Source organism: Candidatus Nitrososphaera sp. 86-2, assembly GCF_056726185.1.
Genome location: NZ_JBWZON010000001.1, coordinates 1,316,267 through 1,369,690 on the forward strand (window position 1 = coordinate 1,316,267; position 53,424 = coordinate 1,369,690).

Annotated in this window: 71 protein-coding genes and 3 tRNA genes (2 of these 74 only partly in view); 38 read left to right on the forward strand and 36 right to left on the reverse strand. The window is 51.4% G+C overall.

What is annotated here, in order from left to right:
- Positions 1-287, forward strand: the 3' portion of a protein-coding gene (locus ACYOR7_RS08000; RefSeq protein WP_479913578.1) for a hypothetical protein. It extends 217 nt beyond the left edge of the window; 287 of the gene's 504 nt are visible here — the last part of the coding sequence; its start codon lies off the left edge, out of view; its stop codon occupies positions 285-287.
- A gap of 50 nt (positions 288-337) precedes the next feature.
- Here the strand turns inward: ACYOR7_RS08000 and ACYOR7_RS08005 are convergent, their stop codons facing one another.
- Entirely contained in the window at positions 338-469 is a 132-nt protein-coding gene (locus ACYOR7_RS08005; protein ID WP_479913579.1) for a hypothetical protein, read from the reverse strand.
- Positions 470-566: 97 nt separating this feature from the next.
- On the opposite strand from ACYOR7_RS08005, the gene ACYOR7_RS08010 reads away from it, so the two are divergent.
- The 3 genes from ACYOR7_RS08010 to ACYOR7_RS08020 all read left to right on the forward strand — a co-directional run bounded on the left by ACYOR7_RS08010 (position 567) and on the right by ACYOR7_RS08020 (position 1,982).
- Positions 567-887 carry an HNH endonuclease family protein gene (locus ACYOR7_RS08010; protein ID WP_294804815.1) on the forward strand — a complete coding sequence of 107 codons (321 nt, stop codon included), beginning with the start codon at positions 567-569 and terminating at the stop codon, positions 885-887.
- A gap of 55 nt (positions 888-942) precedes the next feature.
- Complete coding sequence (locus ACYOR7_RS08015) at positions 943-1,140, forward strand: hypothetical protein (RefSeq protein ID WP_294804813.1); 198 nt, start codon at positions 943-945, stop codon at positions 1,138-1,140.
- Between the two features lie 560 nt (positions 1,141-1,700).
- Entirely contained in the window at positions 1,701-1,982 is a 282-nt protein-coding gene (locus tag ACYOR7_RS08020) for a hypothetical protein (RefSeq protein WP_294804811.1), read from the forward strand.
- A gap of 51 nt (positions 1,983-2,033) precedes the next feature.
- Here the strand turns inward: ACYOR7_RS08020 and ACYOR7_RS08025 are convergent, their stop codons facing one another.
- On the reverse strand, positions 2,034-2,345 hold the full coding sequence (locus tag ACYOR7_RS08025; RefSeq protein WP_479913580.1) for a hypothetical protein: 312 nt from the start codon (positions 2,343-2,345) through the stop codon (positions 2,034-2,036).
- A 195-nt stretch (positions 2,346-2,540) separates the two neighbouring features.
- Between ACYOR7_RS08025 and ACYOR7_RS08030 the strand changes: the two genes are divergently transcribed.
- Positions 2,541-2,705: a hypothetical protein gene (locus ACYOR7_RS08030; protein ID WP_479913581.1), complete on the forward strand. Its 165-nt coding sequence runs from the start codon at positions 2,541-2,543 to the stop codon at positions 2,703-2,705.
- A gap of 60 nt (positions 2,706-2,765) precedes the next feature.
- Here the strand turns inward: ACYOR7_RS08030 and ACYOR7_RS08035 are convergent, their stop codons facing one another.
- Positions 2,766-3,305, reverse strand: coding sequence for a CAP domain-containing protein (locus ACYOR7_RS08035; protein WP_294804805.1), 540 nt, complete (start codon positions 3,303-3,305; stop codon positions 2,766-2,768).
- A gap of 380 nt (positions 3,306-3,685) precedes the next feature.
- The gene (locus ACYOR7_RS08040) at positions 3,686-3,964 is read right to left on the reverse strand and encodes a SixA phosphatase family protein (RefSeq protein ID WP_479913582.1); all 279 of its coding nucleotides are present in this window, start codon (positions 3,962-3,964) and stop codon (positions 3,686-3,688) included.
- A 169-nt stretch (positions 3,965-4,133) separates the two neighbouring features.
- Between ACYOR7_RS08040 and ACYOR7_RS08045 the strand changes: the two genes are divergently transcribed.
- Positions 4,134-4,520, forward strand: a complete 387-nt coding sequence (locus ACYOR7_RS08045) for a hypothetical protein (RefSeq protein WP_294804799.1) — start codon at positions 4,134-4,136, stop codon at positions 4,518-4,520.
- A 118-nt stretch (positions 4,521-4,638) separates the two neighbouring features.
- Here the strand turns inward: ACYOR7_RS08045 and ACYOR7_RS08050 are convergent, their stop codons facing one another.
- From ACYOR7_RS08050 to ACYOR7_RS08060, 3 genes are all read right to left on the reverse strand, one after another.
- Positions 4,639-4,881, reverse strand: a complete 243-nt coding sequence (locus ACYOR7_RS08050; protein ID WP_479913583.1) for a 50S ribosomal protein L24e — start codon at positions 4,879-4,881, stop codon at positions 4,639-4,641.
- Positions 4,882-5,131: 250 nt separating this feature from the next.
- Positions 5,132-5,695: a V4R domain-containing protein gene (locus ACYOR7_RS08055; protein ID WP_294804797.1), complete on the reverse strand. Its 564-nt coding sequence runs from the start codon at positions 5,693-5,695 to the stop codon at positions 5,132-5,134.
- Between the two features lie 31 nt (positions 5,696-5,726).
- Entirely contained in the window at positions 5,727-6,161 is a 435-nt protein-coding gene (locus ACYOR7_RS08060; RefSeq protein WP_294804795.1) for a winged helix-turn-helix transcriptional regulator, read from the reverse strand.
- An 87-nt stretch (positions 6,162-6,248) separates the two neighbouring features.
- Between ACYOR7_RS08060 and ACYOR7_RS08065 the strand changes: the two genes are divergently transcribed.
- The 4 genes from ACYOR7_RS08065 to ACYOR7_RS08080 all read left to right on the forward strand — a co-directional run bounded on the left by ACYOR7_RS08065 (position 6,249) and on the right by ACYOR7_RS08080 (position 10,669).
- Complete coding sequence (locus tag ACYOR7_RS08065; RefSeq protein ID WP_294804793.1) at positions 6,249-7,139, forward strand: SDR family oxidoreductase; 891 nt, start codon at positions 6,249-6,251, stop codon at positions 7,137-7,139.
- Between the two features lie 37 nt (positions 7,140-7,176).
- Complete coding sequence (locus tag ACYOR7_RS08070; RefSeq protein ID WP_294804791.1) at positions 7,177-8,661, forward strand: MFS transporter; 1,485 nt, start codon at positions 7,177-7,179, stop codon at positions 8,659-8,661.
- An 87-nt stretch (positions 8,662-8,748) separates the two neighbouring features.
- Positions 8,749-9,744 carry a site-specific integrase gene (locus ACYOR7_RS08075; RefSeq protein WP_479913584.1) on the forward strand — a complete coding sequence of 332 codons (996 nt, stop codon included), beginning with the start codon at positions 8,749-8,751 and terminating at the stop codon, positions 9,742-9,744.
- A gap of 247 nt (positions 9,745-9,991) precedes the next feature.
- Positions 9,992-10,669 carry a hypothetical protein gene (locus tag ACYOR7_RS08080; RefSeq protein WP_479913585.1) on the forward strand — a complete coding sequence of 226 codons (678 nt, stop codon included), beginning with the start codon at positions 9,992-9,994 and terminating at the stop codon, positions 10,667-10,669.
- Positions 10,670-11,590: 921 nt separating this feature from the next.
- On the opposite strand, the gene ACYOR7_RS08085 is transcribed toward ACYOR7_RS08080, so the two are convergent.
- Both ACYOR7_RS08085 and ACYOR7_RS08090 read right to left on the reverse strand, forming a co-directional pair.
- Positions 11,591-12,943: a hypothetical protein gene (locus tag ACYOR7_RS08085; protein ID WP_479913586.1), complete on the reverse strand. Its 1,353-nt coding sequence runs from the start codon at positions 12,941-12,943 to the stop codon at positions 11,591-11,593.
- Between the two features lie 671 nt (positions 12,944-13,614).
- Complete coding sequence (locus tag ACYOR7_RS08090; protein WP_479913587.1) at positions 13,615-13,914, reverse strand: hypothetical protein; 300 nt, start codon at positions 13,912-13,914, stop codon at positions 13,615-13,617.
- Between the two features lie 971 nt (positions 13,915-14,885).
- On the opposite strand from ACYOR7_RS08090, the gene ACYOR7_RS08095 reads away from it, so the two are divergent.
- Positions 14,886-15,572 carry a hypothetical protein gene (locus tag ACYOR7_RS08095; RefSeq protein WP_479913588.1) on the forward strand — a complete coding sequence of 229 codons (687 nt, stop codon included), beginning with the start codon at positions 14,886-14,888 and terminating at the stop codon, positions 15,570-15,572.
- Between the two features lie 224 nt (positions 15,573-15,796).
- On the forward strand, positions 15,797-16,363 hold the full coding sequence (locus ACYOR7_RS08100) for a hypothetical protein (RefSeq protein WP_479913589.1): 567 nt from the start codon (positions 15,797-15,799) through the stop codon (positions 16,361-16,363).
- 73 nt (positions 16,364-16,436) lie between these two features.
- Here the strand turns inward: ACYOR7_RS08100 and ACYOR7_RS08105 are convergent, their stop codons facing one another.
- Positions 16,437-16,850, reverse strand: a complete 414-nt coding sequence (locus tag ACYOR7_RS08105) for a hypothetical protein (protein WP_479913590.1) — start codon at positions 16,848-16,850, stop codon at positions 16,437-16,439.
- Positions 16,851-17,195: 345 nt separating this feature from the next.
- On the opposite strand from ACYOR7_RS08105, the gene ACYOR7_RS08110 reads away from it, so the two are divergent.
- Positions 17,196-18,692, forward strand: a complete 1,497-nt coding sequence (locus ACYOR7_RS08110; RefSeq protein ID WP_479913591.1) for a hypothetical protein — start codon at positions 17,196-17,198, stop codon at positions 18,690-18,692.
- Positions 18,693-19,404: 712 nt separating this feature from the next.
- On the opposite strand, the gene ACYOR7_RS08115 is transcribed toward ACYOR7_RS08110, so the two are convergent.
- Positions 19,405-19,491: transfer RNA gene (locus ACYOR7_RS08115), tRNA-Ser, on the reverse strand.
- 257 nt (positions 19,492-19,748) lie between these two features.
- Between ACYOR7_RS08115 and ACYOR7_RS08120 the strand changes: the two genes are divergently transcribed.
- Complete coding sequence (locus ACYOR7_RS08120; protein ID WP_294804789.1) at positions 19,749-20,189, forward strand: hypothetical protein; 441 nt, start codon at positions 19,749-19,751, stop codon at positions 20,187-20,189.
- Here ACYOR7_RS08120 and ACYOR7_RS08125 read toward each other — a convergent pair.
- From ACYOR7_RS08125 to cofE, 3 genes are all read right to left on the reverse strand, one after another.
- Positions 20,181-20,735, reverse strand: a complete 555-nt coding sequence (locus ACYOR7_RS08125) for a hypothetical protein (RefSeq protein WP_294804787.1) — start codon at positions 20,733-20,735, stop codon at positions 20,181-20,183. The two genes, ACYOR7_RS08120 and ACYOR7_RS08125, sit on opposite strands and share 9 nt — an antisense overlap.
- A 66-nt stretch (positions 20,736-20,801) precedes the next feature.
- Complete coding sequence (locus tag ACYOR7_RS08130; RefSeq protein WP_294804785.1) at positions 20,802-21,347, reverse strand: hypothetical protein; 546 nt, start codon at positions 21,345-21,347, stop codon at positions 20,802-20,804.
- 60 nt (positions 21,348-21,407) lie between these two features.
- Positions 21,408-22,163: a coenzyme F420-0:L-glutamate ligase gene (cofE, locus tag ACYOR7_RS08135; RefSeq protein WP_294804784.1), complete on the reverse strand. Its 756-nt coding sequence runs from the start codon at positions 22,161-22,163 to the stop codon at positions 21,408-21,410.
- Between the two features lie 106 nt (positions 22,164-22,269).
- Between cofE and ACYOR7_RS08140 the strand changes: the two genes are divergently transcribed.
- The 3 genes from ACYOR7_RS08140 to ACYOR7_RS08150 are packed head-to-tail and all read left to right on the forward strand — an operon-like array spanning position 22,270 to position 24,261.
- The gene (locus tag ACYOR7_RS08140) at positions 22,270-23,544 is read left to right on the forward strand and encodes a 3-isopropylmalate dehydratase large subunit (RefSeq protein ID WP_294804820.1); all 1,275 of its coding nucleotides are present in this window, start codon (positions 22,270-22,272) and stop codon (positions 23,542-23,544) included.
- 1 nt (position 23,545) lies between these two features.
- Complete coding sequence (locus tag ACYOR7_RS08145) at positions 23,546-24,043, forward strand: 3-isopropylmalate dehydratase small subunit (RefSeq protein ID WP_294804782.1); 498 nt, start codon at positions 23,546-23,548, stop codon at positions 24,041-24,043.
- Positions 24,040-24,261: a DUF504 domain-containing protein gene (locus ACYOR7_RS08150; RefSeq protein WP_294804780.1), complete on the forward strand. Its 222-nt coding sequence runs from the start codon at positions 24,040-24,042 to the stop codon at positions 24,259-24,261. The genes ACYOR7_RS08145 and ACYOR7_RS08150 overlap by 4 nt, the downstream gene beginning before the upstream one ends.
- Here ACYOR7_RS08150 and ACYOR7_RS08155 read toward each other — a convergent pair.
- Positions 24,250-24,810, reverse strand: coding sequence for a YkgJ family cysteine cluster protein (locus ACYOR7_RS08155; protein WP_294804779.1), 561 nt, complete (start codon positions 24,808-24,810; stop codon positions 24,250-24,252). The genes ACYOR7_RS08150 and ACYOR7_RS08155 overlap by 12 nt on opposite strands.
- A complete protein-coding gene (locus ACYOR7_RS08160) occupies positions 24,807-25,331 on the reverse strand; it encodes a hypothetical protein (RefSeq protein WP_294804777.1) in 525 nt (174 codons plus the stop codon). Before ACYOR7_RS08160 ends, ACYOR7_RS08155 begins: the two co-directional genes overlap by 4 nt.
- Positions 25,332-25,439: 108 nt before the next feature.
- Between ACYOR7_RS08160 and ACYOR7_RS08165 the strand changes: the two genes are divergently transcribed.
- Positions 25,440-25,721, forward strand: a complete 282-nt coding sequence (locus ACYOR7_RS08165) for a winged helix-turn-helix domain-containing protein (protein ID WP_294804775.1) — start codon at positions 25,440-25,442, stop codon at positions 25,719-25,721.
- Between the two features lie 46 nt (positions 25,722-25,767).
- Here ACYOR7_RS08165 and ACYOR7_RS08170 read toward each other — a convergent pair whose 3' ends face one another.
- Complete coding sequence (locus tag ACYOR7_RS08170; protein ID WP_294804773.1) at positions 25,768-25,947, reverse strand: hypothetical protein; 180 nt, start codon at positions 25,945-25,947, stop codon at positions 25,768-25,770.
- Between the two features lie 104 nt (positions 25,948-26,051).
- On the opposite strand from ACYOR7_RS08170, the gene ahbA reads away from it, so the two are divergent.
- The gene (gene ahbA, locus ACYOR7_RS08175) at positions 26,052-27,050 is read left to right on the forward strand and encodes a siroheme decarboxylase subunit alpha (protein ID WP_294804772.1); all 999 of its coding nucleotides are present in this window, start codon (positions 26,052-26,054) and stop codon (positions 27,048-27,050) included.
- Here ahbA and ACYOR7_RS08180 read toward each other — a convergent pair.
- From ACYOR7_RS08180 to ACYOR7_RS08200, 5 genes are all read right to left on the reverse strand, one after another.
- Complete coding sequence (locus tag ACYOR7_RS08180) at positions 27,047-28,033, reverse strand: aldo/keto reductase (RefSeq protein WP_479913592.1); 987 nt, start codon at positions 28,031-28,033, stop codon at positions 27,047-27,049. The genes ahbA and ACYOR7_RS08180 overlap by 4 nt on opposite strands.
- Positions 28,033-28,581, reverse strand: coding sequence for a DUF1802 family protein (locus ACYOR7_RS08185; protein WP_294804769.1), 549 nt, complete (start codon positions 28,579-28,581; stop codon positions 28,033-28,035). The genes ACYOR7_RS08180 and ACYOR7_RS08185 overlap by 1 nt, the downstream gene beginning before the upstream one ends.
- Positions 28,582-28,587: 6 nt before the next feature.
- Positions 28,588-29,304 (reverse strand): chlorite dismutase family protein, encoded by a 717-nt coding sequence (locus tag ACYOR7_RS08190; protein ID WP_294804767.1) that lies wholly within the window; start codon positions 29,302-29,304, stop codon positions 28,588-28,590.
- 46 nt (positions 29,305-29,350) lie between these two features.
- Positions 29,351-30,124: a Fe-S cluster assembly ATPase SufC gene (gene sufC / locus ACYOR7_RS08195; RefSeq protein WP_294804765.1), complete on the reverse strand. Its 774-nt coding sequence runs from the start codon at positions 30,122-30,124 to the stop codon at positions 29,351-29,353.
- Between the two features lie 71 nt (positions 30,125-30,195).
- Complete coding sequence (locus tag ACYOR7_RS08200) at positions 30,196-30,567, reverse strand: integrase core domain-containing protein (protein WP_294804763.1); 372 nt, start codon at positions 30,565-30,567, stop codon at positions 30,196-30,198.
- A 99-nt stretch (positions 30,568-30,666) separates the two neighbouring features.
- Here ACYOR7_RS08200 and ACYOR7_RS08205 point away from each other — a divergent pair, with 99 nt between their 5' ends.
- Entirely contained in the window at positions 30,667-30,912 is a 246-nt protein-coding gene (locus ACYOR7_RS08205; protein ID WP_294804761.1) for an Lrp/AsnC family transcriptional regulator, read from the forward strand.
- A gap of 81 nt (positions 30,913-30,993) precedes the next feature.
- Here the strand turns inward: ACYOR7_RS08205 and ACYOR7_RS08210 are convergent, their stop codons facing one another.
- Positions 30,994-31,506, reverse strand: coding sequence for a cupredoxin domain-containing protein (locus tag ACYOR7_RS08210; RefSeq protein WP_479913593.1), 513 nt, complete (start codon positions 31,504-31,506; stop codon positions 30,994-30,996).
- Between the two features lie 116 nt (positions 31,507-31,622).
- Here ACYOR7_RS08210 and ACYOR7_RS08215 point away from each other — a divergent pair, with 116 nt between their 5' ends.
- Both ACYOR7_RS08215 and ACYOR7_RS08220 read left to right on the forward strand, forming a co-directional pair.
- A complete protein-coding gene (locus ACYOR7_RS08215) occupies positions 31,623-31,790 on the forward strand; it encodes a hypothetical protein (RefSeq protein WP_294804757.1) in 168 nt (55 codons plus the stop codon).
- A gap of 71 nt (positions 31,791-31,861) precedes the next feature.
- The gene (locus ACYOR7_RS08220; protein ID WP_294804755.1) at positions 31,862-32,110 is read left to right on the forward strand and encodes an Lrp/AsnC ligand binding domain-containing protein; all 249 of its coding nucleotides are present in this window, start codon (positions 31,862-31,864) and stop codon (positions 32,108-32,110) included.
- Position 32,111: 1 nt separating this feature from the next.
- Here ACYOR7_RS08220 and ACYOR7_RS08225 read toward each other — a convergent pair whose 3' ends face one another.
- A complete protein-coding gene (locus ACYOR7_RS08225; RefSeq protein ID WP_294804753.1) occupies positions 32,112-32,321 on the reverse strand; it encodes a hypothetical protein in 210 nt (69 codons plus the stop codon).
- A gap of 7 nt (positions 32,322-32,328) precedes the next feature.
- Entirely contained in the window at positions 32,329-32,487 is a 159-nt protein-coding gene (locus ACYOR7_RS08230; RefSeq protein ID WP_158435257.1) for a hypothetical protein, read from the reverse strand.
- 77 nt (positions 32,488-32,564) lie between these two features.
- Between ACYOR7_RS08230 and ACYOR7_RS08235 the strand changes: the two genes are divergently transcribed.
- Positions 32,565-32,639, forward strand: a tRNA-Arg gene (locus ACYOR7_RS08235).
- A 12-nt stretch (positions 32,640-32,651) separates the two neighbouring features.
- Here ACYOR7_RS08235 and ACYOR7_RS08240 read toward each other — a convergent pair.
- From ACYOR7_RS08240 to ACYOR7_RS08260, 5 genes are read right to left on the reverse strand one after another with little or no spacing between them, the layout of a single operon-like run.
- Complete coding sequence (locus tag ACYOR7_RS08240; protein WP_294804748.1) at positions 32,652-32,912, reverse strand: ChaB family protein; 261 nt, start codon at positions 32,910-32,912, stop codon at positions 32,652-32,654.
- Positions 32,913-32,953: 41 nt separating this feature from the next.
- On the reverse strand, positions 32,954-33,931 hold the full coding sequence (locus ACYOR7_RS08245; RefSeq protein WP_294804746.1) for a 2-oxoacid:ferredoxin oxidoreductase subunit beta: 978 nt from the start codon (positions 33,929-33,931) through the stop codon (positions 32,954-32,956).
- Positions 33,921-35,867 (reverse strand): 2-oxoacid:ferredoxin oxidoreductase subunit alpha, encoded by a 1,947-nt coding sequence (locus ACYOR7_RS08250; RefSeq protein ID WP_294804744.1) that lies wholly within the window; start codon positions 35,865-35,867, stop codon positions 33,921-33,923. The genes ACYOR7_RS08245 and ACYOR7_RS08250 overlap by 11 nt, the downstream gene beginning before the upstream one ends.
- Before the next feature lie 48 nt (positions 35,868-35,915).
- A complete protein-coding gene (locus ACYOR7_RS08255) occupies positions 35,916-36,050 on the reverse strand; it encodes a hypothetical protein (RefSeq protein ID WP_294804742.1) in 135 nt (44 codons plus the stop codon).
- Positions 36,051-36,084: 34 nt separating this feature from the next.
- Entirely contained in the window at positions 36,085-38,352 is a 2,268-nt protein-coding gene (locus tag ACYOR7_RS08260; protein ID WP_479914458.1) for an aconitate hydratase, read from the reverse strand.
- A 114-nt stretch (positions 38,353-38,466) separates the two neighbouring features.
- Between ACYOR7_RS08260 and ACYOR7_RS08265 the strand changes: the two genes are divergently transcribed.
- From ACYOR7_RS08265 to ACYOR7_RS08280, 4 genes are all read left to right on the forward strand, one after another.
- Positions 38,467-38,973: a hypothetical protein gene (locus ACYOR7_RS08265; protein ID WP_294804740.1), complete on the forward strand. Its 507-nt coding sequence runs from the start codon at positions 38,467-38,469 to the stop codon at positions 38,971-38,973.
- A 54-nt stretch (positions 38,974-39,027) separates the two neighbouring features.
- The gene (pdxS, locus tag ACYOR7_RS08270) at positions 39,028-40,002 is read left to right on the forward strand and encodes a pyridoxal 5'-phosphate synthase lyase subunit PdxS (RefSeq protein ID WP_479913594.1); all 975 of its coding nucleotides are present in this window, start codon (positions 39,028-39,030) and stop codon (positions 40,000-40,002) included.
- Positions 39,999-40,640 carry a pyridoxal 5'-phosphate synthase glutaminase subunit PdxT gene (pdxT, locus tag ACYOR7_RS08275; protein WP_294804736.1) on the forward strand — a complete coding sequence of 214 codons (642 nt, stop codon included), beginning with the start codon at positions 39,999-40,001 and terminating at the stop codon, positions 40,638-40,640. The genes pdxS and pdxT overlap by 4 nt, the downstream gene beginning before the upstream one ends.
- A 132-nt stretch (positions 40,641-40,772) precedes the next feature.
- On the forward strand, positions 40,773-41,126 hold the full coding sequence (locus ACYOR7_RS08280) for a helix-turn-helix domain-containing protein (protein ID WP_294804733.1): 354 nt from the start codon (positions 40,773-40,775) through the stop codon (positions 41,124-41,126).
- Positions 41,127-41,184: 58 nt separating this feature from the next.
- On the opposite strand, the gene ACYOR7_RS08285 is transcribed toward ACYOR7_RS08280, so the two are convergent.
- Together ACYOR7_RS08285 and ACYOR7_RS08290 are read right to left on the reverse strand one after the other, a co-directional pair.
- On the reverse strand, positions 41,185-41,562 hold the full coding sequence (locus ACYOR7_RS08285; protein ID WP_294804731.1) for a hypothetical protein: 378 nt from the start codon (positions 41,560-41,562) through the stop codon (positions 41,185-41,187).
- Complete coding sequence (locus ACYOR7_RS08290; RefSeq protein ID WP_479913595.1) at positions 41,552-41,866, reverse strand: hypothetical protein; 315 nt, start codon at positions 41,864-41,866, stop codon at positions 41,552-41,554. The genes ACYOR7_RS08285 and ACYOR7_RS08290 overlap by 11 nt, the downstream gene beginning before the upstream one ends.
- Positions 41,867-42,032: 166 nt before the next feature.
- Between ACYOR7_RS08290 and ACYOR7_RS08295 the strand changes: the two genes are divergently transcribed.
- The 3 genes from ACYOR7_RS08295 to ACYOR7_RS08305 all read left to right on the forward strand — a co-directional run bounded on the left by ACYOR7_RS08295 (position 42,033) and on the right by ACYOR7_RS08305 (position 44,725).
- The gene (locus tag ACYOR7_RS08295; protein ID WP_294804727.1) at positions 42,033-42,650 is read left to right on the forward strand and encodes a cupredoxin domain-containing protein; all 618 of its coding nucleotides are present in this window, start codon (positions 42,033-42,035) and stop codon (positions 42,648-42,650) included.
- A gap of 186 nt (positions 42,651-42,836) precedes the next feature.
- On the forward strand, positions 42,837-43,925 hold the full coding sequence (locus ACYOR7_RS08300) for an ABC transporter ATP-binding protein (protein WP_479914459.1): 1,089 nt from the start codon (positions 42,837-42,839) through the stop codon (positions 43,923-43,925).
- Positions 43,922-44,725, forward strand: coding sequence for an ABC transporter permease (locus tag ACYOR7_RS08305; RefSeq protein WP_479913596.1), 804 nt, complete (start codon positions 43,922-43,924; stop codon positions 44,723-44,725). Before ACYOR7_RS08300 ends, ACYOR7_RS08305 begins: the two co-directional genes overlap by 4 nt.
- 57 nt (positions 44,726-44,782) lie before the next feature.
- On the opposite strand, the gene ACYOR7_RS08310 is transcribed toward ACYOR7_RS08305, so the two are convergent.
- A complete protein-coding gene (locus tag ACYOR7_RS08310; RefSeq protein WP_479913597.1) occupies positions 44,783-46,201 on the reverse strand; it encodes an NAD(P)/FAD-dependent oxidoreductase in 1,419 nt (472 codons plus the stop codon).
- 541 nt (positions 46,202-46,742) lie between these two features.
- Here ACYOR7_RS08310 and ACYOR7_RS08315 point away from each other — a divergent pair.
- Positions 46,743-47,063 carry a metalloregulator ArsR/SmtB family transcription factor gene (locus tag ACYOR7_RS08315; protein WP_479913598.1) on the forward strand — a complete coding sequence of 107 codons (321 nt, stop codon included), beginning with the start codon at positions 46,743-46,745 and terminating at the stop codon, positions 47,061-47,063.
- Positions 47,056-47,979 (forward strand): SRPBCC domain-containing protein, encoded by a 924-nt coding sequence (locus tag ACYOR7_RS08320; protein WP_479913599.1) that lies wholly within the window; start codon positions 47,056-47,058, stop codon positions 47,977-47,979. Before ACYOR7_RS08315 ends, ACYOR7_RS08320 begins: the two co-directional genes overlap by 8 nt.
- Before the next feature lie 19 nt (positions 47,980-47,998).
- Here ACYOR7_RS08320 and ACYOR7_RS08325 read toward each other — a convergent pair whose 3' ends face one another.
- From ACYOR7_RS08325 to ACYOR7_RS08335, 3 genes are all read right to left on the reverse strand, one after another.
- Positions 47,999-48,766 carry an SDR family oxidoreductase gene (locus ACYOR7_RS08325; protein WP_479913600.1) on the reverse strand — a complete coding sequence of 256 codons (768 nt, stop codon included), beginning with the start codon at positions 48,764-48,766 and terminating at the stop codon, positions 47,999-48,001.
- Positions 48,767-48,997: 231 nt separating this feature from the next.
- A complete protein-coding gene (locus ACYOR7_RS08330) occupies positions 48,998-49,195 on the reverse strand; it encodes a CRISPR-associated endonuclease Cas1 (RefSeq protein WP_479913601.1) in 198 nt (65 codons plus the stop codon).
- A 157-nt stretch (positions 49,196-49,352) separates the two neighbouring features.
- Positions 49,353-49,458: transfer RNA gene (locus ACYOR7_RS08335), tRNA-Leu, on the reverse strand.
- Positions 49,459-49,523: 65 nt separating this feature from the next.
- Here ACYOR7_RS08335 and glmM point away from each other — a divergent pair.
- The 6 genes from glmM to infB form a co-directional block, all read left to right on the forward strand.
- On the forward strand, positions 49,524-50,894 hold the full coding sequence (glmM, locus tag ACYOR7_RS08340) for a phosphoglucosamine mutase (RefSeq protein WP_479913602.1): 1,371 nt from the start codon (positions 49,524-49,526) through the stop codon (positions 50,892-50,894).
- A 73-nt stretch (positions 50,895-50,967) separates the two neighbouring features.
- Complete coding sequence (gene rpl7ae, locus ACYOR7_RS08345; protein WP_294806435.1) at positions 50,968-51,348, forward strand: 50S ribosomal protein L7Ae; 381 nt, start codon at positions 50,968-50,970, stop codon at positions 51,346-51,348.
- An 18-nt stretch (positions 51,349-51,366) separates the two neighbouring features.
- The gene (locus ACYOR7_RS08350; protein ID WP_294806438.1) at positions 51,367-51,585 is read left to right on the forward strand and encodes a 30S ribosomal protein S28e; all 219 of its coding nucleotides are present in this window, start codon (positions 51,367-51,369) and stop codon (positions 51,583-51,585) included.
- Between the two features lie 9 nt (positions 51,586-51,594).
- Positions 51,595-51,807 (forward strand): 50S ribosomal protein L24e, encoded by a 213-nt coding sequence (locus ACYOR7_RS08355; protein WP_294806441.1) that lies wholly within the window; start codon positions 51,595-51,597, stop codon positions 51,805-51,807.
- 6 nt (positions 51,808-51,813) lie between these two features.
- Positions 51,814-52,218: a nucleoside-diphosphate kinase gene (gene ndk / locus ACYOR7_RS08360; protein ID WP_479913603.1), complete on the forward strand. Its 405-nt coding sequence runs from the start codon at positions 51,814-51,816 to the stop codon at positions 52,216-52,218.
- 6 nt (positions 52,219-52,224) lie between these two features.
- A protein-coding gene (gene infB / locus ACYOR7_RS08365; protein ID WP_479913604.1) for a translation initiation factor IF-2 crosses the window boundary here: on the forward strand, positions 52,225-53,424 show its 5' portion. 591 nt of this gene lie beyond the right edge of the window; 1,200 of the gene's 1,791 nt are visible here — the first part of the coding sequence; the start codon lies at positions 52,225-52,227; its stop codon lies off the right edge, out of view.

The window sequence follows — 53,424 nt, forward strand, 5'->3', positions numbered from 1 at the left end:
ACAACTGCGTCTTTATGCTCATCGACCGCGTCGAGACTGCGCCGTTCAACCAGGAGGTCGACCAGGCGGCCGACCGCGTGATATGGATAAACCAGAACCGCTACCTAGTGCTTGACGGCTGGATAAAGGAGAACCTGCCAGAGATCTTTGCAGCGGCCCTGAATGCACCGGCAGAAGAAGACAGGCAGAGCGCAAAACTGGCGCTGCGCGAAAAGATGAGCGCGCTGTACGAGCGCGACCTGAAGGACCACGTGTACGCGGTCGCAAGGGGCGCTCATCTGCTGTAGCAGTATCGCAGCATCATTATCAAGCCTTTTTGCCACAAGCCAAGAATTCATCATGCAGCTTCATCGACAAGCTCGCGCCAGTTCAGCCCAACAAAAACAGAGTAATCGCTGATGTCGCGCTGTACGAGCGGTATTGCTGCAGGCAAGAACACGAGCCCGGCAGTGGCCAGCCTGTTCACCATAGAGGCATTTCTGCCCGTATGTGTTGAATTTTTACCCAAACGAGCGGATGAACCATGTAGCGCAAGAGTTAAGTTTGAGGTTCTGCACAGGTAATGCGTGTCGTTCTTTGGACCGCCGGGCGGCAACGGCCCGACTTTTGACGCCAAAAAGTACGGTACTTTGACTATGGCCATCAGGCAGACAGTCCTTGAAAGGGCGCGCAACCGCTGCCAGAAATGCTCCACAAAGTTCGGCCCGTCAATCGAGCCGCACTTTGAGCACATCAACGGGGGCAAGAAGGACAACAGGCCGCAGAACCTGCGCGCGCTGTGCCCAAACTGCTACAAGGCAGTAGAAGAGCGCGAGAACAAGAAAAAAGGAGTCCTTGGCGGCCTGCGCAAGGCTCTCGACAAGGTTCCAGTAGATTTCAAGAAATAAAAAATTGCGCAAGGTTATCTTAAAATGTGATACCGGAGGACTCGCAGAGGATAATATGCCGGCAAGACAGGTGTGGAAAAAGTGCACATTCTGCAACAGCGGGAGAAAGATGTGCTTTGCGTGCAGTGGCTCGGGCAAGGTCTCTCCCGGATGGCAAAAATGCTACGACTGCAACGGTTTTGGAAGCGTGCTCTGCACCAACTGCGGAGGGAGTGGCGGCTGGCGCGAAAGTACGTGGATCGAAGAAGAATAGATATACCACTACTATTTGCCGTGTTGCTTTGTAGTCGTAGTCACTATCTTGTCAAGGATGTAGGCCAATCCTTCAAGGTTCTCCTCCGTGTAGGGCGCTGCATAGATAAGCTGCGTGTACTGCGCGCGCACGCTCGTCCTGATAAGAAAGCGAGGTTGTCCTGAAATCTTGGCGGCATAATCGGTAGCGTCGTCGTTTGACCATATTTCAAAGACAGGAATTCTGGTTTGGATGTAGTGAGCACATTATCCAGCTATATGTGATTCTGTCTCACATGAGAAAGCTATCTTGAGGGATTTGCTCAATAACGGAGGCGCGCCTGCTTGTAATTTGTATATAATGGATTTCTCTGTATATAATTGCATAAACCTGCAAGCTCCTCCCATGCGCACCCGGGCTCGAAAACCTGCAAGGGCGAGTAGAGCCCTTTTTCAGTTAAACATTAGGTACGTGCTCTAATATGACATGTAATCCCACTAGCGGCGTAAACTCTTGATAATTTGTCTAGACTGTGTACTAAATATGGTTATTAATATCATATTAATCTCCATTATCGGCAATTGATGTGGGACATTAACGGTCTGATTGACAAGCTGCTCGAAGTGCGTGCAGTTGAAAAGCAGAGAAGAGGCATCACGTTTACGGTGTCTTTCCGGAGGTTCCTCGTATGTAGCCTGCGCGGCAACCAGACAAAGGCAGAGACGCTCGAAGGGTGGCGTATCATACTTGCCGACTACAACTGTTCGCTTGTCAGCCTGTCTGCAGAAGAGATAGGAGCTACAGTCGTGCTTTTGGATTATTATTTCCAGAACGTCAAGGCGGCTGCCCCGGACGGCCGATAGTACCGTAAAACTTGAAAACACAAGTGCACGCGCGAAATCAGAGATGCGCCCTCAGGATTTTGGGATTATCTCCATACAGTCGGCAAGGTCGCCGGTCCTCAGTCCCGCGGCGTTCCTGTCGAGGAGAAATTCCATGCACAGACCTTCGCAAATGTCTGCAAGGATCTTTTTTCCAGGTTCCCCAAGCATCCCCACGAACGCGCGCTCGAAAAGATCTGGCCTTTTTATTATCGCAGTACGGGCGTCCATTTCGCCCAGATAATCCTCCACTATGATGTCCATAAGTGCGGGAAAGACAACAGGGCCAAAGGTCTTTTCCAAGCTGCCAAGTATCGTCTCTGCCAGAGTTTCAGCATTCACCATAACAAATCCGTGTCCCCTCTTCTCTCACGCACAAGAAGCAAATCTTGATACCGATTTATCTTTTTTGGTACAGTAGCATAGAGTCCCACGTAATAGAAAGTTTTCAGCATTGATTCTTCTAGAAGTTACGATATCTGATAAGGATTGTTTTTTGGCGCGTGCGTTAATATGGAAGCGCAAAGGCGAAAAATAGCAGTGTCGAATGATTCAATCCGCGAGGCTCTGTACGAGCGCCTTCGCTCTTTTGGGATAAGCGTTGACATTTTCAGAAACTTCAACCTCACAGACGAAGAGCTCACGGACTTTGTGAACAGGTTGACAAAGCTCATGAAAAAACGCGGCACCTTTATCGTCCTGTAACTTGCATATTTGCGACGACAGGTTTTCAGACGCCATTGCGCCAGCTAGGCGCGTAATGCGTCAGCGCACGACGTGGAGGGCGCAGAAATCCTGCGTTACATAGTAGTTTCTGACAGAATCAAACGCCACACCTATCCCTTCGTTGTGGAAGGACTTGGACAGGATGTTTTGCCTGTGGCCCGAGCTGTTCATCCAGGCATCGACTATCCTGCTTGCAAGATATTCTTCTGTTATTGTACGGGTGGTGCCAAGGCGGTAAATGTTTTCCCCGCTTCCCTGTTTGCATATGTACCCAGCGCTGCTGTACCGGAACGTGTACCTGTGCCCTTCGAGATCATCGTGTGAGAAATAGTGCCGGTTGGCCATGTCCTTCGAATGGCCCAAGGCTATATTGGCGAGGGCAGGATCCCATTCAAGAGCCCCGCGGCCAAATTTGGCGCGCTGCTCGTTGATTTTCTGATGAACAAGCTCGGCCGTCTTGGCCAAGTCTATCTTGGAAGAAGAAGAGGAAGAAGGCGCCAGAGTTTGGGTGGTTATCTTTGCCACTTCTTCGGTTTGCGCACCACTAGCACTTTTTGCGTCGCTCGCAGAAGACATCATGGCAGAAAAGGAACCCAGAGATGCCATGTTATATGCAAATGCAATGCCGAGCATTGCCGACACGATGCCTATAGACAGCCATACTATGGCTTTCACTAGAAAGAGATTACCTAGTAAAACTATAAGATCTTTTTTCGTATCTCTTTCTATTAGATTCTAGTACGCAAAAGGTCAAGTAGAGCCTTGCATATTTCAGCGGGTAATTTGATGAAATCAGGCCGCATTCCAAACCCTAGACTGCATGACCTGCGCCGGTTACGCCGAGCAAGGCTGGCGTTTCCCCGGGCTGTCCAGTCAAAACCGTAAGATATTCTTCCATGTCGGGTTGTGACCCACCACCAGCACCACTTTGAGGTCATCCGGCAGCCGGCACAGGACGTTCAGGTATTCCTCCGGGTCCGACGTGTATATCGATTCGACGCGGGTGATCTGCCGTACGTCATAGCCGCAGGATTTCGATACCGCGGAAGCCGTGTCATGGACGCGAGTAGCGTAGAGCTGAGGATGGCATCAGGCATCAGGTTTTCTTCTTTCAGCAGCCTTTCCATGCGCAGCGCGTCGCGTTTTCCGCGCTTGTTCAGCAGCCTGTCGCAGTCGGCAAGCTCGGGACGCTTCCAGCTCGACTTGGCATGACGCAGTAAAAGCAGCGTTTTTGCCATCAGGTGCCACAATGATGACGCAGCCTATCTGGAATTTATCCGTGGGGCTGCTGTGACGCTATTGCAAGCCCCTAATATACCAGAACAACCATCTAAGAGCTGGTGAGCAATTCGCCTAAAACTTGCTGTGTTTGTTTATCCCTGCGTCTTGATGCAGGGTGTGATATTGTTGACACTGTGTGAAGTATGCGGTAAAAACGACGAATACCACACGTGTTCGACGTGCAACAAGCGTCTGTGCATCGACTGTTTCAACTCTGTGCATTTCGGCATAAACGCCCCGAGGGCCGGCAACTCTATGGTGTACAACAGGTGTGTCTTTTGCGACAGCGTGTACGCGTCCAATGCAAAATGCAGCGTCTGCGACAAATGCACGATCATACTTACCTGGAAGTCTTCGATGAACTATCTTGCCGCAGTAAATAGGGTGACTGACCTTGTTATGACCGGGAAGCTGAACGTGAAACTGAGAAACGAGAACTATTGCAGGGCGAACTTTGGTGCCCGCGGGGCGCAGGTAATAATGGACGCGATAGACAGTTGTTCAAAAAAATGAAGCAACAGCAACAACAATGCAGCTGTTGCCGGGCAGTTATAGATCTCGCATGGCTCAGCGTGATCATTTGTGTACAACATCTGTAAAGGCGACGGAGCAGACACCTCTTTAGAGGCGGCTACTTTTTCTTTACCTGTGCTCCTCCTACTACATACTTTTCAGTCCACTTTAGCTTCCTCGGATCTCGACGGAGTACAAACAGGTTCTTCTTGCATTTATCCGAGCATGTCCACAATATCCGGCCGTCATTTCTGACGTGCATTATACCCGTGCCAGCAGGAATAAACCCTCCACAAAATGAGCAATTTCTGAAACTTCGATTGGAGGTAACATCGTCAGTACTTCTCTTTCGCCTCATCATTGTTATATCATTCTAGATAACCGCAGTAATTTTTTTAAAAAGTTTCTACGAATTATCGGAAGCAAGTACAAATCCTCTTTCTTTCTTGCCCGTCAGCTCTCGGACATAGCGGTCGTGGCGCCTGTAGGGCGTTTCGTTTATGCTGTACAGAGAGATAAAAGAAGATAATTTAATTTTCTAGAGTATATAGCCCCCTGATGCATTTCAGACAGGACTAATGGTATTGAACGGACAAGAAAAATAGTAAGCATCAGGCATTTCGCCGGGTTATAAGAAATTCGCACTTGTCCGCCCCGTTGGCGATGCACCTTCTTTCAATGCACGCATGGCCTTCTCCAAGCAGCCCCTCGGCAATGCCTGCAAGTAGTCCGGACATGAAGAAACAGCGAGGCGAATCGCTCTTTTTCTTCTTGCCTGTCTTTGCAAAAAAGTTGTCTTCTACAGTCACCTTGAGGCCATCTGTTAGCTTGCCCATCGAAAGAGTAAATGGCGACGTTTTGAACTTGCCCCAACCCGCCATGAGTCCGTATGATTCCAGAAATTTCACGGCCTGCTGTACATCGGGGACTTTATCCCGGGCATTTTGTCCTACTCTTGTGCCGTACTTTAGGCCCATCTGGAACAGGATGACTGACCAGCTTTCCTGCAGAGTGTCGTAAAGACCGTCCTGTATGGCATCCCAGAATTCCTCGTTAGTGAGAATGGCACTGCAGCCAAAGACTTTATCCTCTGTCTTGTTGGCGACAGGATCAAAATTAAAGTATTCATTGAGATAGGTGCTGGCAGAGTTGGCGGCTGAACTGCGCTCTTCCATAACCGCAGTAACCACAGGAATTGTATAAGGATTATGGCTCCCCGTCGAGACTAGCCCCGTCTTTTCTTGGCAGAAGCGCGTCCTCATACTTGTTCCAGTTTCTTTTCTTTCCATCCTTGAATACGTCTTTTGCGCAGTACTTCATAGAGAATGCGGCCATCTGGTCCAAGATTGGCGCTAGCGCCCTGCCTTTTTCAGTAAGGGCATATTCAATCTTGACAGGGGTTTCCCGGAAAACGTCCCGCCTTATCAGGCCATCCTGTTCCATTTCTTTCAGCCTTGCAGAGAGTATCTTGGCGTTGATGCCTTCGATTGTGAGGAATTGGTTGAACCTAGTCTGTCCAAGGTGTATCATGTTGCGGATTATCAGGGTAGTGAATTTCTTGCCCATTATCCTGAGCGTGTTGTTTATGGGACACACGCACATGTTTTCCTTCATCCATTCGACCTGTCGCTCTTCAAGCAAGTAACCAGAAGCTCACCTGCTTTCGATATCATCACTTACCGGTTTAAATACTTACGTTTCGTTATCCAGTAACGTTAGGTAATTATTATGAAAAACCAAGCAGGAAATGAAAATGTTGACGGGAAACAAAAGGTCGCGGTCGTGACCGGCAGCTCCAGCGGGATAGGATACGCCACCGCGCTGCGGCTGGCGAAAAGCGGATATCTCACGTTTGCAACGATGAGGAACCCTGAAAAGGGCGGTGCCGGCCTTGCCAAGGCGGCTGAAAACGAAAAGCTCCTGATACGCATCGAGCAGCTGGACGTCACCGACCTTGATTCAATAAATGGTTTCATGGACAGGATAGCCCCGCAGGCGGGCAGAATTGACGTCCTCGTAAACAACGCAGGGTACTTTTCGATAGGCTCGCTTGAAGACCTGTCGATGAAACAGATCCAGGACCAGCTTGACACCAACTTGCTTGGTGCCATACGGGTCACCCGGCAGGTGCTTCCAGTCATGCGCAAACAGAAAGGCGGCACAATCGTCAACATCAGTTCAGTTGTTGGCAGGTTCGGCCTGCCGGGCATGTCCGCCTACGTGGCCACGAAATTCGCGCTGGAAGGCTTGAGCGAATCACTGGCCCACGAAGTCGAGCCGTTTGGCATCAGAGTAACCCTCATCGAGCCAGGAGTGGTAAAAACCAGGATATTTGACAATACTGTTATCGGACAAGGCGCCCGGCGCACGGATTCACCGTATTCCGGCCTGCTTGCGGGCCTGAATTCAACCGTGGACGCTCTCAGAGAACACGCTTCCACTCCGGATCAGGTTGCCGAGACGGTGCTACAGGCAATTTCATCGCCAGAGCCCAAGATCCGTTATCATGTAGGTCAGGATGCCACCATGTGGCTGGAAAAAAAGAGCGCGATGACGGATGAGCAGTTCCAAGAATACATGAAAAACTCGTTTGCAAGCCCTGTTCTGGGCCAAAGATAATATCGCTGTAAGACAGGTATAGGCAGGTGTCACAATATTGGAAGTCAAAGACAGAGAAAAGGCCGTCACTACCGCCAACCGCTCCGCATGGTTTACCCTTGGGATACTAAGCAGCACCCTCTTGGTGGTCTTTTTCTCGGAGACCATGCTGCTGCCGGCCATCCCGGAAATAATGCAGGACTTTAACATACCGTATGGCACGGCCGCGTGGATATTCAGCGCGTACCTGATTGTGGCCGCAGTGATGACGCCCATCGCAGGCAGGATGTCCGACCTTTACGGCAAAAAGAAAGTGCTGCTCATTCTGCTCGCAACGTACGTGGTTGGAACGGCTGCCGGAGGATTTTCAAACAACATAGTATTTCTGCTCGCAAGCAGGATAATCCAGGGTGTTGGCTTGGCTGCGGTTCCGGCGGCTTTCAGTCTGCTCAGGGACACGTTTCCGCCATCAAAACTTGCCATCGCCGTGGGAGTATTCGGCTCTGCGTACTCGGCCGGTTCAGTAGTCGGCCTGCTGATAGGGGCAAGCATAATCCAGCACTTTGGATGGCACTCCACCTTCTTTACCATAGTGCCTTTTGCAGCCATTGTGACGCTCATGATAGCTAGGTTCGTCAAAGAAAGCAAGTCACAGTCAATTCCTGCTGCCAAGGCTCCAGAAAATATCACCGAGAAAAAACGAGCATCGTCGTCGCCTTCCATAGACATGAAGGGGACGGCCGCCCTTTCGGCCACGATAGTCTCGTTCCTTTTGGCGCTGACGCTAGTAGAGACAGGCGTAAGTTCTGAAAACCTGCCGCAGATTGTAGCCGCGTTCATCGCATCGGTAATTTCATTGGCCGCGTTTGTCGCCATAGAGAGAAAGGTCGTGTTGCCGCTGCTCGATCTACGGTTGCTAAGGGACAAGATCCTCCTCCCGTCGTACATCATACTGATGGTCACAGGGGCCACGATGTTCATGGCTTATCCGTCCATAGTGCAGCTGGTAAGGAGCCCGGCGCCGCTAGGATTTGGAGGAAGCGCGGTGGACGCAGCAGATGTGCAGCTGCCGTTCATGATAATGTTCCTGGTGTTTGCAAGCGTGACTCCGTTCATCATAAACAGGATAGGAAATATCAGGCCCATCATCATTGGCGCCGCAATCAGCTTGATAGGATCGCTCGGACTCTTGGCATTCCACTCGACAGGGGTTGCAGTGTCTGCAAGCCTGGCAGTGATTGCTTCCGGGCTGTCGATGATTGCGACCTCGGGATGGAACGTTGTCGTGTCGTCGTCACCTAAAGCGTTCACAGGCATATCTGTTGGAGTAGGCGCCCTCTTGCTGTTCATAGGGATGGCTATCGGTCCGGCGTTGGCAGGAATCTACATGGAGAAGCATGAGACTATCGAAGGAGTCCAAGGGTCGTACCCTTCTCCAGAATCGTACAATCTGGTGTTCCTTACGTCTGGATTGCTTTCGGCAGTCTCGCTTGGGTTTGCGCTGGTGCTCAGATCAAAAGCGCGCAAGGAAATCGAGGCTTGAGGTGACGGAGCAGATATGACGAACCATTTTGTATATCGTGATTCTCGGAAATGAGGGATATATAGAAAATGGCGCGGGGAGTGGGATTTGAACCCACGGGTCCTTGCGGACATGGGATTAGCAAACGGGGACAACAGGCTTTTCGTCCCTGATACAGGTGTAAATGGCTGGCGTCCACAAGGCCCCGCGGCTTCAAATCCCACTCCCGGGCGCCAGCTACAAACACTGGCCAACCTCGTGGCTTCGCCAAAAGCAAAGGAATGGCAGCTGTTTGAAGAATACATTGACAAGAGCCGCTACAAGGAATCCCTGCTCAGCTACGCGAAAAAGTACTGCTCTGTCTTGCAAACAGGAGATGCAAGCCCGCTCCTTTCGCTCAAGTTTGGAGGCAGAAGAGATGCCATGTCGGCACTTGCAAACCTGTCCAAATCTCTCGGCCTTTACAGCAGGTGGAAGGCCATCAGGCTGGAGTACCAGCTAAAGTGGAGCGACACTGAAAACAGCGACGCGGCCTTTTTCGAGCGCTACCTGTCCGGCGAAAGCGACCTGTACACAGAAATGAAGTGGCTCAAAGACGCCATCGCCATACTGCCAGAAAAGACAGGCCACTATTTGATGTTCACCACCCTGACCGGCCTGCGGCCAGACGAGGCCGTAAACGCCATCAACTACATCAAGGCCGACGACAGGGACTACATGAACAAGGAAAAGGGCATTCTGGAGCACTTTCGCCACCCGGAAACCTTCTTTAGAAAGACGAAAAAGGCGTACATCAGCCTATACAACGACAGGATAATCGAGCTGGCGCTGGACTCGGACGTGCCGTCATGGGCTGCCCTGCGCTCAAAACTCAACAAGCGGGGCATGGAAACGCACTCCAAATACTGCAGGAGCATCTATGGCACGTACGTCCGCAAAAAGGGAGTCGAATCTGAAATCATAGACATACTACAGGGCCGCGTCCCGCGCAAAGTCTTTGCCCGGCACTACTTCCACTCGTCGTTTACGGAAGACAGGAAACGAGTGCTAAGTGCTCTCGAGGGCCTCGCAGGTGAGATTATGGATGGCCGCTTTACAAATTGAATAGGATTTTGAAAATAGGCGGCCATCAATAAGTTGACTTCAATTAATGTGTAAAGTATGCTACCACCAACGGTCGTCGCTTCGACATACGTCAACACGGCTGCGGTCGCCATCTCGTATTGCAAAAAAGATAGACATCATGACAGGAGCTGTTAACTTGTGTCGACTGACCTGTATTATTGTCATAGAAGCACAAGACTTAAGGCTGTCCCGGTAAGCTAGAAGCTCGCAGAGATTGGCAATTAGGGTGAAGGTCTTTGGCCGTAATAACACAGGCTCAATTGTCATCACATTAATCGGATTCGGTGTTATTGTACTATGTTATGGGGTTTGGAATTGGCATAACCAGTTTGTTCAGCCAAACAATTATGCACAAATTTCAAAGCCGTACAATCCTTCTAGGAATTTTACAATCATTATTAACGCGTGGTCCTCCACCTTTGGAGCGCAGAGTCCAATAGACCTGTATGTTACCCTTCGCCCGGATACAGATTCACTCATAGAATATTTCCAAGCAGGAAAGACTTTTGCGGCAGAGCATTCTGGTATCGGATTACCCAAAGAATACTTCCTGCTATTTGAAGGAACAGACTGTACCAAACATCCATTGATTTTGACAGAGAGTGACAAATACAAATCTACAGATACGTGCGGCATCATATTGCCGTTGAATGTGGCTGATGAGAAGCTGTATCAGTACAAGGGTCACGCCACTTTCACATTCCCAGTTGAAGGAGCATATGGCATCTACCTTGATGACACATTGCCAAAGACATCCATCAAATTTACAGAGTACAAAGGAATCAAGATAGCATCACTTGACGCAACGCTGAATGAAAGGAATAACAAGTTGATAACCATTCTCACGATTGTAGGCGTCTATTTTGGCGGAGTTGCAGTTTATCGTCAACGTCGGGACGATTGATTTTTTCTGCGCGGGAGACGACATGCTAGAGTAATGATAATGCCCTCGAATTTACTGTACTTCTACCCAAGCAACCTAACGACTAGACAAAGGTCGATTGACGGAATCCGACATTTGCCCGCGGAAAGAGCACTTACTATACATACGCGCAGAAAATCGGCTTGTGGACAATTTTTGCAATTAAGTAAACAAGGTAAAGACTTAATGGACAAAAATGTCTACAAGCCATCACACCCCCTCGGATTTGAGCAGAAAGGACACCGTGGCCCCGCCGATTACCCCAACACAGAACGAGCCGAGAATCTTCGCCACGTGAAAAAATGGCCATCCCAATAAGTACTGGCATGATGACAACAAGAGCCTAGACGGAAAATTCTGGTACAATGACTAAACAATATTGTCAACAGAGGAATATTGTTGATGAATAATGGTAAACACATCTCCTATTTGCTTCAGGCTCGCTCACCGGGAATTAACAATCCTTATTTCATACCCGAGACAGGCGCATCTGCGGCAAAGCTGGAATCGGAATCAACGCGGAGGATGAATACGGCTAGAGGTTGTAGGATAACAAGGACTGAAAGTCGTTGAAATGGGTAGAATTGTGCCCTACTTGCCAGCCCATCCCTGATGACTTTCAGGCACAATCAAGCGTTGGGTATATGCAACAATTGTCGAATGGATTGCCATATAATAACCTTCTAGTAGGTATGCAGGCTTTATGATTGAAGGCCCTACTCGCCCGCTTCCAGAAGGCTTTCGGGCCAATCCAATGAACACAGAAGCGTTTGCAGTGGTCGTGATGACGTACTGGTGTCAAGTCGTAACAGGTTTGGAAGTTGCATTATATCCTTCATGCCCATTTATAGGAATTCGCTAGAGAAAGTTACAAAAGTATGATAATATCAGGGCACAAGATATCTACGAATTGTCATTTGGACTATCTTGTCTGCTAGATTGGGTGCTATCTAATTTCCGTAGCCTCTGTACAATCAGTACTATTCCAATTGCCGTTGCCGTGGAAAGAAAAACAATCAAGGTCGCGGGAAATTCCGGTACTAGCACCGTCCCTGTCGCCACGCCGTTTCTTGTCGTGTCAACTGGCTGTCCCTGCCTCATTATTCCCTTGACAGTTATCTCTACTAGGTAACCCCCATTTGCAGATAGCCTCACGGTCTGGTTGCCTGCTCCACCTTTTGCAATTTGGTCGGATGCTGAAAAGACGGACTCTTTATGGTTGTCGAGAATCCTGATGTCATACTTGACATCGTCATGAATTCTTGTGTCGTTGATGCCGCTGCTGTTGCTTCCGTCGTAGTTATTCACAAACTCCATCTCAAGCGTAGAGTTTTGGAGCGCTTTCAGCTGTCGGGGAGTCCAATTCAGCAAGACAGCGATGTTGCTGTTGTCCTTGTCAGTCGTCGTGATGCGGCTGGATGTTTTTACGCTGGGAGCAAAGGACAGCGAGAAATTCATCAAGTGGAGATTATCACTGCCAGTAGCAGTGTAATTGTTGCTCTTTGCGATATTCAAAATTTCATCATTGTGAAGAACAAAGTGGAAAATTACGTTTCCCGACTCGACTGTCTGGTCAACTGCGACGGCATTGCTTGCGATAGGCACGCCGTTTACTGTTGCGTTATATTCTGTATAGTTGCCTACCCCAAACAACGACAGAGGTAATTTTGCTTCTTGACGGACGACAGGCATCGTCCCGATGCTAGTAGCAGCGTTATCGGTGCTCGCAGCCGTTGCGTTTTTTGCCAAAAGTCCCAAAGTGCCATTCCAGTCAAACGGAGTGGACCATGAGAACGTCTCTGTACCTGCATCAAAGGTAAATCCTTGTACTATGTCATTAAAGGAAGTGATTGTTATCGGATATGTCCCGCCCTCGAATTTTACGTTTGTATGATACTCCTCTCCTACATGGACTAAAGTCTCAAACGTCTTGACATCCTTGTCTGCAAACAGATTCTGAGGATAGTCGATGCCAAGGACGCTGACATCGATGCGGTACAGCCCGCCGTCCAGCAGCACCGGCCCTCTTACATTAATTGTTCCTCCATAGTCTGCCTGCCAAGCGTTGGTGAATGCATCTTTGTTTGCGCGAATTTGGACGTCGCCGGGTTGCGGCTTTATCTTTAATGTCAGCAGTCCATTTTGGCTCACGAAGGTGTCCTTCAGTAGGGGCTTGGCATTCGGGTCAAGGCCCTTGTATATGGTTATGAAAAGATTGGGGTACTTTATGGTCGCATTGGTCTTGGTATCGTACAAACGAAACTGCATGTAAATGTCCGCATTGCCACCCGCAACAATAGCAGGAGGAGTTGTACGGACGGAAAGGGCTGGCTCTCTGTTACCGAAGTTAGGCGGCTGCGGCAGAAATTCTTGACAGCAGCCACCATCGGCAAAGGCAGGATGGATTAAGAGTATTGTCGGGAGGACAATCCCGCCCATCGCGATTAGAAACATCATGGCGCAAATGAAGCCTGTCGATGATGATGCGACGGGAATTTGCAAAAAACTATCATTACTGCGGGGGCGTTTATGGGCTGATTGTCTTGTACCTTTGAAATTTTTCCGGCCCCTGTATTCCACTCTCAGGTCTTTACTTCACTGAATCATGAATGCAATCCTGAATAGATAAGACAGATGTTCACTTGCAATTTAAAGAAGGAGGAGCGCCAACGGTTGAACGCTATGTAGTAGGTCGTCGCTATCGTCATCGTACATTCTCCTCTCTCACTTTATACTTCCTCTTTCTTGACAGTCGGGTCCTAAACTGCCTGCCACAGCACAAACACCTGCTCCTCTCACTGTAGAAGAATTTCTCGCAGCCAGAACAGTATTTCATCCCTACATCATACAGGCTTGTGTTGTGTCCTTTTATGCCAATGTCACGGCATTTTCCAGTACAGGGAGCCGGCAAAGACGCGCTGCAACTCCTATTTGGACTGGAGCAGATGCTGATGCTCTTTCTGGGCCTGTCGTATTGTCATCTGTAACCATTCCAGTGCAGACCACTCCCTGTCGAGTCGCTGCAGCTCTGAAACATCGGCTGTTTTGTTCATCTCCACTTCTTTTGTGTCCATGAGCGTTTGGATTGCCTCTATGGAGCGAGGAGCGTTTTCTATTGTTGATATCCATGTTTGAGCTCTGTCTATTGTAGAAGAAGGGTTGACGGCAGCCAGACGCTTTCTTTCGTGCTCTAGATGGACGTGGATGTAGGTGTCTATGTCGTCCATAATTTCCGGAAAATTTGCCAGCTGATTTAACAGAGCTGGCACTTTGGGGGGAGGGGGTGGCATATCTAAGTGTTATAACATGTTAAGCCATGTAGAGTTAAGCATCGCAAATATGATTCCTCTCTAGTGGTCTTACACCGGTCCCTGACCTGCAAGCCCTTTCCTAACAAAAAAGATACTCTCTATTTCTCCGGAAAGCACACACTTGCAGATATTGCAATAAAAAAAGAAAAAGAAAAAGAAAGGAAAGGCTTAAGCCACAGCCTTTGGCGTAGCCTTCTGTTTCCGACTAGTCATACGATGTGTCCGCACTTTTCTGCCGCACTCTGGACAGTGGGTAATTCCCAACGGCCGCCGTTCATGGCAGGTGCTGCAAAATGTATTTGTGGCGTAAATCGAATTGCTCATGTGCTCTCTCCCCCGTTCCCTCCTCCCCGATTCTAGTATATTTTCCACTATAATTTATCTAATATGGTGACTAGATTCCTGACGTTAGTACCAAAGTGGCAATCCTTGAGTATCAAATAGAGGAGGAAGAGAGGAGCAGCATCATCGCTTCACGGAGACGGAGGACTGCTGCCTCCACTCTACCGTCAAACATTGTTTCTCTTGCAATTCTTTCGTTATATTCCATCGCAAACTTTCTTACTAAAAAGATGGAGACCGGTATCTACACTGCCAGACCAACAATTACTCCAGCGTAAGGAGGACCAGCTTCCTGCAGGGGCTGCGTCAAGAAAACAGACCTACCCCTTGCTATCATTCCTGCCAACAACCACTACGCGGGCTTTGGACCGGGGACGGCCAGCGATACGAGTAAGATGCTCAACCTTGAAGATGTAAGTTGGACTGACAAAGAGCAGACGCGGTTGCCTTTCTAGTAACACATATTTTGGAAACACAAGAAAAAGAAGTGTAGTATATAACGAACAACAATAGCTATATTGCCTAGAGTCCCTTTACGGGATTCCGTGACAGTCGAGAAACCGAAAAGGTTTAGCGAAGTCGCGTTATTGCTGGAGCCACTACAGACACAATTAAACAAAGCATACGATGATGCTGGGTATCCCCTAAACGATGTACGAGGTAGTACTTTCCTGACCTGTAAGATGGTAGTGATGAATAATTTGATGATTTTGAATCTAATTGCTTCCATGGAAGATAGGATACTTCCCATCAATTGGGCGTACTTTATGACAGGACTCACCAATGGCGACATCAAGCAACAAGTTAATCATATCTCTGATTATCTAAGGCTTAGTGCGGCAACCATGATACAATTTCGTATAGAGAATATGTTTTCCAATCTTGTGGCAATATTATTGAAGAAATCTGCTCCGATTGGATATGGCAAACTCCTTGATGATTTATTCTGTAACATAACAATCGGAGATAAGGAGAACAAAAAAGCGATTCTCTCTGTCTTACAAGATATTAGAAATAGCCTGCATAACAACGGAGCCCATAACTGGCCTACCAAAGAAGTAACCATAGACGGTATTACTTTCAAATTTGAGCAGGGAAAAGTGGTTGCTTGTGCGGGATGGCCGCATTTTACAACTGCCATGAAAGCAGTTATTCCTATTTTGGTAGAGATAGTAAAATCTCCGGAGGTTATGAAGATACCGTCTCCTGTCAGTGAAATCTACATCAAGTAACGGCAGCAAGAGTCTCCCAATGCTAACTATGCCAGAGGATGCAAATGAGAAAAATGCCCCTACACACAATTTTGGCGCCTTCGGCGTCGGTGGCTTTCAAACCTTGTTTCGGCGCTCCTTTCACTTTGTAACATTTAGTTGCAAAACCCGTGTGCTTAGAATGTGACAATTAACCACTTTCCAGAATCTCAAACATAATTAGCTCGATTGCATAAATGAAAATAATGTTGTACCTAAGCGCCAACAGGGATAACCTCAAGGACAGGACCATTCCAGAATGCATCGTATCTAGGTACGACAGTCAGGGCAGGCCCGTGTACAGAAACATCTACTTTCATTTCCTGTTGGAAGACGAGATTACACTGCCGGGACTGAAGTGTCTTGCAGTAGTAGGACTCGCGTCCAATATGTTGCCACACGAGCTTAATGCAAGCCTCTTAGGCTACCTTTGCAATTCGCTTGGAGGAATACAGTCGCCTCTGGAAAGTATGCGGCGTACATACCATCCAAATTATGCCACGAAAAGGATGCGCTTGACAGCGCTGAAGGATGCTCTTATAGACAAGAAAATCGAGCCAACAAAGGATGGGTGGATAGGATTTGAAATAGACAGTGACGGCAGCAGAGTGAAGGCTGCGAGGATAACTAGGGTCGGTGACGCCATCTCCACAGAGGTGGAGTATTTCCAAGCAACGAAATGGGATACAGAAGAGCTTCAGATACTAAGGATGAGTAACGAGTATCGACGCACACTTGTATGGCTCTATGACAATATGTTTCTCCATTCTTGAAGTCGCGGGCTTTTACAGCAATTCGAGCTCTAGGCTCTGAACAGACGCGGGCCCGGTACCGTAGTCGGCGCACCTAGACAAACCGCAATCTCAACTTTGGGAGCTCTGCCTTCAACGTTGAATATGCCTTGACAAAATCCATCGCTTCCTGTTCCACGTATTGCTCTATCCTTTCCCAGTCCTTGTCGTAGTACCACTTGGCCATATTCGCAGCACGCCCTGATTTCCCCAGCAGTATGCTGTATCCTTTGAAGGAGCCGCCGTTAACGATGACCATTACTGGCTTCAGGTCAATCATGGGCCGCTGTCCCAGCTTCAGCCCTTCCAGCCCAAAGTACTGGCGCAGTTTGTACTTCATGAAGCGAAATTCAAACAGCAGGTTGTTGCCGATAGGAACGAAATTCCATGGCCCTTGGTCCAAGTACAGATTCTTGAATAGCTCGACAATCATCCGCTCGGAGCAGCCGTGGTCCCACTCGCGCAGCATAACAAGAGGGCCTGCAGGCTGGCCGGTTACACGGTCTAATCGCTGCATTTGCATGGAGATTATTTTTGCCGTATCGGGGAAGAGGCCGGCGCATACATGGTTTCGATATTGTTCGAGCGGCACCGTTTCAATGTCGAAGTAGTACTCCGCCAACCAATTTGCAAAATGGAGGAGTGCGACATAAGAGAGACTGTACCTTGGTGGGAGGGTGTCTGTCATACAAACGATAGACCTTATAATTTTCTATTTGCACCAATCCTCATGCAGATTCTTGGATAATTTCGTCACGTATCATGTCTTAAATGAATACGCTGCTTATAGTCATACATCATAGAATAATGTTCCATGAGCTTTCCGAGCGGAGATAAGACGGGAGAGAATAATGGTGATGTGAATGCACCATCGGGAGGCAAGGGTCCTGCTTCATCCGACGTCACTGGAGGCAATGGAAACAATGGCCGCCGGAATAAGATGGTCCTAAAGGTGATTGTTGGGGCCATTGCTGCAGTGATATTGGTATTTTCACTTCTAAATTCCCCGCTGCTCAGGAAAGAGCTTGGGACAGCAAACCCAGTAGTTACCGCCACTCTAACGCCAGAACAAAAAGCATTCATTGCCCAAGGAAACAGTGCCGGTGAGCGAGTGTTATATCAGTGCACATCGACACTTCCCTCTGGCTCAGCGGAGTGCGATTTGGGCGTCCAGCAAATAGTGGTCGTGTGTACTAGCGACGAAAAAGCCTATTTTGATTATTGCAAAGATGCCCGTCTTGATAATTATCTTCAGAATGTCGGCGGCTATGCTGGACTGATTGAAAGAATTGATGCACGGGCAGAAATGATTCATCAATCAGTCCAAAGGGTATATGAGCAAACCGTCGGCTCAAGTGTTCAGCAATGCATGCCAACCTTACCATCTGGCAATCCCGACTGTGACAATGAAATGAAAGGCCTAGAGACAAAGTGTATCACAGATAACAATACCTATGACTTTTGTGCGGATGTCCACCAGTACTACAAACTGAGATATGACGAGAAGGCGCACAATCAGGCAATACAAGAAAAACAACATGCAGAACAGGAAGCGTACCAAGCAATACAAGACAAAGAGAGGCTGAGTAGTCCAGTGACAGTAGATGCCCTCCAAGATTGCCTAGGCTCTCTGCCAAATGGTACCGTCGCTTGCGACCAATCCGCTTCCTTTGTGAGGGATGATTGCGCCCAGCGCCAAGATGAGATACCGAAAATAGATTATTTGGCTCAAAAGTGTTCCATCGCAAATGAGTATTATGAGAAAGTCGACAACTCGCCCCGGATGGTTGAGCTCAGAAGACAGAACGAGCTGGAATCCCGGGATAAAATAGTGCAAGATTGTTTGACAGGATTGGCTACAGGAGACAAGGCGTATGTAGAATCTTGTAACAGCTCCATTACAGCCTTCTCGACCCAATACTGCTCAACCCCAGAAAGCACGACTGCAAACAGTATCCTATGTCAGGATGTAGAGAAGTACTTGAATGCATCGACGATGTACCAGTCACAACAAGATGTTATTCATACAGCAAAGACCATTTTCCTGTCTCGGCTAGGGTCACTAGGACTCGATGTCCCGGGTGAAGACGCAGTTCGCGTCGAAAAGATAGAGCGTATTGGAGACGCGGAGTACCACATAGACCTCAGTGTTACCGCCACTACGCAGACCAGCAACCCTCAAGAACAGTTGCACTCCGGACACATCGAAATGCAACATGATACTTCGCCTCAGACAATAACGGTCCTAAACATAGACGGAAAGGACATGCTGTATAGCTGCGGTACTGAACACAATCAAAAATGCTTTTGAAGGCAAGAGGAAAGTGGTAAGCACTCGGAGCGGTCACAACGAGATGTCCGGGAAGCTAAGCATCTACTCGCTCTTCAGGCCAGCCTTTAGCAGTAGCAGGGAATGGCCATCCTTACTCAGGATGCATGAGCCCTAGGCGAAACTCCTTTGGGAGGATTCTGGCCTGTGCACTTGAGCCAATTAGACGCTATGTAGGTCCAGAGAGGCCGAATAATCTATAAAAGGGCGAGACATCGGCCATTTCCGATTCTACTTTAGGGGTTATCCAATGGTCCTTCCTTCATGCTGACTGTTTAGGTCAGAATATGTAAGAGAATTTGCCGAAAAAGCTTTAGCTATAGAATGCCTATAGACCAAAGTGGCAGAAGATAGTCGGGATGACCGGCCTTCAGGTAGTCCCGCACCCGCTCTCCTGACTAGGGCCGAGCTGGACTGGCTCCTCGGAAGAAAGAAAGTGTCCAAATCGTACGAATATTACATGAGGAGCACAATCAAACGCAAACTTGCAATATTGGCGGATGTAGAGCTTCCTCTTTTGGCGGACATGGGATATCCACTCCCGCCGGACCTTAGCACTGTTTCTAAGAATCTTAGTGCTAATCCTAAGGTTTCGGGGAGGAGGCCTGCTCCTGTGGAAGAGCGCAATTCTGCCGGAACAAGTGAAAATGTTGCGGATTCTGTGCACCAAAATGCGGATAGCGCTGAAAATTTATGGCGCGGGGAGTGGGATTTGAACCCACGGGTCCTTGCGGACATGGGATTAGCAATCCCACGCCCTACCAGGCTAGGCGACCCCCGCCCGTCGTCATGCAAATGGAATCCACATTATATTAATCATCAACCGTTAGTTCTTTTTAGCACGAGCATGTCTATTGATACAGAGCCCATGACAACATATCGTAATACCCACGCTTTTCCCAATTATGCACGGCCGTGCTCAAATTATGCAATTATGCACGCTCGAAAACCGGCCCTATGCAACAAGAAATTCGCTTGTAAAAAATAGTATATTGCATTAAAAAGATTATAAAATAGTCATGTACCGTTATAGTATCTTTGAACCTTAAGGAAGCAAACGAGCTCTTTAGGCGGGCAATCATAAAGGCGTACTTTGAGCCCCAACTGCTAAAGATGGACTACCGCAAGTCGACAGTCAAGCATCCTGCGATTGGCGACGACGGCCTGACAGTCGACAGCATTTTGCACCTTTATTTTGACGTCATGACCGGCAACGACTATCCTGACGGCGACGAGTGGTTTTCAATCGAGTACATTTTTCCGCACAACATCAAGCTGCAGGACAGCCTGAAGGGTCCGGACTATTTCACCACGCTGTCTGTCGGAGAGGGCAAGCATTTCTGGCGCCACAGAGAGCTCGTGCGCTTCAAGTACGGCAAGTCAAAGAAACTTGAAGAGTCGCTAGAGTTTCTCGACAAAAAGTACAAGGAGCTGAGCAAGGGCCTGCACGACTCGGGCGTCGTCAACCAGCTAGACTGAGGACTTTTTTGCAGGCAGGACCCACTCGCTGTTCTTGTAGAAATAGTTGACGCTGTTCACCATGGCGATGCTTGGGCTCCACTTGAAGGTCGCCTCCTCGTACGAGAACCAGACTTCATCGGCGCCCTTTGGGACAGTCTTTAGCTGCAATGGAACAATGTCTACAAGGTATTCCAGCTTTTCCACGCCCATTTCATACTGCCTATCCCCCTTTGACAAGAGCGGGAATACGACAGGAGTATTTCCGCCCTCAAAGCCGGCAAACCGGATGTAGGTCTTTACTCCTTTTCGCCCGCGCCTTTTCTTCATGTCCTTGAGCACGCCCTTTACCTTGAACCAGCTGTCCATCGTGAATTCCTGGAAAAACGGCTCGCCGAACGGGACTGGAAAGCCTATCTCGACCATCGTGACAAACTGCGGGTCGTCCGCCGGGACCTCAGAGTCTTCCACGCTGTACGACCTTGACAGCGTGTCGTACAGCGTCTCTATCTCCCACGCAGAGGCGCCATAGTAGCGGAAAACTGCAGCAGGCGGAAGGCTCGCCAACAGCGGCAGATGTGTGCCCGCGCAAGATAAAGTCTTTGCGTGTGTGCGTATATGCGTATATGTGCGCTAGATAGCGTTCGTGAATTTCAAGAGATAAACGATGCCAAGGGCCGCCGCATAAGCGACCATCTGCTTCCACGATATCGGGATGCTTGGCGCCTCCAGCTTTATCTCGTGGTTGTCGATAACGCGTGTGATATAGTCGCGGATCTTTTCGTTCCAGATCTTGTACTCTATCTGGTGCTTTTTCAGTATCTGTTCAAGTTCATAGATGACAGGCGACCTTGCCGAGCGGATGTGCTGGATGTACTTTCTCGACACTTCGACTTCGGCCTGTATCGCAATCAAACCCTGCTCGACCGTAAAGAGGCGCACGTGCATCTCCCACGGCTTGGACAGCTTTTTCGCAAGGCCGCAGCCAAGCTGGTTCGGTTTTTTGTTCTCCAGCTTTACAAGCTTGAAACCTTCCGAAAGGAGAGCGCTGACGATTTCATCCTTCTTTATCCTTACCATGAGGCTGAGGTGGTCAAGCTCTATCTCCTCCTGCTTGATGAGGTTCTTTATCCCCTTTGCAATGCTGGTCTTTGGGTATGCGGTAAGGAATTCAGACATTACCGTGGATAAACAGCGATCCAGAAGGCAATATTAAAACTGTGTGCACGCGCAATCTCATCATTCGCTTTTCAGGCCGCGAAGGTAAATGTCCTGCTCTGGCGGCACCGCCATGTCGCGCCAAGACAGCAGCTTTTTTTTGCTCGTCCACTGCACCTTTGCGCCCCTGACCACCGCGGCAGGAGTCGACTCGTCGCTTTCGCCCATCGCCGCGACCCCCATCGTGGCAAGGCCGTCAGCTACTGCCCGGAACGTCACTCTCAGCACGTTGCCAAAGAGGTCCTTTTTGCCTCGCAGGTCCTCGACCGGCTCAAATCCGGCGCACGCTATTGCCACTCCGGTGGTGCCTATGCGCGTAGGCATGAGCCGGCTGTCTGCTATCACCACTCCCACGTTGACGCCGAGGTCTGCCAGAAACGCGTCTCTCAGGTCCTCGGCTGAGGCAAACGGATCGCGTGGGTACAGTATCGCAAAGCCCTTTGGCACGTTTGACTTGTCTATCCCGGCGTTTGGCGCTATCATGCCGTCCCGTATCGCCAAAAGGAACCCAGGCACGCCTTTGACCACATAGTCGGACTCTCTCAGGACCAGCTCTGCAAGCCTCGGCTCCATGTGGCATTTCTTTGCAAGCGCTCGCGCCTTTTTGCCTGCCTTTATCCGCCTCATGTCCACCACCGAGCCCTCGGCCATCGAGACGAACTTGCTTGACACTACTATAACGTCGCCGTCCTTGTACGCAAAACCTTCTTCTTTTAGGCTCTCGTACAGGTTGAACCTCCCGCTTTTCCTTGCGACTTTAATTGCCAGTATCTCCAAGCGCAGTGACGATATTCGCACCCGGCTTAATCTTGCTTTCGCGTTCTCCAAAGGTTTTAATCCGCCATCCGCCAAATCCACCTCAAGTGATACGGTTTTGGCAGCAATGACGATTACCGAAAAGATACTTGCCCGCGCCGCAGGCAGAAATAGCGTCTCGCCCGGCGACGTGGTGTTTGCAAAGGTGGACAAGGTCATGATGCACGACGTTTCGGGCCCCGGTGTCATCAAGGTTTTTTCCGAGTGGGAAAAGAAGGGACTGAAACTGGAAAAGATATGGAACGCCGACAGGGTGTGGGTGACTGAGGACCATTTCGTTCCTGCTGCCGACCGCGTCTCTGCAGAGAACATCATCACGCTCTCCAACTTTACGAAAAGATACGGCATAAAGAAGCACTTCAAGTACGGCCTTGGCCAGTACGGCATTTGCCACACGCTCTCGCACGAGGAGGCGATGGTCCTGCCGGGCGAGGTGTACGTGGGGGGCGACTCGCACACCAACACCACCGGCGCGATGGGCGCCTTTGCAGCCGGCCTCGGCCACACCGACGTGGCGTACGTGCTCATGAACGGCGAGATATGGTTCAAGATCCCCGAGACTCTGATGTTCAAGGTCGAGGGCAACAAGCCGGACCACATCATGGCAAAGGACATCATACTGAAGGTGATAGGCGAGATTGGAACTGACGGCGCCAACTATGAGACGATGCAATTTTCAGGCAACGTCGTGAAAAAGCTGTCGATGGAGGAGCGCCTGACGCTCACAAACATGACGACAGAGGCAGGTGCCAAGAATGGCATAATCGAGCCAGACGAGACCACGTACGCGTACCTGAGAGAGCGTACGGACGCCCAGTACTCGCCGGTGCACGGCGACGAGGGAGCGCACTATGCCGAGACGTTCACAATAGAGGTTGAAAAGATGGAGCCAACGATTGCCAAGCCGTTTTCTCCCGGCAACATCTCTGTCGCAAGGGAACTGCAGGGAACGGAACTTGACAAGGCTTACATCGGCTCGTGCACGGGGGCCAAGCTTGACGACCTGAGGGCGGCGGCAAAGATACTGAAGGGCAGAAAGGTCAAGATCCGCACCGAGGTGCTTCCGGCCGCGCAGTCCATCTACATGAAGGCCATGAAGGAAGGTTTGGTAGAGATATTCATGGAAGCCGGCGCAATCGTCGGCCCGCCGACGTGTGGCGCGTGTTGCGGCGCCCACATGGGAGTGCTCGGAAAAGGCGAGATATGCATCAGCACCACGAACCGCAATTTCCCCGGCAGGATGGGCCACGTCGAGTCGCAGACGTACCTGGCTTCCCCGGTGGTAGTGGCGGCTTCGGCAATAACGGGCAAGATAACAGACCCGAGGGATGTGAGAAACTAAAATGGACAAGACATTGAGAGGCAAGGTCCACAAGTATGAAAGGGACAACATCGACACCGACGTCATCATACCCGGCCCGTACTTGAAGATCCACGACCACAAGGAACTGGCCAAGCACGCGATGGAAGGAATTGACCCCAAGTTCCCAGAGAAAGTCCAGCAGGGCGACTTTCTCGTCACCGGAAGCAACTTTGGCTGCGGTTCCAGCAGGGAGCACGCGCCCATTGCGCTTTCGCAGACGGGAATCAAGGCGATACTTGCGCCGACGTTTGCGAGGATATTCTACAGAAACGCGGTGGACGGAGGGTATCTTCTCCCAATAGAGATAGACGCGGCGACTGTAAAGAAAATCTCTGACAAGGACGAGCTAGAAATCGACCTTGCAAGCAACAGGATAACAAACCTCACAAAGAACGAGCAGTACTCCATGAAGCCGTTTCCGGAACTCATCGCCAAGATAGTCGAGGCCGGCGGGCTTATGAAGTACAGGCCGTCATGACGAGAAAGGGCAGGCTCGAAGAGATATTCAGCAGGGCGCTCTACGCCGACGACCCCTCACTCTATTTTGTCAGCTACCGCGACTTTGACAGCATCGTCGAGGTTCCGCTGCAAGAGTTTGTCTCGCTGTCAGAGAATTTTTCAGTGATACCGCCAAGCAGGATAGCAAAGGTTCGACGCGGCGATGAGATATTGTACACAAAAAGGTCAGGACTCTAGGACCCAGCCTTCGTCAAGCGTGGCCTGTTCGCCTGTCGCAGTCGCATAGCGCCACACGTGCATATCGTCTTTTGCCTTTACCACAGACTTGATCTTTGACAGCGACTCTAGCTCATTCTGCAAGCCTTCAAGGTCTGCCTTTGTGGAGTCGTGGTGCTTGCAGAACTGACAGTGAGAGTCGAGGGTCGCAACCCTGCTGTCTGCGTCCACCACGGGGTACGCGCTGCAGGCAAGTGGGCGCTGCTTGTATATCCCGCAGGCAAAGCCGCCGTGCAGGGAGCGCTTTTCAAGGTCGAGAAACGGGCATAAATCGCCGTCTTTTTGCTTGCCCATCATCTGGTACGCGATTACCTTTTCGGGGCCGGCCTTGTCTCCCACCGCAAGCCGGGGCAATATCCTGACCTCAATGCCTTTTTCCCTTGCAAGTTTTTCAATCTTGTCCTTTTCTTCAGGTAAAAGAAGCACCCCAATTTTGCCAAAGTCAGGAGAAGGATAGTACTCACGGTAGATGCAGCAGTCAGAGCAGCCCTCCACGCAGGCGAATTTCACTGGCTGTTTTTTTCTTCTTCCTGTTCTTGTTGCATTATGCATTGCCACTCGACCGAATCCCTGGCAAGCTCGGATAACTGCAGAAACATAATGTCGTACACCGACTTGGCCTTTTTCAGTATCTCTAGCTCGAACTTTTTCATGCTGCCGTCGCGCTCTTTTTTCTTTGGGTTCGTGTTTTCCTTGTATATGCCAAAGCGCAGCATCGCCTTTTTTTCATAGCCCACCTTGAAGCGCTGGTAGTTCTCCGACATCTGGACCTTTTTCACAAAGCCGGTGTTGTCCTTTTTGTAGTCAGAGCCTCCGTACAGGATGAACCAGTAATGGTCGCCGTCTTCGACAAAGCGCAGCTTTATCTGGTCGTCGGGCCACCAGTCGACGGTCTTGTTCCACAGCTTGAAAGCAGGCATCTTGTCTTGGAAAAGCGGAAAGACGTTCATGTAGACGTCATGGTAGCGGTATCCGACTCCCATAAAGTCCCGGAACCACGTTATCGGCTTGCCGTCGTTGCTGCTACTCAAGACATGGTTGCTTTTGCACCGGCCGCTATAAAAGCCAAGGTTTTAGTGCGGTGCGTACAGAAGCCTTTTACGTAATCCTTATTATGGTGTTTCATACCTCATCCCTCAATGGCGCCTTACCGCAACAGTGTCAAGATACTGGGTGATGTGCTCCAGATTACCGAAGAACACGGCCTTGGCGGGGTCAACCTCACGTCGCTTCTGAGAAAGGCCAACCTCTCTTACGGGAGGCTGGCTGCTGTCGCAGGCAGGCTAGTACAGGCCGGCCTCATACAGGAGCAGCTGCTGGAAGGGCAGAGGATATACGTAATCACCCCACAGGGCAAGGAGTACCTTCACAGGTACAACCAGTTTGCAGAAATGGCAAACTCGTTTGGCTTGAACCTCTAATCTAGTTCAGTTTTGCAAAACAATGCGCATGGCGTTATATCCACTACTACTGAGGCTTTTCGACTGCTTCAATGTGGCATTCGTGGCCGCGGTGCTCCGTGTCGAGCTTTTTTGCCTCCTCGCCAGTTATAGGAAAGCGCTCATTCATCAAGTGCTCCTCGCCTTCCTTTTCCAAAATAACCTTCTTGCAGGTGTCGCACACAAGCTGCATCGTTATGACGCCCATATTTGGACACCCAAAAAGACGCGCAATTGGTATTTAGACTATGCGCCACACACACATACAGGTAGGTTTTTAATGGATAAACGGCTATTCCCGGCCGTTTTATCATGCAAGCAAACCACCAGCAGCTCGACGAAATGGACAAAAAGTTGCTGAACGACATCCAGTGGGTTTTCCCGCTCGCAGACAGGCCATATCTAGAGATTGCCAAGAACTATGGCATCTCCGAGGACGAAGTCATGCGCAGGATAAGCGGGCTAAAGGGCGCCGGCCTCATACGGCAGATAAACGCCATTTTCGACACGAGGCGCCTAGGGTACAAGAGCGCGCTGATCGCGTTTGCAGTCGCGCCAGAGAAACTTGACGCGGTGGCTGAAAAAATAAACGAGCACCCAGGAGTCAGCCACAATTACGAGCGCAACCACGAGTACAACATGTGGTTCACGCTTGCAGTCCCGCCCGACTCGGACATGAAAGACGAGCTGGACAGGATGTCTGCGCTTGACGGCGTCGTGAAATACCGGTTACTTCCGACGTTAAAGATGTACAAGATAGGCGTGAAACTGGACATGGTAAACGAGGACGCAGAAAAACCCAAGCCCACAGAAGAGGTCAAGGAGTTGAACCCAGACAGGCTAGAGATAACCGAGCGGGACAAAGAGTTTGTCCGCGAGTTACAGAAGGACCTGCCGGTGACAAGAGAGCCTTTCAAGGAAATGGCGCAGAACCTCGGAATCACGACCGCAGAATTGTTTGCAAAGGCAAGAGAATACGAAAAGATCGGCCTGATGCGCAGGTTTGCCGCGATACTGCGCCACCGCGACGCAGGCTTTGTCGCAAACGGGATGGTAGTGTGGAACGTGCCGGAGGACAGGGTGGACGACGTAGGGTTCAAGCTAGCGGCGTTTCCGCAGGTGAGCCACTGCTACCGGAGGCCCGTGTACCCCGATTGGAAGTACAACGTGTTTTCGATGGTGCACGCAAGGTCGCTTGAAGCTGCAGAAAAAATGGCAGTCGAGATGTCGGGGCAGATTGGAGTGAGCGACTACAAGATCCTCTTTAGCTCCCGCGAATTCAAAAAAGAGCGGGTCAAGTACTTTGTCTAGCTCGCAACCGGCTTGACGTAAAAGTTCTTTTCGTACATCTCTTCCAGCTGCGCGGCTTCGGAGGTAGACAGGTACTTGCCGTCAGATATCGCGGCAAACATCTCTATCTCCTCGGTGCTTATCATGGTTGGCAGGACGACAGAGACCTGCGGCTGCGACAGGATGAACTTTATCGCCAGTTCTGTTATGTTCCAGCCCCTGCCGCTTGCAAGCGGCTTCATGTTGTCTATTTTTTGCATGGCCTCCTTGATGAACTCTTGCTTGCGGAAGCTGCGGTGGTCGTTCTTGTCAAATTTCGTGTCGGCAGTCACCTTGCCCGTCAGCAGGCCGGAAGCGTCAGGGACGCGCACCATTATGCCGACGTCGCTCTGCGCTGCTGCCTTCATCAGGTCGCGGCCGGGGTCCTGCTCCAAGACGTTGTAGACGGTCTGCACGCAGGTAATGTTGCGGTTTGTTATCGAGAACAGCCCCTCGTCTCGCCAGCCGATTGCCGGGCCGAGCGCCACTCCGTGGCTCTTTATCGTACCCTCTTTCACGAGGCCGTCCAGAGACGCGAACAGCTCGTCGTTCTGGATTGCGTCCATCTTGGGGTTGTGCAAGCTATAGACATCAACATAGTCTGTCTGCAGGCGCTCTAGGCTCTTTTTGAGCGCGACTTGCAGGAATTCCGGGTCGTGTTTCTGCGGAAGCTCCTGGTGGCCGATCTGCTCTGCGCCGTACAGGTCATAGCCCCATTTTGTAGAATAAACGACTTCGTCGCGCATGTCCTTAAAGGCTTCTCCCATCAGCCTTTCGCTCTTGCCCTTGCCGTACATGTCCGCTGTTTCAAAGAAATTAATGCCGACGTCGTACGCCTTTTTCAACATCCGAATAGCTTCTGCGTCGTCGATCTTCTTGCCCCACCAGTCAAGGCCGATTGTCCACGCGCCAAAGCCAATCTCGCTTACCTTGATGTCGCTCTTGCCTAGCCTTCTGTATTTCATTATGATGCCAGCACCTCCGCCACTTCATCGGAAATCCTGCCAAACGCCGCGTCGTCGACTGCGGGCCTGCCAGTCGCTTCAAGGTCGACTGGTATCCAGGACTTGCAGCCGGCCCACTCTTCCTTTGTACTTACGGTAATCGGGCTTGAGAGGTTGTATACCCGTAGCAGTATCACGCTCATTGGCTTTTTTGGGTTGTACGCCATTCGTGCATTAACATAGCTTTCGTTCCATATATGGTATTTCTCTAGCTTTTTCAGGACAGAAACGTCATTTACTTCCTTGACCATTTTCGCCTCTGCATAGCCGGTCAGCAGGTTTGCCCCAGCCGGCGGCTGCTCCCTGAGCACGCCGTCCAGCCTGCCGGCGTAATCCGGCTGCAGGTGCTCTCTTGCCTGGTGCTCGTACGTAGGGAACAGCATGAACCTCTCGTGCTTGACCTCAAAGCCCTGCCTGAACTCCAAGATGCCTCCCTTGCGCAAAAGCACCGCCTGCCTGCCTTCCTGCAAAGCCTTGCAAACCACTGCCCACTCTTTTAGCGCCTGCATCCAGAATCACCCGAGACTCTTGAGAATGTCTTCCGGCTTTTTGTGCACGCACACTATCATCGGCGTGTCGCGGACAATGTACCGGCTGACCTGCGTCTCGCGCAGCTGCATTATCAGTTCTTGAAACGCGGGCAGGTCCTGCGTCTCAAATGCGAGCATGAAATCCTGGTCGTCGATTCCAAATGAATAGGTGGTATTGAGGCGCACCTGCGGGAACTTGCGGCCCACTGCGATGTGCTCCTCCATCATCTTCTTTCGCTCTTCAAACGGCAATAGATACCACTCCCTCGACTTTACAAACGGATAGACGATGATGTACTTTAGCGGCTGCTCGTCTGTCATGAACCCCGGCGTCACCTTGCTTGCGTACACGGACGGCCGGCTCGACGACATAAAGACGTACGACGGCGTCACGTACTTGCCAAACACGGTGGTATAGATTTTCGACGCAAGCACCTGGGTCTTTTCGATAGTGTCAGAGACCATCCAGACCATAAGGTCCGCGTCTTCCCGCAGGCCGACAGTAGAGTAGGTGCGCACCTTCATCTTTGTGTTTGCGACTTCGATGAGGCTTGCAAATTCCTTTGCGGCCTCGTCCTTGCCTATCTCGTTTAGCCAGCGCCACTTGGGGTCTACCTTGAAGAAAGTGAAATTGAGATAATACGTTGTTGTCGGTTGTTGTTGCTGTGATGGTTGAGGAGGATTATTGTTTTCTGCCGACAATTTTCAAAAATAACTGTCGGCCCTGCCTTATTTAAAACAAAGCTGCTTATTTGTCCTCAAGGCCAAGCCAGCTGTAGCCCTTGGCTTCAAGCTCCTCGGACAGCTCTTTTCCGCCCGACTTTATGACCTTGCCCTTGGCCACCACGTGCACTTGGTCGAGCTTTTTCATGTAGCGTAGAATCCTCGCATAGTGTGTGATGACAAGCACGCCGGCGCCGGTGTCTATCAGCTTGTTTATCGCCTCGGCGACTGCCTTGACCGCGTCGATGTCAAGCCCCGAGTCCGGCTCATCCAGTATTGCAATGTTTGGCTTTAGCACCAGCATCTGCATGACCTCCGAGCGTTTTTTCTCGCCTCCCGAGAATCCTTCATTCAGATACCGGCCGAGGAACGATGGGTCAAGGCCAACTGCGTCAAGGTTCCTCTTCACGTACTCGTGGAACTCGCGCACCGTGAGGAATACCTCGCGGTTCTGCTCCTCGCCAAGCGACTTGTTCAGTTGGTTGTAGGCGTTTCGCAGAAAGTGGCTATAGCCGACGCCTGAAATCTCGGTGGGATACTGGAACCCGAGAAAGAGGCCCTTTCTTGCCCTAAGGTCAGTGGAAAGGTCGTTTATCAGTTCGCCCTTGACTCTTATCTCGCCTGAGTCGAGGGTGTACTTGGGGTGGCCCAAGATGGCGTTTGCAAGCGTGCTCTTGCCAGAGCCGTTTGGGCCCATGATTGCATGGACCTCGCCCTTGTCGATGTTGAGGTTCAGGCCGTCGAGAATCTGTTTACCGTCAATGCTAACGTGCAAATCCTTTATTTCGAGAAATGCCATTTTTTCAGTTTCAGCTCTCCTTTATAAGGTATTTAGACTTAACGGCGTTATATTTCAATCGCAGGTTCTGTTCACCCTCTGGTTGTTTCCTTTGGTTGTTCGGCAGCGGTTGTTGTCAATGCACCTTTTAGCAGTTCCTTCCATCCTTTGACATCTAGCCCTGCTACTTGCGCGGGTGTCTGCCCTTCCAGAGCCATGTGTGGCTTGACAAAGTTGTACGCAATCCGCTGTCCCTCTGACAATGGGGTTTCGTACGACTTCCAACCGCGCTGCACCTTTACGCGCTCCCTCAGAGTACCGTTCATACACTCTATGCGGTTGTTGTTCTCGCGCTTGCGTACGCCGCAGTTCTTGATGTGCTCAGGTACTTTCTTGTCCTCAAACGCCAGCTTGACAACTAGATATGATCTTTTGCGAGTACAGATAATTTGTATAGTTATCATATGTTTTTGCCACTTTTTCTACTGAAAAATGTTCCATCACAATCAACGCGAAACAAATTTGGAAACTGTTTAATAATATACTCTCTAGCTGAGAATGCAATGACTCTCGCATTCATTTTTGTAAACTGCGACGTAGACAAGGGAAGCGCAGCAGAGAAGAGCGTAAAAAAGGTCAGAGGAGTGGTCGAGTCCCACGAAACCAGCGGCGCGTATGACATTATACTAAAGGTCAAGGCCGACACGGAATCCGAACTTCGGGACATCATCAGGAACATAAGAAAAGTCACGGGCGTCGGGGCGGCCATCACGAGCATAGTGTACGGAAACGACCAGTCGGCAGACTAGATAGTTTTCAGCGTTTCGTCAGCGACGTTCAGGCTATTATATTATTACAAGAATAATATCAAGAGAAAAGAAGAAGAGAGGTCACTGTACCGTTACAGTGCCTGTCATGAACGGGTGGACCTGACAGAAATAGACGTGCTGGCCTGTTCCCACTTTTTCCGCCGGGATGCTAAACTCCTTGCCGGGTTCCAAAAAGCTAGAGTCAAACAGCTTGCCATAGTCTGCATCGCTAAAGCTCTGGCCGCTAGTTGCAGTGTGCTGCACGTTGTCGTGGTTGACCCACTTTATCAGCGCGTCTTTCGGGACAGGTTGCGATGAAGCAGGGTCATAGGACGGCTGGCCCTGCACCGACGCGCCCGCAGGGATTGAGATCGTGACAATGTTGGAGAACTTGGACTCGTCGACTGGTCCAGAAGCTGCAGTGCTGTTCTTTTGTTCTGTTGATGCTGCGGAAAGTGGTTTGTAGTACGGCGAATCGCTAAAGTTGCCGGGCTTTGGAACCGCCTCGACTATCATCCATTGGTACGACAAGTAACCGGTTATAGCACCGAGGACGAGCAAAACGGGAAAAGCGACTGCTCCGGGTTTTGCCATTTCGTTCGCTACTTGAGATGTACCTATATTAATTCCCTTTGGAATCTCTTGCACTTTATTGCAATCGGGGTTTGGAATGACTTTTATTCCGCCGTCCTATACACGCCACCAACAACATGGCCAAGAGCGCTGGCAAATGCGCCGCATGCGGCACCGACCTCACGTTCAGGTACAGGCCGATGGACGGATGGAACGTCTCGGGCTTTATCTGCGGTGCGTGTTACAGCCAGAAACTGCTGGAGCACTATATCGAGCCGGACAGGCGGGGCATCACGAAAAAATAGAACTTTTCGGAACCTCTGAAAGCCATAGGGCAGGAAAGGCTAAATACTAAATTCCGCTCTTTCTCAGGTATATGCCAACTGGATACATACTCGTGAACTGCACTCTCGGCTCCGAGGAAAAGATCATAAACGAGATCTCCAAGCTGCCAGACGTAAAGGAAGTCAGGGGCACGTACGGCGTTCACGACATCTTTGTGAAGGTCAAGTCCGACAACACAGAGTCGATGAACCACGTGATCACAAACAAAATACGCAAGATTGCAGGCATCACGTCGACCGTGACCCTCGTGGTAATCGAAGAGCAGGGCGGAAAAGGCTAATCTAGCCGCTCTTTAGGTTTTCCTTCTTTTTGTCATCTGCCTTTACCCTTTTCATTTCAAAGAATATCAGAAACGTGCATACTACTACTATCCCCCATCCGATGGCACCTACTACAACATAGTTGTTGTATATGGGAATGAACAGGGCGATGGTAGCGACTGCGGCCCCGGACCACCAGATTACCAATAGAGCTGCAAGGTAGCGGTTCATTAACTGGCTATCCCCTCACGTCCTCGTCAAAGCCCTTGAACGACTTTAGCACCTTGCCGCAGCGCCGGCAGCGGCAGTATTCCACAAAGTCAAAGTCGTCGTATTTCCGGTATGCAAACGACTCTTCGTGGTCGCAGAACAGCTGGCGCAATCCGAGCAATGCCATTACACTGTTGGCGCCGCCGGATTCATTACCGTTTCGATCAGAATTGTGATATAGAGGGTATGCTGCCATGGCAGCCAGGGCCCGTAGCGTAGTCAGGATATCGCGGCGGTCTTCGGAACCGCAGGCCGTGGGATCGAAGCCCTCCGGGCCCGCTTGTTATTTTACTACTTCTTTGATGTCTTTTTGCTATGGCTGCTGCTCTTGCTTACCCACTTGTCGCCGCTCTTCTTGTACTTTTTCTTGACCGCGTTCCACGCGACCTTGTGCGCGATTTTTTCCGGCGTGTCGCTTTTCTTGCGCCTCTTGTCCGGGTCTTTGTATTCCTTCAGGGCGCTTTCGTGCGCCTTTTTAAAAGTGCGCTGGGCTTTTTCCGGGAGAGTGTCTATCTGCTTTTTCGTCCTCTCTGACAGTTTGCCTCTTGGCATGGGTACACTAGCGAAAAATAATATTAAAGAGGTTCTTTGGGCTAGAAGTTTTCCCTGTCCAGCCTGTAGTCGTCAAGCAGTTTTTCAATGTTCGTCATCGTTTTTCCAGATAAGTCTGCTATCTCTTGCTTTGCCGGCGGGCTCTCCAGGTAGTTTGGTATCCTTGCGCTGATGCGCTCCTGAAAGGTGGGGATGTGCTCGTTCTGGTAGAACACGCCAATCGGAATCTTGTCGCCCCACTCGTTTGACTTTTCAATCACCTTGCCCATCTTTTCGTTTATCTCTGCAGGGTCGTGGACAATGCCGTCATAGCCAGTTTCTTCCAGCTTGTAGATGCGCGGCATCACTTTCTTTGTCACAGGATCGATGTTGCTGCTACCAGAGAACCATTCCTTGGTGTTGATGTCGTTGTACGTCGGGCATGGCTGCAGCACGTCCACAAACGCAAGCCCCTTGTGCTCCACCGCTTTCTTGATGATATCCTTCAGGTGGCGCACGTCGTACGAGTAGCCTCGCGCGATGAATGTAAAGCCGGCGACAAGCGCAAGCGCTATCGGATTTACAGAGTTGTTGACGTTTGGCTGCGGCAGTGACTTGGTCTTCATCCCAAGTTTCAGAGTCGGCGACGCTTGCCCCTTTGTCAGCCCATAGACGGCGTTGTTGAATATGATGTAGGTCATGTCCACGTTGCGCCTGCCGGCGCTCACGAAATGCCCTGCGCCGATGCCAAGCCCGTCGCCGTCGCCTCCCACTGCTATGACCTCAAGGTCGGGGTTTGACAGTTTTGCGCCCTGCGCAAACGGCATCACCCTTCCGTGCAGTGTGTGTATGCCGTACGTCCGGATAAAGTGCGGCGTCTTGCCCGAGCAACCCACGCCGGAGAATATCGTTGCCTTGTGCGGAGGTATCTGCATGTCTGCAAGTGCCATCTGGATGGCGTTCAGTATGCCAAAGTCGCCGCAACCCGGGCACCAGTCGTTGTGTACGTCTGTCTTGTAGTCTGCCAGTTTAAGTGCCATTTTTCAACACCTGTCTCTTTGGAGCCTTGCCGCTCTGTATTCTCTTTACGGCGTTATAAACTTCCTCAAGTGACATCGGTCGGCCGTTGTACTTCACCACTAAATTGTCGGGTTCTATGCCGGTGTGCTGCCGTACGAGAGCTGCCAGCTGCGACGTATAGTTCATCTCGATGTCGACAATCACCTTTGCGCCCCCTATTAGCGATTTTACCAGATCCGCGGGGAACGGGTTTAGGAGGCGCACCTGCACGAACTTTGTCCTAATCCCTTCTTGTGCCAGCTTTTCCATCGCGTCGAGCACCACGCCCTTTGTCGAGCCCCAGCCGATTATCGCTATTTCTGCATCTTTGTCGCCGTACACCGCGGCCTTGTCCTCGTCAGGTATCTCTTCCAGTGCAAGTTCCATCTTGCCCATCCTCTTTTCCATCATCCTGTTGCGCACCTCTGGGTCCTCGGTGATGTGGCCCTCCTCGGTGTGCTCGTCGCCCGTGTTCCAGAAAATCGCGCCTTCTGTGCCAAGCGGAATCCTAGGGCTAATAGGATCGTCTGAAAGCTTGAAGCGCAGATAATTGCCGGCAGTCCCCTTGTCTGCGTCGGTTATCCGAGTCGCTATTGCGCCCCTCTCTATCTTTACCCGGGCAGGGTCAAAGACGGGGCAGGTGGTGAGGCTGTTTGCTATGGCCTTGTCCAGCATGTGTATGACTGGCACCTGGTACTTTTCTGCATAGTTGAACGCTTTTACCGTGTCGTAAAAGCTCTCCTCGATGTCGCCGGACGCAAGGACAATCCTTGGAAACTCGCCGTGGCCGGCGTGGATTGCAAAGTGCAGGTCGCCCTGCTCGTGCCTCGTGGGAAGGCCTGTGGACGGCCCTGCGCGCTGGTACAGCGAAACTACGACTGGCACTTCGTTGATGCCGGCCCAGCCCATCGCCTCTGCCATCAGCGAAAATCCGGGACCAGAGGTCGCAGTCGCGGACCTTGCGCCCGCAAGCGCGCCTCCTATGGCCATCGTGATTGCGGCTATCTCATCCTCTGTCTGGACCACCACAGTAGAGCCTTTCTTGCCCGAATCGTAGAGTTCGAGGACCTCGTTTGATTCGAGAAACTCGCTGTCGTCCGACGCTGGGGTGATAGGATAGTAGGTCTGGAACCGGCAGCCTGCCACCATCTTGCCCAAGGCAGACGACTGGCTGCCCTGCACGGCAATTATGCCCGGCTCCGGCGCCCTTGTCGCCAGCCGGTAGTCAAAGCCGTCCCTTGCAAACTTGGTCTTGGCGTACTCGTAAATGTGGTTTGCAGCCTTGACGTTGAGCTCTGCCACGCGCTCTTTGGCGTGAAAGATGTGCCTTATCCCCCTTGCGAGGATCTCGCTGTCAAACTCCAAGAGCGCCATCGACGCGGCAAGGGCCATCACGTTTGTCATCCTTGCAAGCTTGCTCAGAGACGGGTCCTTCATTTTCTGCGCAAAATCCTCCAGCAGCTGGAAGTAAGGCAGTGGATAAAGCGTGACACCGCGTCTTTTTGCGTGTTCCAGCGCGCCCTGCACGGTCGGCTCCAAGCCGGCCTTTTCAAGAGTGTTCTGGATTCGCGCCGCGGCGTAATCGTCAACCGTCGGAACCTCGCTCAGCTTGGTCGCAATGGCGTCTGAATCGTAGAATATCGCGCCTCCCGGCGTAACCTCGTCAAAGTGGCGGAAAACTGTCTCGGCGTCAAACGACACCAGCACGTTTATCTCGTCCACCGGCGACCTGATGCGCTTTTCTGCCACGCGCACCGTAAAGTAGCTGTGCTCGCCCTTGATGTTGGAGTAGTATTCCCGCTTGCCAAACACGTGGAGGCCGCCCACCGCGCAGGCGCGAGAGAAAATGTTTGCCGCAGAGTCGACGCCGCTTCCCTGGGCGCCGCCGATTACCCAGCTGAGCGAGTTTACTTTCATTACATGAAAATCTTTCCAGTGCTTGCTTTTAATGGTTTACAGGTCTTTTTATCCGCCCGTTGCGGCGTCTAAAAGGCAGCACTCGCAGGCGTCTTTTTTGCCGCAGTACGGGCACACGCACATGCATGATTCGATGGGGTTGCCGCAGTTGTCGCACATGGCAACTTCCTCGCTTGCCGTCACTACTGCCTCAACGTGTCCAAAGTTATTATACTTTTTATTTCGACCGCATCAAGTTGAGCGCAGAGCCGGCCCTGAACCACTCTATCTGGGCGGAATTGTACGAGTGCTTTAGCTCTATCTCGTCCGTCCTGCCGTCGGCATGTGTGATGACGCATTTCAGAGGTTTTCCTGCCTGCATGTCCTTCAGTCCGACGATGCTCAGCCGGTCGTCTTCCAGTATCCTGTCATAGTCGGCAGGGTTTGCAAACGTGAGTGCAAGGACGCCCTGCTTTTTCAGGTTGGTCTCGTGTATCCTCGCAAACGACCTTGCAATGACAGCGGCGCAGTTCAGGTAGCGCGGAGTCATGGCCGCGTGCTCCCTGCTAGAGCCCTCGCCATAGTTGCCGTCGCCGACGATTATCCACTTTATCCCCCTTGCCTTGTACTCGCGGGCAACGTGCGGGAACGACTCTACCTGCCCGTTCAATTGGTTCTTGCCGCTTCCGACCTGATTGTTGTAGGCGTTGACCGCTCCAAGTAGGAGGTTGTCGCTTATCCTGTCAAGGTGCCCGCGGTACATGAGCCAGGCGCCCGCAGGCGATATGTGATCGGTGGTGGTCTTGCCCTTTGTCTTGGCAAGCACCGGCAGCTTTTCAAAGTCCCTGGCGTCCCACGGCGCAAACGGCGCGAGCTGCTGCAGTCTGTCGCTGTTTGGGTCTATGACCACCTGCACGCTGTCAGAGTCCTGCGCCGGCGCCACGTACACGTCTTTTGCATCCTGAAAGCCGGCCTTTGGAACCTCAGGGGCCTGCCCAGGCGGCTGCAGCCTGAATTTCGTGCCGTCGGGCGCCGTCAATTCATCGGTCAACGGGTTGAAGGACAGCCTGCCTGCAAGCGCAAGCGCGATCACAAGCTCGGGACTGCCGATAAAGTTCATTGTCTCCCGCCTGCCGTCGTTTCTGCCGGGGAAATTGCGGTTGTACGAAGTGACGATTGTGTTTGGCTCACCCTTTTTCAGCTCCGGCCTGCTCCACTGGCCGATGCACGGGCCGCAGGCGTTTGCAAGCACGTTGGCGCCAATCTCCTGCAATATCTTCATCTGGCCGTCGCGCTCTATCGTCGCGCGGATCATCTCCGAGCCGGGCGTCACCTGGAGCGAAATGGGAGTCTTTAGCCCGTGTGCCTTGGCCTGCCTGGCAATGTCGGCGGCACGTGACATGTCCTCGTACGAAGAGTTGGTGCAGCTTCCGATGAGGGCGACAGAGATGCTGTCGAGGTAGTTGTTCTTTTTCACGTCCTGCGCCATCTGGGATACTGGCCTTGCAAGGTCGGGCGTGTGCGGGCCGACGATGTGAGGCTCTAGTCTCGACAAGTCTATCTCTATCACCTGATCAAAGTATTTTGCCGGCTCTTTTTCGACCTCCGGGTCTTCGGTCAACAATGCCTTGTGCTTGTTTGCAAGGTCTGCTATGGCGCCCCGGTTTGTCGCGCGCAGGTACGTCTCCATGCGCTCGTCGTACGCAAACACCGAGCAAGTGGCTCCTATCTCTGCCCCCATGTTGGTTATCGTTGCCTTGCCTGTGCAGCTGATCGATTTTGCGCCTGGCCCGAAATACTCGATTATCGCGTTCGTGCCTCCCGACACTGTCAGCTTTGACGCGACATAAAGTATGATGTCCTTTGGCGCGGCCCATCCGTTCAGCTCGCCTTTCAGGTACACGCCTATGCGTTTTGGATAGAGAAGCTCCCACGGCATCCCTGCCATGACCTCAGCCGCGTCGAGGCCGCCGACCCCTATTGCCACCATGCCGAGGCCGCCGGCGTTTGGCGTGTGCGAGTCGGTCCCTATCATGAGGCCGCCGGGAAACGCATAATTCTCTAACATGACCTGATGGATGATGCCGGCGCCCGGCTTCCAGAATCCGATGCCGTATTTCCTGCAGGCGGATTCAAGGAACTGGTACACTTCGTTGTTCTGGACGATTGCAAACCTCGTGTCAGTGGCGCTGTCGACCTTGGCCTGGATGAGGTGGTCGCAGTGGACGGTGGTTGGAAGTTTCACCCTTTTCAATCCTGCCTGCGCAAACTGGAGAATAGTCATCTGGCCGGTGACATCCTGCAGCGCGACCCTGTCAGGGTTGAGGAAAACATAGCTCTTGCCCCTTTCCGGGGCGTAAACATCATTGCCGTCAAGATGGCCCACGAGGATTTTCTCGGCAAGCGTGAGCGGCCTGCCGCCGACTATTTTGCGGAATTTAGCAATATTTGCTTCAAGCTTGGCGTACACGCGGCCTACGAGCTCCGCCGTCGTCTCTATTTTCACTGCTGACAAATAAGGTCAATAGAAAACCGGCAATTTTGGCTATATCTCTTTTGCGTCGCCATCGGCACATTGTTTAATACATGGCCAGCTTGCTTTGAAAAGCAGCAACAGCAGTTGGTCAACAAGTTTGTCTTTGTCATCGCAGGCATCGTCATAGTGATGGCGGTGCTTATTGCATTGCCAAGCGTCAGCCAGCAGCCGGCATCGCAAGACGTCACCATCGAGTACAACAGGCAGCACCTGACAAAGACTGGAGGGGGCCTGCTTGTCACCACGCAGCTTGAAACGCTGACGATAGACAAGGACGGCTCTGCCACGTACACAAAGACGGACCCGCGCCAAAAGAACCTGCCAGTGCCGCAGCAGTTTTCGCTCAGCAGGGACGAGCTTGCCCGCATAAAGGGGCTGGTGCTTGAAACCGGCTTTATGGACATACCAAACACCGACTACCCGCAGTCGCAGAACGCAAGCGACTTTGCCAGCTACACCCTTTCAATAAAGACTCCGGACAGACAAAAGACGGTAAACTGGGTAGAGCCGGCAGCGTACGACGGCACGATTCCGCCGTTAATAACAAACGTCGGCAACCAGCTTGACGGCATAATCGCAAGCAAGACGTAGACTTGCTAGCTAAAACAATATCTATATAACGCATTTTAGCGAATTGCAGTCGTAATGACAATTTCGCTTGTCGCAAGCGAACCGGGAGCAAAGGGCATCAAAGTGGTTGATGCAAACGAAAACGCCAAGACGGTTCGCGGCACCACCCTTCTAAAGCGCGGCTTTGCGCACATGCAAAAGCACGGCGTAGTCATGGACGTGACCAGCGTCGAGCAGGCGCAGATAGCTGAAGAGGCCGGCGCAGTCGCGGTGATGGTGCTGGACAAGCTGCCGTACGACGTGAGAAAGGCAGGAGGCGTCGCAAGGACGGCAAGCATCAAGGTAATAGAGGAGATAATGGATGCAGCCACCATCCCGATAATGGCCAAGTGCAGGATAGGCCACATCGACGAGGCAAAGGTGCTCGAAGTCACGGGCGTGGACATGATAGACGAAAGCGAGGTGCTGACGCCGGCTGACGAGGAACGCCACATCTGGAAGTGGGATTTCACGACGCCATTTGTCAACGGCGGCAAGAACCTTGGAGAAGCCTTGCGCAGGATTGAAGAGGGCGCGGCAATGATACGCACAAAGGGCGAGCCGGGCACCGGCAACGTCGCCGAGGCAGTCACCCACATACGCATGGTGAACAACGAGATCCGCAGGATAAGGTCGCACTACCTCGACGACGACAAGCAGGAGCTGATGAAGGCCGCGCGTGAGCTAAAGGTGTCGTTTGCCATAGTAGAAGAGACGGCGAGGCTCGGCAGGCTTCCAGTGGTGAACTTTGCGGCAGGCGGGATAACGACGCCGGCTGACGCGGCGTTTCTGATGAACCTAGGCTGCGACGGCGTGTTTGTTGGCTCTGGCATATTCAAGTCAGAAGACCCGGCGCAGCGCGCACGCGCAGTCGTGCTTGCAACGACATTCTATGACGACGCAAAAATAGTCAGGGAGGCGCAAAAGATGGTCGACGAGAAAAAGTCGCTGCTTGGCCTTGACACCAAGAACCTAGAACTACGTATGCAGGAAAGGGGACAGTCGGCTTGAGCAACAAGAATGTCACCATAGGCGTGCTTGGATTCCAAGGCGACATCGAAGAAAACGTGGCTGCCACAAGGCAGGCTCTCGACGAGCTAAAGGTCGAAGGCAAGATACAATTAGTAAGGTATGCAGAGGACATTGAGAAAATTGACGCGCTGATACTGCCGGGAGGAGAGAGCACTGTGCAGAGCTCGCTTGCGGCAATCCAGCACTCGCTTCCGGCGCTGAAAAAGCGGATAGCGGAAGGTATGCCGGTGCTCGGCACGTGCGCGGGCATGATAATGCTGTCAAAGAGGGTCTACGACCGCGTCATCGGCGAGACCAAGCAGAAAACGATTGGCAACCTCGACATCGTAATAGAGCGCAATGCGTTTGGCAGACAGAACGACTCTTTTGAGACTGACCTAAAGATGGACATGCTCGGCAAGGACGCGTTCAGGGGCGTCTTTATCAGGGCGCCGGCGGTAAGCGAGGTCGGCAAGGATGTCGAAGTCATAGCAAGGCACGCTGGCAAGATAGTCGCGGTGAGGCAAAAGAACATCATCGGCACCTCGTTCCACCCCGAGCTTGCAGGCGACGCAAGGATGCACAAGCAGATAGTCAAGATGGCGCTTGACTTTCATACAAAGGGCAACGGCAAGTAAAACAAGATATACATATACACATACATTGCCGTGTGGAAATTAGGGAGGAAGATTATTGCTCCAGGTCAAGCAAGATGGTTAATTAGTATCTCTGCCTATCAAAAGGCATCAGGCAAGAGAGCAATCCATTAAATGAAAGTCACAAGCCAGAGGGCGAAAAAAGCAATTCTGACGGCACTAGGCGATGAAGAAATGGTAAAGATTCTGGATTGTGTCATGGATGTATCAAAGTCGGTCAATGACATCATGAGGGAGAAAAATATCCCTTACACAACTACTTATAGAAAAACCAAATGGCTTTTAGACGAGGGACTGCTTGCGGTTTCAAAAATCGAGATTACGCCTGACGGAAAGAAATCCAGCCTCGTGCACACGGTGTTAAAATCCATAGACGTCAAGTACAGGAAAGACGACATTTCAATAGAGGCGGAACAAAACTATGATGTCATCAAAAAGATGATGGAAAAATTTTTCTCGATAGATTAGCAGTAGCAGAGAGGGAGGGGCAAAATCACTGTTGTCGTCCTCAAATCTTACGAGCCTACTATTGGCCGGCGGGATGGATATCCCCATTGCCGTTGTTATCGACCAGCTTTTTGACGATCTTGCCTGCAGAGAAGAGTCGGACCCACAAGATCGTTGACAGTATAACGGTTGCCGCTACGTGCAGTTGCGGTCCAATTTCAGCTGGCAAGTTTGCAAACATCGGCATTCCGTGCAATTCCAATACTTCGCCAAGGGCATAAACTCCAGCAAACACGGCTATTTGCGATTGAAAGTTCTTGATGCTCTTGGTCTTTATCGCAACCAGAGCAAATACAGCCAATGACGACAGGAAAAGGATCGTCGTGAGCATACTTGCAGAGAAGAGCAGGTCGGTGGCATCAACGTCGCCCATACTGATGGCGGGGCTATTGTCCAACAGGATCGACTCTCTCTTGTTTCGTCATTTTCCTTCTAGTGATCAGGTAGGCTATGGCTGCAGAGAACATTATTGCAGCAGATAAAGGCTCCAGAACACCCTTTGACAAAAGGGTCATTCCGGCCATGCCAAGCAGGTGATAGGTCCCCTGAATCAAGACAAAGCCGGCAAGCATGAGCATCACGGTCCTTAGAGGGTTGCCGGAACTGTTTCTCGATTTTGCCAGAAAGTAGATCGGGACTGCCGACGAAGCAAAGTACGCGACGGCATCAATCAGATGATAATAATATTCGGATTGAATCAATTTGTCCGGCATCTACCAAGCTTCTTTTTGCTTTCGTACACGTTTCACAAACACATTATAAAAATAGATCCACGATATCCAGAAATGAATTTCAGCGCTAAAATTCACAGGAGGATTTTGTCCCTAATTTTATAATTCAATAATCATGTTTTGAAAATGAGGTAATTTGAAACCTACGCAAACAAGGAAATCCGTTGTGATTATTGCAGCCATAGCAGTTGCTGCAATAATAGCAGCCGCAGCAATCACTGTTGGAGCCGGTGGCTATTTCACCAGCGGAGCCACGGTTGGAAGCGGCATAGGGAACAACCAAGAAGCCAACGCAGCGACGGTAGCGGGCACCAGCAGTCTGGCTCCAGCAAACCGGACATTTTGGATAGACACTGTTCACCTTGATGGCACGACGAACATACACGGAGACGGCAAACACCCGCCAGAAGCATTCCCCGTCAACGCCACTTATCCAAAGGGCGGAGGGTTCGTGCTGACGCCTCCAGACAAGAACGGCACATGGAATTTCAGGTCATTCACGTTCTCCACTTCGCAAATAGTCGTCTACCAAGGTGACAGGGTCACGCTGAACTTTGTTGGAGTGCAGGGGCCCAGCCACATGATCGAAGTCGAAGGGATTGCAACGTTTCCACTCACAAGGGGAGAGATCCATTCCGTGACGTTCACAGCAGACAAGGCAGGCACGATGAGCTACACATGCCATGTCCACATGCCAAACATGCGTGGCGAAATTCTGGTACTTCCAAGGCCAACAGGCAGTAGTGCCACATAGATGCCGCCTAGGATGGCGGAAATCTTTTCCTCCTTTTTTTGTGTGACGATCCTTTGGTGAGTCTGAAAGACTGGTCCATTAGGACAAAAGGATTGAAACCGGGCTGTTTTCTCTTTAGCAGAGAGAGAGAGAGAGGAGTCCGTTGATATATGCGTCGCGACAAGACATTCTTCGCAACATAAAGTGATGCGGGATGGAGAGCAGCATGGAGCGGAAAGAAACGCCATCGAGATCCATGATTTGGTCAAGACTTATCAAGGGAAAAACGTCCGCGCGGTGGACGGCGTCAGTTTTTCGGTGACGCGCGGAGAAATATTTGGCCTCCTTGGGCCAAACGGCGCCGGCAAGACCAGCACCATCAAGATGATTGTCACGCTTGCCAGACCCACTTCAGGCAGACTGGAGGTTTTTGGAGTTGACGTCTCCAGGTCGCCCCAGACAGCGAGGGGTATGCTGGGATACGTGCCCCAGAGCATATCCGTCGACGCTGACCTTACCGCGTACGAGAACCTGCTAATCTTCTCCAAACTCTCGTATGTGAGCAAACAGGACCGCGAGGGGAGGATACGCGATGCGCTGCAGTACATGGGTCTCGCAGAAAGGGCAAACGACCTTGTAAAGCGTTTTAGCGGGGGCATGATGCGCAGGCTGGAAATAGCCCAGGCGCTTGTCAACCGGCCAAAAGTATTGCTCTTGGATGAACCGAGCATAGGACTTGACCCCGCGTCAAAGAGGCAGGTGTGGAAGAGCATCAAGCAGTTGAGGCAGGACTATGGCACCACCATCCTGATTACGACCCACGACATGGCAGAGGCGGACGCCTTGTGCGACAGGGTAGCCATCATGTCTGCAGGCAAGATAGCGGTTCTGGGAAACCCGGCCGAACTGAAAAGGACCGTGGGAGGCGGCGACAGGGTGACTGTGAATCTTGCATCTCCAGTCCGCCTGCATGACATGGGATTTCTGGCAAGCCTGGGCAAGGTCGTCGCATCGGCAGCAGGGGATGATGATGACAATGATGTGGACGGAACGCACACTGTTCAGATTCTGGTGAAGGACGGAGAGGAGGCCATACCACACATCACGGATTCCTTTCGGAGCAACGGCATCAGGATTGAATCCATTTCAGTGAGCAAGCCGACCCTGGATGACGTTTTCATGAAGTATGCCAACAGGAGGCTTGACGGCGACGCGGAAGAAGCGACGATCCCTGCCAGAAGCAACAACAACAGTTCCAGCAGCGCAAGGCGCGACTATGTGAGACACGCAAGATGATGAATAATAATAATATCAGCATCAGAAGAAACGTCGGAAGGTTCCTCCACAGTTCCATTACCGTGGCGGAAATGGAAGCGCGTAAGATACGCCACGATTCTACAGAGCTGTGGACTAGGGTCGTGCAGCCCGCGCTTTGGCTCCTGATCTTTGGCACGACTTTTAACAGCATCAGGGCCCTGCAAATAGGCGGCGACTTTTCCTACCTCCAGTTCATCACGCCGGGAATCCTGGCCCAGTCGGTCCTTTTCATAGCGATTTTTTACGGCATCACCGTCGTCTGGGAGCGCGACGTGGGAATCTTTACCCGGCTCTTGTCCACGCCATCGCCAAGAGCGTCCATAGTCCTGGGCAAGTCCCTTGCGGCCGGCCTGAGGGGGATTTTCCAGGCCGCGATGATATTCGGGCTGGCGCTCTTGATCGGAGTCAGGATAAGGCTCGACCCGCTCGACATCCTGGGGGTTTTTGCCGCGGTGGTACTGTTTGCCATGTGCTTTTCCAGCCTGTCCATGCTCCTTGCCTCGTACATGAAGACTCGCGACAGGATGATGGGAATTGGCCAGGCACTGACAATGCCTCTTTTCTTTGCAAGCAATGCCATCTACCCCATAGCCGTCATGCCGGCGTGGCTCCAGTACGTGTCGGTTGCAAACCCGCTGAGCTATGTCGTAGACGCGATCAGGGCAATGCTCATCACCGGCGACTATGCAAACCTGCCGGTTGACATAGCGGCGCTTTTCATTGCCACGGCCGCATTTGTAGCGCTTGCTTCCGTGTCGATAAAGAAGCTGCTGGAATAATAAAAAAAGCAAAAAACGTCGTCTTGGCCGTTAGAAATGCAGTGGCAGTATGAATTCTCACTGGTGATAGGGGTGCTTTTGGCTGGATACAAGATCCGGGCTTGGTATTGATGATGATTTCTTTTCCTCTTCTTTCAAGCCTCGCAAGTGAGTGAGGTCAGGGTCGAAGAACAGATCTACCATCCAGTCAAGCGCCACCCTCAGCCTCTTCTTGAACATCGGAAGCTTGTTCAGGTATACCGCCCTCCAGACGCACCATATCAGAAAACCCGAGAGGTTTACGCTCCCTATGCTGGCTATTGCAGAACTGCTGCCTATAACGGCCATCCGCGCGTCTCTTGAATATTCGAATCTGCGCAGTCTTGCAGATTTTTCTTCTTCAAGAGCGCTCGCTATGTTTTCTGCCGCGACCTCTGCTTCTCTGAGCGCGTGCTGGGCCGTCGGAGGGAAAGGCTCGCCGGTGACTTCATCTATGATGCAGGCGCAGTCGCCGACAGCCCAGAGCTCTTCAAATCCCTTGACGCGCATAAAATTATCGACCATCAACCTCCCCGACGGCACCATCTTCTCGCAGGGCATACCTGCCGTGACAGGATTTGGAGAGATGCCCGCAGTCCATATTACGGTAGAGGCAGGAAGCACCGTCTCTTCGTCCTGCATCTTTTTTGCCATTTTCACAAAGCCCTTGCCCACCTCTGTCACCTTGGTGTTCAGGATTATAGAAATGCCGTCTTGTGTCATCTTTTTCAGAGTGTAGCTGGCCAATCGCGGATTAAGCTCTGGAAGTACGCGGTCGCGCGACTGGATGATGGTAACGTGCGGAGGCATCTCTGAAAACTGCGCTTTCAGGTTGGGATAGTATTTTATCACTTTGCGAAAGAACGAATTCAGTTCGGCAGCAGTTTCAACTCCAGACAAACCGCCTCCCACAATAACAAAGTGCAGCATTTGCCTGCGCTTTTCAGGGTCCGCCTCGATGTCCGCCCTTTCGAGCATATCTATTATGTGGTTGCGGAGCATCAGCGCGTCTTTCAGGTCCTTTAACGTAAACAACGCCGGATCCCCGGCGGCGGGAAGATTCGGAAAGTTGATGTCAGAGCCGAGCGAAACAACCAGATGGTCGTATTCGAGCGTCAGGTTGGAAGAAGATCCTCTGGAGCCGGCGGCAAAATCATCATTTTCTATCTTGAGGTTTACTTGCCTGCCCTGAACATCGATTGATGTTACGTCCGCCTCATAGAACTTGGTGCTCTTTAGCACCTGCCTTATCGGGACCACCACGTGATTTGATTCGATCATGCCTGAAACGACTTGCGGAAGCATCGGCGTAAACACGAAAAAGTTTTGCCTACTTACCAGCGTTATCTGCGCATCAATCTTTCTCTTGGCCACCATGCTCTCCAATTTTTTTGCGCAATAGACGCCTCCAAAACCTCCTCCCAGTATGAGTATCTTTTTGCTTGTTTTTGCGGTCAAGTTTTTTTCTCCCTTGCAGGCTTCTTTGTGCAGCAGGGCAGAGGGTTAGCAGACTATAGTAGAATAGAAGCAGCAATCCAGTAAGTGGTTCTTGTTGTCCTCCGGCTAGTCGCGTCTCTACCGGCATCTTCATGATGTGCATTGCCACTACTATCGTTTTGCGTGAATCCTCTATTAGGTAAAGGCGTGCATACGCATCTACATCCGATTTTTTTCGATTTATCACGAGTTTAACACAGGGGCCGGCGGCAAATGCCGCTTTTGACTGAGAGGCGAATGGCAAAGGCGGCAACATTATTGACGACAAGGGTGCCTTGACCACGTTTGCAAGTGCCCCGATTGCAATATAACGACTATGTAACATTGTTACTGCGGAAAGGGTCGTTCTCTGGCGGTTTTTTCAGAATTCTTGCATTAACTCGAAAATCTCGTCGATAAGAGTCAAGAAATATGAAAAGCAAGTTTAGCGGCCTATTACCATACATAACAAAAAATCGAGTCACATTTAAATAATTGCTTAATTATCCAATGCTTGAATAATATGGGCTCACCATGGAAAGCGCTGTCTGATGATAGCAGAAGACAGATTTTGTTGCTTTTGAAAGACAAGGAAATGACGCCAAGCGAGATTGCAAGACATTTTGATTTCACGTTGCCCGCAGTATCTACTCATTTACGAGTCCTAAGGGAAGCAGAGTTGGTTACGGAACAAAAACAGGGCAAGAACAAGTTTTATTCCATTAACCAAACGCAGACGCTTGAAGTGATGAAATTTTTTGAGAGCATGTGGGAGTACAAAATGGATTCACTCAAGGAATTTGTTGAAAACAGGGAAAGGAGGAAGAGCAAGAAACATGACTGAAAACGAAATAAGAAAAGTGATAGTGATTGATGCTCCTCCAGACGTAGTGTTCGAGGCCATCTCTGATCCGGAGGAATTGACCAGCTGGTTTCCGGATGCCGCGATACTAGAGCCCAAAGTCGGCGGGAAGTTCCAGTTCCTTTTTAACAAGGACTCTGACCGGCGCAATAAGAGAAACGACAGAGGTGCTTCCCCAGAAGGCAGGGTTCTTGAATTTATCCCAAACAGCAAGCTTGCATATTCTTGGCAGCACAAAGACATTGCAGATTTCCCGGAAACTGTGGTGACATGGGAACTGGAACAACTGGGCAAGAACAAAACCAGAGTAACATTGACGCATTCAGGATTCACCGGCAAAGAAGGAGACAAAGGAATCAGAGAACACAACGAAGGCTGGGATTACTTTACCGCAAGACTTGTCAAATATTGCGATGAGAAAATGATGGAGCAAAAAACAAGGAAACAGGATTTATCCACAAAAGCCAGGTCCTTCACAATAGAGCAATCGTATTACTTCAAGGCTCCTCCCAAGAAGGTGTTCCAAGCAATGACAGACCCCAAAATCCTTGTGAAATGGTTCCTTTCAAAAGCAAAGGTCGTTCCAAGGAAAGGCGGCACCTACTCTTTCGACTGGATTGGAGGATACCACATGACAGGCAGCGTAAAGCAGTTTGAAACAAACAAGGCTGTATCCTATTCATGGCATGACGAAATGCCTGACGGAGAAATGGTAGAGACCACTGCATCATTTCAGGTCGCCAAGAAGGGCCGCGGAACCCTTCTCAAATTGCGTCATTCCGGGTTCACAGACCCGGAGCACTTTGCTGAATGTTCATCGAGGTGGGCATACTACTTGACCAACATGAAGTCGGTGCTGGATTGGGGAACCGACGTTCGCTCAAAATATGACTGGTAAAAGACTGTTACCATCATCACTACACCGATTGACCTCCGTCAACGACCATGGCGCTGCCGACGACGAATCTAGCCGCATCCGAACACAACCACATGACCGCGCCGGCGATCTCTTCGGGCCGACCCGATCTTCCGACCGGCTCCTGTGAGATCACCACTTGGCGGCCTTCAGAAGTGCCGCCGCTGAAGCGCTGCATCATCGGCGTGTCGATGTTCCCGGGACATACAGCGTTGATACGGATGTTCGAGTGAGCGTAGTCGAGAGCAGCCGCCTTGGTCAGACCTATGACGCCGTGCTTTGCGGCAACATAAGCTGCGCCACCCTTGAAGCCTTTGACCCCTGCACCAGATGAGGTGTTGACGATGGCGCCACCGCCACCCTGCTTGAGCATCAATGGGATTTCATGCTTCATGCACAAAAAGACGCCGCGGAGGTCAACGTCAATAATTCGATCCCATTCCTCTTCCGTTACCTCTGCAGCGGGCTTGGGAATGTATTCGATACCTGCATTATTGAAGGCAAAATCCAGTCGCCCGAAAGTTTCGACGGTCTGCCCAAGACAGTTCTTCACGTCTTTTGTTTGTAATACATCGCACTTGATTGCGAGCGCCTGTCCGCCTGCCTCTTTGATAATGTTGGCCGTTTCGCGGCTTCCCTGCTCGGAAACATCGGTGACGACAACGCTGGCGCCTTCGAGTGCAAAAGCAGTTGCAGTAGCTCGACCGATGCCACTTGCCGCTCCGGTCACAAAGGCAACCTTTCCTTTGAAGTTATTGCTCTTCCTCATAATTATTCACCCAATTCCTTCTTCTTATTTTTTGCCACATACCGGATTTGCTGATGCCAAGCCTTCTCCTTTCTTCCGGCGTCATCAAGAAAATTTGCTGCCGTAATCCGAAGTATCGTTTCTCTTTATCGTTAACGAGGGCACATCAAATAACAATGACTTTGTTTTGCCGGCAGCAAAGTTTGCAAACACTCTGACATTTTCAAAAAGAATTGTTTGGTAAGCGGCGTTTTATCCCTTGAAAGCCGACTTTCTATTCATGTTCAACCCTATCTTTTCAATCAACGCCTTTGTTGTATGTTCTTTGAACCGTATGCGATAGTTCTCCGTCACGATGAAACCAGATTTCCTTAACCTCTTTTCTTCAAGCAACTGTATCATTGACAAATCGACAAGCCAACGAAACAATTCTTGCATATCGTATACCAATAGGGCTCTTCGCCCTTGTCAAGTTCACGCAAAAAACCAACTACAGGACCCACTCCTACAATACGTGCACATACAAGCCCATATCAAAGAACTAAAAACTGCCACAACTACGCTTGTATTTGTAGTCCACTGGAAACGCACACGTATGAGAAAATAGTGCGGGGGGTGGGATTCGAACCCACGAATCCCTAAGGAACAGGGTTGTAGGGGCACGCGTGCCCATTCTAAGCCCTGCGCCGTTGACCGGGCTTGGCGACCCCCGCACGCGCACCTGCACAGGCAGTCAGCAGCCAAATTTATCTATTGTCACATTGCATCCTTGGTGCAGATGCAGCAGCAAAGAGCAAGATTGTTTGGTACGAACGGAGTACGCGGCGTGTGGGGGAAGGACTTTACCAGCGACCTCGTCATCGATCTTTCGTACGCCATTGCCACGTATTACAAAAAAGGTCCCATTGTAGTTGGATATGATGGGCGCAGGTCAAGCCCGGTAGTTTCAAGGCTGGTGCGCGCGACGCTCAACTCGGCCGGCCTCGACGTCGCCGACGCTGGGCTCGTACCCACGCCATGCCTGCAGTATGCCGCAAAAAAGCTTGGATACAATGGCGGAATCATGATAACGGCGTCGCACAACCCGCCAGAATACAATGGCATCAAGCCGGCAGCGTCGGACGGAGTAGAGATATCGCGAGAGGACGAGCTGGCAGTCGAAGATGTTTATTATTCAAAAAAGTTTGCGCAGATGGCAGGCTACGGGCGCCAGTACATTGATGACAGCATAGTCCCGGCGTACATGGAAAAGGTGCTGTCGCTTGTCGATGCTGACAAGATACGCGCCAAGAACTTTACGGTGGCGATGGACACTGGAAACGGTGCGCAGGCCGTTGTCGCACCGATGATCGCAAAAAAGCTTGGCTGCAAGGTGATAGTGATAAACGGCGACATTGACGGCGACTTTCCCGGTAGGGGGTCAGAGCCCACGCCGGACAATCTGGGCGTGCTCGCAGAGGTCGTTAGAAATGGCAAAGCCGATTTTGGCGTCGCTTTTGACGGCGACGGCGACAGGAGCATCTTTTGCGACGACAAGGGCAGCATCTACTGGGGCGACAAGACCGGCTCGCTTCTTGCAAGGAACCTGCTTGCGCAGAGGCACAAGGGCGCCGAGATTGTCTGCCCGGTGAACACATCGATGGTGCTTTCAAAGGTCGCAGAAGAATCCGGCATAAAGGTGGTACACACCAAGGTCGGCAGCGTGGAAGTGTCGAGGGAGATGGTGAGCCGCAGGGCGCCGATGGGTCTTGAGGAAAACGGCGGATTCATGTACGGGCCGATAAACGAAGTGAGGGACGGCGCCATGACGACAGCGCTCGTGCTTGACATGCTTGCGGCCACAGGCGAATCGTTTTCGCGGCTTGTGGAAAAGCTTCCAAGGACGTTTCAGCTAAAGACAAAGTTCTCGTGCAGCTCCCGCGAGGTCGTGGAAAGGGTGGTTCAGGCGTGCGTGGAGCACGGCAGCCCGAAAAGGATAGAGACAATGGATGGGGCCAAGATATGGATAGACGACGAGACATGGCTCATGGTCAGGCCAAGCGGGACAGAACCATTGATACGCATGTACGCCGAGTCGACGGACAAGGCATTGCTTGACTCCAAGGTGGACGAATATTCGAGGATTGTGAGGTCGAAAATGAGTCAATGAGCGTATTGATAACGTTTTTAATACGCCTTGGAATCAACTAGAAAGCAATCGGATGATCCCATAGGGTGATATCATGAGCAAACCATATTTCGTAAAATTTGAAGTTTCAAAAGACCTGGCCAACGCGGCCTACGAGGCCGTGCGCGTGGCAAAGCAGAGCGGCAAGGTCCGCAAGGGCACGAACGAGACAACCAAGGCAATCGAGCGGGGAATTTCCAAGCTCGTAGTCATTGCCGAGGACGTCGAGCCGCCAGAGGTGGTGGCGCACCTTCCGATACTCTGCGAGGAGAGGAACGCTTCCTACATATTTGTCCCAAGCAAGCAGCAGCTAGGCATGTCGCTTGGCATCGACGTCGGCTCTGCGGCCGCCACAATCGTGGAGGCAGGCGAGGCCCAGCACATCGTCGAGCAGGTAGTCAACTCCATCTCTGGCTTGAAGGCAAAGAAGGAGTAAACGGCGGGCTGGTGCTAGGTGAGCAGCAAGGCATCTGAAGAAAAGGTCGTACCCGCCGAGGTCATCCAGATCGTCGGCAGGACGGGCATCGCAGGAGAAGTTATCCAGGTGAGAGTCAAGGTTCTCGAAGGCAAGGACAGGGGCCGCATCCTGACGAGAAACGTCAAGGGCGCAGTCCGGATGAAGGACACACTCATGCTGAGGGAGACCGAGCGCGAGGCTCGCAAGATTAGGTGATATAGATAGATGAGCAAGCAAGCAACCTCTCTTCGCAACTGTTTCTTCTGCGGCCGCCACATAACTGCGGGCCACGGCATCATGCTGGTCAGAAACGACGGCCAGGTGCAGTGGACATGCTCCAGCAAGTGCAAAAAGAACCTGCGCACGCTAAAGCGCGACCCGAGAAAAATGAAGTGGACCAGCAAGTATGTCAAGGGCGGACTGCGCACGAAAAAGTGATCCTTTTTGGCAGTCGAGCAGACACTCATAGTAGTCAAGCCAGACGGCTTTAAGCGTAGCCTGACCGGCAAGGTCCTTGCGCGCTTTGAGGAAAAGGGCTTTGTGATAAAGAACCTTCGGTATTACAATTTCACAAAGGAAAAGGCGCAGGAATTCTATTCTGTCCACAAGGACAAGCCTTTTTTTGGCGACCTCGTGTCGTTCATATCCTCCGGACCTGTGGTAGCGTGCATACTGGAAGGCAACAACGCGGTCACAACTACGAGGATAATGATAGGGGCAACCAAGTCGTTTGAGGCGGCGCCGGGAACAATCCGGGGCGACTTTGGCCTTGGCTTTACAGACAACATTATCCACGCCTCCGACTCTCCTGAAAGCTTCATAAAAGAGTCGCGAGTCATTTTCGGCTAGCGACCCTTGGAATTAAGGCAGCCGGTAGTAGTAGTACTAGGCCACGTAGACTCGGGCAAGACGTCCCTACTGGACAAGATACGCGGGACGGCGGTGCAGGCCCGGGAGGTCGGCGGGATCACCCAGCACATCGGCGCCAGCTTTTTCCCGATTGAAACCATAAAAGAAGTCACGGGCCCGCTGTACGAGAGGCTTGCCAAGGCGGAGGCCCCGATACCTGGCCTGCTCGTGATAGACACGCCGGGCCACGAGGTTTTTGCAAACCTGCGCCTGAGGGGCGGGTCCGCCGCGGACATTGCAATAGTCGTGGCAGATGTGAACAAGGGCTTTGAGGCGCAGACGATAGAAAGCGTCGAGATATTGAAAAAGCGCAAGGTGCCCTTCGTGGTAGCGCTCAACAAGGTCGACAGAGTGACAGGCTGGCGTCCGTCCTCAAAGTTCATCTCCGAGGAGGTGAAAAAGCAGAGTGTAGACGTCCAGACGATGCTTGACGAAAAGCTCTATACGGTCGTAGGCTCGCTTTCGAGGCTAGGATTTCCGTCGGAGGCGTTCTGGCGCGTCAAGGACTTTACAAAAGAGATAGCAATAGTGCCGGTGAGCGCAAGGACCGGGGTGGGCATACCCGAGCTTTTGGCAGTCCTTGTGGGTCTCACGCAGCAGTTCATGGGCAAGAGGCTAGAGCGCCACGAGGGCGCGGCGCGAGGAATCGTGCTAGAGATAAACGAGGAGCCCGGACTTGGGCCTTCTGCAAACATCATACTCCTTGACGGCACGCTCAAGCAGGGCGACAGCATTGTAGTGGCAAAGAGAGACAGCGCAGTGCAGACGCGGGTAAAAGCGCTGTTGCTGCCAAAGCCGCTTGACGAGATGCGCGACCCGCGTGACAAGTTCAAGCCGGTCACAGAAGTCATTGCGGCCGCGGGATTAAAGGTCACGTCGCCGGACCTAGAGGGCGTGCTTGCGGGAAGCCCACTCTATGTCTTTGACAAGGCAAAGGGCGAAGATGAGCTTGTACGCCTGAAATCGATGGTGGAAGGCGAGATCAAAAACGCTATTGTCAGCACCGAGACTTCGGGCGTCATATTAAAGTGCGACACGATAGGCTCCCTTGAAGCCATTGTCGACCTCCTGAAAAAAGAGAACGTCCCCATAAGGACCGCGGACATTGGAAGCATCACGAGGCGCGATGTGATAGAGGCGTCTGCC

Coding starts and splice junctions, on each gene's coding strand:
- ACYOR7_RS08005 (WP_479913579.1), bottom strand. CDS start 469: ATGGTGAACAGGCTGGCCACTGCCGGGCTCGTGTTCTTGCCTGCAGCA.
- ACYOR7_RS08015 (WP_294804813.1), top strand. CDS start 943: ATGCCGGCAAGACAGGTGTGGAAAAAGTGCACATTCTGCAACAGCGGG.
- ACYOR7_RS08025 (WP_479913580.1), bottom strand. CDS start 2,345: ATGGTGAATGCTGAAACTCTGGCAGAGACGATACTTGGCAGCTTGGAA.
- ACYOR7_RS08035 (WP_294804805.1), bottom strand. CDS start 3,305: ATGATGTCTTCTGCGAGCGACGCAAAAAGTGCTAGTGGTGCGCAAACC.
- ACYOR7_RS08040 (WP_479913582.1), bottom strand. CDS start 3,964: ATGGCAAAAACGCTGCTTTTACTGCGTCATGCCAAGTCGAGCTGGAAG.
- ACYOR7_RS08050 (WP_479913583.1), bottom strand. CDS start 4,881: ATGATGAGGCGAAAGAGAAGTACTGACGATGTTACCTCCAATCGAAGT.
- ACYOR7_RS08055 (WP_294804797.1), bottom strand. CDS start 5,695: ATGGAAGAGCGCAGTTCAGCCGCCAACTCTGCCAGCACCTATCTCAAT.
- ACYOR7_RS08065 (WP_294804793.1), top strand. CDS start 6,249: ATGAAAAACCAAGCAGGAAATGAAAATGTTGACGGGAAACAAAAGGTC.
- ACYOR7_RS08090 (WP_479913587.1), bottom strand. CDS start 13,914: ATGGACGACATAGACACCTACATCCACGTCCATCTAGAGCACGAAAGA.
- ACYOR7_RS08100 (WP_479913589.1), top strand. CDS start 15,797: ATGTTGTACCTAAGCGCCAACAGGGATAACCTCAAGGACAGGACCATT.
- ACYOR7_RS08105 (WP_479913590.1), bottom strand. CDS start 16,850: ATGCTGCGCGAGTGGGACCACGGCTGCTCCGAGCGGATGATTGTCGAG.
- ACYOR7_RS08110 (WP_479913591.1), top strand. CDS start 17,196: ATGAGCTTTCCGAGCGGAGATAAGACGGGAGAGAATAATGGTGATGTG.
- ACYOR7_RS08130 (WP_294804785.1), bottom strand. CDS start 21,347: ATGTCTGAATTCCTTACCGCATACCCAAAGACCAGCATTGCAAAGGGG.
- ACYOR7_RS08140 (WP_294804820.1), top strand. CDS start 22,270: ATGACGATTACCGAAAAGATACTTGCCCGCGCCGCAGGCAGAAATAGC.
- ACYOR7_RS08145 (WP_294804782.1), top strand. CDS start 23,546: ATGGACAAGACATTGAGAGGCAAGGTCCACAAGTATGAAAGGGACAAC.
- ACYOR7_RS08150 (WP_294804780.1), top strand. CDS start 24,040: ATGACGAGAAAGGGCAGGCTCGAAGAGATATTCAGCAGGGCGCTCTAC.
- ACYOR7_RS08165 (WP_294804775.1), top strand. CDS start 25,440: ATGGCGCCTTACCGCAACAGTGTCAAGATACTGGGTGATGTGCTCCAG.
- ACYOR7_RS08170 (WP_294804773.1), bottom strand. CDS start 25,947: ATGGGCGTCATAACGATGCAGCTTGTGTGCGACACCTGCAAGAAGGTT.
- ahbA (WP_294804772.1), top strand. CDS start 26,052: ATGCAAGCAAACCACCAGCAGCTCGACGAAATGGACAAAAAGTTGCTG.
- ACYOR7_RS08180 (WP_479913592.1), bottom strand. CDS start 28,033: ATGAAATACAGAAGGCTAGGCAAGAGCGACATCAAGGTAAGCGAGATT.
- ACYOR7_RS08185 (WP_294804769.1), bottom strand. CDS start 28,581: ATGCAGGCGCTAAAAGAGTGGGCAGTGGTTTGCAAGGCTTTGCAGGAA.
- sufC (WP_294804765.1), bottom strand. CDS start 30,124: ATGGCATTTCTCGAAATAAAGGATTTGCACGTTAGCATTGACGGTAAA.
- ACYOR7_RS08200 (WP_294804763.1), bottom strand. CDS start 30,567: ATGATAACTATACAAATTATCTGTACTCGCAAAAGATCATATCTAGTT.
- ACYOR7_RS08205 (WP_294804761.1), top strand. CDS start 30,667: ATGACTCTCGCATTCATTTTTGTAAACTGCGACGTAGACAAGGGAAGC.
- ACYOR7_RS08210 (WP_479913593.1), bottom strand. CDS start 31,506: ATGGCAAAACCCGGAGCAGTCGCTTTTCCCGTTTTGCTCGTCCTCGGT.
- ACYOR7_RS08215 (WP_294804757.1), top strand. CDS start 31,623: ATGGCCAAGAGCGCTGGCAAATGCGCCGCATGCGGCACCGACCTCACG.
- ACYOR7_RS08220 (WP_294804755.1), top strand. CDS start 31,862: ATGCCAACTGGATACATACTCGTGAACTGCACTCTCGGCTCCGAGGAA.
- ACYOR7_RS08225 (WP_294804753.1), bottom strand. CDS start 32,321: ATGAACCGCTACCTTGCAGCTCTATTGGTAATCTGGTGGTCCGGGGCC.
- ACYOR7_RS08230 (WP_158435257.1), bottom strand. CDS start 32,487: ATGGCATTGCTCGGATTGCGCCAGCTGTTCTGCGACCACGAAGAGTCG.
- ACYOR7_RS08240 (WP_294804748.1), bottom strand. CDS start 32,912: ATGCCAAGAGGCAAACTGTCAGAGAGGACGAAAAAGCAGATAGACACT.
- ACYOR7_RS08245 (WP_294804746.1), bottom strand. CDS start 33,931: ATGGCACTTAAACTGGCAGACTACAAGACAGACGTACACAACGACTGG.
- ACYOR7_RS08250 (WP_294804744.1), bottom strand. CDS start 35,867: ATGAAAGTAAACTCGCTCAGCTGGGTAATCGGCGGCGCCCAGGGAAGC.
- pdxS (WP_479913594.1), top strand. CDS start 39,028: ATGACAATTTCGCTTGTCGCAAGCGAACCGGGAGCAAAGGGCATCAAA.
- ACYOR7_RS08280 (WP_294804733.1), top strand. CDS start 40,773: ATGAAAGTCACAAGCCAGAGGGCGAAAAAAGCAATTCTGACGGCACTA.
- ACYOR7_RS08300 (WP_479914459.1), top strand. CDS start 42,837: ATGCGGGATGGAGAGCAGCATGGAGCGGAAAGAAACGCCATCGAGATC.
- ACYOR7_RS08305 (WP_479913596.1), top strand. CDS start 43,922: ATGATGAATAATAATAATATCAGCATCAGAAGAAACGTCGGAAGGTTC.
- ACYOR7_RS08315 (WP_479913598.1), top strand. CDS start 46,743: ATGGGCTCACCATGGAAAGCGCTGTCTGATGATAGCAGAAGACAGATT.
- ACYOR7_RS08320 (WP_479913599.1), top strand. CDS start 47,056: ATGACTGAAAACGAAATAAGAAAAGTGATAGTGATTGATGCTCCTCCA.
- ACYOR7_RS08325 (WP_479913600.1), bottom strand. CDS start 48,766: ATGAGGAAGAGCAATAACTTCAAAGGAAAGGTTGCCTTTGTGACCGGA.
- glmM (WP_479913602.1), top strand. CDS start 49,524: ATGCAGCAGCAAAGAGCAAGATTGTTTGGTACGAACGGAGTACGCGGC.
- rpl7ae (WP_294806435.1), top strand. CDS start 50,968: ATGAGCAAACCATATTTCGTAAAATTTGAAGTTTCAAAAGACCTGGCC.
- ACYOR7_RS08355 (WP_294806441.1), top strand. CDS start 51,595: ATGAGCAAGCAAGCAACCTCTCTTCGCAACTGTTTCTTCTGCGGCCGC.